Here is a 57,461-nt window from a genome sequence, read left to right as displayed (position 1 = left end):
CATGGTCGGGACGTCGGTGTCGCCGTCGCCGAGGAAGATCATCCGGTCGAAGGGGATGGGGCGTTCCTCGTCCGGGATGAAGCGGTTGATGCGCTCATCGTCCCAGTGGTTGTGCACGCCCTTGTTGATGCGGAACAGGTACTGGGTCTTGGTCGTGTAGTTGACGCCGACGGCGGGCCAGACGGCGACCTCGTTCTCGTCATAGGCGTATTTCGAGGCGAAGACGTGGGTGAAGGCCTCGGCGATGGGGCAGCCCTGGATCATCTCCTCCAGGCCCGCCGAGATGATGTAGTGCTCGATCTCCAGGCCGTACTGGGCGCCGAAGGCGTTCATGCGGTCGAACCAGCTGCGGTCGCGCAGGCCTTCGAACAGGGCCACGTCGCGTCCGTGATCCTGAAGCGTCTGGCGCGTGACGGGCGCGCCCTGTTCGCGCGCAGCCAGCAACATCATCTGCATGTACATCAGGATGCCGTCGCCGTCGGAGGCGATGGTCCGTGGACGGACGGTCTCGTTCCAGAACTGGGAAGGCGTCATCCCTATGGAGGGAATGAAGCTGACTTCCTGCATGTTGCCGCGGGCCAGGGTGCCGTCGAAATCATAGATGATCGCGGTCTTGAGCAGGGGGCGGGGGGCGTCGGCCATGGAGTTTCCTGATGGGCTTGGACCGGCCCTCTAGCACGAAACCGCATGGAAACGCAGCCGTCAGCCCAGCAGCAGCTCCGGCGCGGCGGTCGGCGCCGTAGCCTCGACCGGCAGGTGCAGGATGAAGGCCGCGCCCTTGCCGGGCTCCGACTGGACCTCGGCCCAGCCGCCGTGCAGTTCGACCAGGGCCTTGACCAGGGCCAGGGCCACGCCCGGCCCGCCACGCTCGCGCCGGACGAAGCGGTCGAAGACGTGCGCCTGGAGGTGGTAGGGGATGCCGCGCCCGGTGTCCTCGACCCGGATGCGGACCTCGCCCGAGCCGATCTCGGCGCTCAGGGTCACGGCCCCGCCCTCTGACACGGCCCGACAGGCGTTCTCCAGCAGATGGTCCACGGCCTGGCCGATGCGGCGCGCGTCGGCGCGGATCGGCTTGAGGCCGGCGGGGCAGGAGAGGTTCAGGACGGCGCCGCGCCCCTCGACCTTGGACCGGACCTTCTCGGCCGAGGCCTCCAACAGGTCGCAGACCCGCATGTCGCCCAGGGCCAGCTCCATCTCGCCCGCGTCGATCTGGGCCATGTCCAGCACGTCGTCGATGGAGCGGGCCAGGTGGCTGGCGGCGACGCGGATGGCGCCCGCGTGCTGGCGACTGCGTTCCGGTAAGTCGCCCATGGCTTCCAGCAGTTCCGAATAGCCGACGATGGTGGTCAGGGGCGTGCGCAACTCATAGGAGACGCTGCCGACGAACTCGCGCTTCAGGGCCTGGCTTTCGGCCAGGGCCGCTTCCTTGGCCGCCAGGGCCTGCTCCAGGCCGCGTCGGGCGGTGACGTCGGAGAAGGCGACGAGGGTGGCGCCGTCGGGCAGGGGGCGGGTCTGCCAGGCGACCATGCGGCCGTCCTCCAGCCGGCTTTCGCCCGCGATGGGCACGCGGCTTTCAGGATCGGGGTCGGCCACCCGCGCCTTCAGTCCCAGCCAGAGGGAGGCGTCGGGCAGGACCGGCCGGCACAGGGCGGCCACGGCGTCGAAATCCCCGGCCTCGGCCAGGCGCGCGGCGGAGACGCCCCAGAAGATCTCGAAGGCGTCGTTGTGCAGCCGCAGCCGCCCGTCCGAGCCGAAGACCGCCACCGCGTCGTTCAGCTTGTCCAGAGTCGCCGTCTGGACCTGGATCTGGGCGTTGTAACGGCTGCGCAGTTGCAGTTCGTCGGTGATGTCCGAGAAGATCAGCAGGATGCCGCCTAGGGGGTGGGGCTGGCGCACCACGCGCAGGGTACGGCCGTCGGGCAGGGACCAGGAGTCGTCCGGCGAGGCCTGGGCCGCGCCGTAGAAGTCCAGTTCCTTGGCCTTCCAACCGGCGTAGTCGACGACCTCGGGCAGTTGGCGCTTCTGGCGCAGGCGATCGAGCAGTTCGGCGTGGGTCGGGCGCTCGTCCAGCCAGGCCGGGTCGATGGCGAACAGCGACTGGAAGGCGGTGTTGTGGAAGGCCAGCCGCTTGGACGGCCCGAAGATGGCCACGGCGTCGGCCAGGTGGTTCAGGGTCTCGTCATGGGCCTCGACGTGGCGGCGCAGGGTGTCGCGCGTCTCTTCGGCCTCGGTCATGTCGATGGCGAAGGCGATCACGGCGCCGCGCCCGCCCGCCAGGGGCTCGGCCAGGATGCGCCAGGCCTTGCGGCGGCCGTCCGAGGACACCCAGCGGAAGCCCTCCTGCCGGGCGTTCAGGCGCGAGGCCTCGGCCACCACGGCGTCGGCGCCGCGATCGAAGCTGAGGCCGGCCTCGCGGGCGTCGGTCAGGGTCTCGGCCCGGGTCTCGGTCAGCCAGGCGCGGTTGGCCCAGATCAGGCGGCCGGTCCCGTCCACGACCCAGGTCGGAGCGGGCGAGGCCTCGGCCAGGGCGCCCAGGCCCGCATCGGCCGCCGCCTCGGCGCCGCCCAGGCGCGACAGGCGCAGCCAGGCCGAACCGCCCAGGGCGCGCCCCTCGACCGCCCAAGGGCCGTCCTCCGTCTCCAGCAGGACCTCGAAAGGCTCGCCGCGGCGGATCAGATTCTCCATCCGGGCGGGCTGGGCCTCGTTCATGGTCCGCACGACGGCGTCGCCCGCCGCCGTCCCGTCCAGACCCGGCGCCAGAACGGCCAGGGCTTCGGGGGCGCCGAAGACGGACTGAGCGCTTCCTTCAGGCGTCAGGGCCAGGCGCACGTCGTCGAAGACGTTCAGCGCGCCCTCGCAGGCGGCGGCGTGGACGCGCTCATTCGACATCCAGCGCTCGATCTCGACCTCGCGGGCGCCCAGGCGCGCACGCAGACGCCAGGCCCAGGCGCTGATCGCCAGAGCCAGTCCGGCCGCGCCCGCTGTGGCCACATAGGCGATGTCGGCCTCGGCCATGCCTTCCCCAAGAGAAATCTCGATCGAACCGCCGGCCCGGCGCGAGGCGGGATCGACCGATTCGCGTTTACCATACTCTGATTGCGCGAATTGCGATGCGGCGCTGCTGTGGATTGCCGTCGCCGCCGTCGCGGGCGATATCGGTTCCATGACCCAGACGTGGAACGATCAGGCCGCCCCTTCGCTCGACGACTTCGCCCGCCTGGCCGAAGCGGCCTTCGCCGGCCTGCCCGACCTGTTCCGACAGGCGGCCGGGGAGGTGGTGATCCGTGTCGACGACTTCGCCGACGAGCAGACCCTGAACGACCTGGAGATCGAGGACCCGTTCGAGCTGACCGGCCTCTATTCCGGAGTTCACATCGGCGAACGCGACGCCATGGGTCCGGCGCCCGAGCCCTCGCGCATCTTCCTCTATCGCCGCCCCATCCTGGACGAATGGTGCGAGCGCGGCGACGTGGGCCTGGCCGAGATCATCGCCCATGTCCTGATCCATGAGATCGGCCACCATCTGGGTCTGGACGACGACCAGATTCACGCCATCGAGGACGAGGATGACTGACGTCCTGGCGCACGAACCCCTGGACGGCGATCAGGCGGCCGCGCCCCTGCTGGAGATCGCCCACGCCACGGTGGCGCGGGGAGCGACCCATATCCTGAAGGACGCCTCCCTGACGATCGAACACGGCCGGCACACCGTGATCCTGGGCCGCAACGGCTCGGGCAAGTCGACCCTGGTCAAGCTGATCCTGCATCAGATCCATCCCCTGCACGGCGCGCGCGTACAGTTGTTCGGACGGGATCGGTGGGACGTGTTCGAACTGCGCAAGCAACTGGGCTTCGTCTCGCCCGCCCTGCAGGCCGACTTCGCCGGCGAAGAGCCGCTCGAGGTGATGGACGCCGTGGTGTCCAGCTTCTTCGCCTCACGCGGGGTGTGGCGGCGCGAGACCGTGACCGAGGAGATGCGGGCGCTCAGCCTTGAAGCCCTGGCCCGGGTCGAAGCCGATCACCTGATCGGCCGGTCCATGGCCGGGCTGTCGACGGGCGAGGCGCGACGCGTGCTGATCGCCCGCGCCCTGGTCCACCGCCCGCGCGCCTTGTTGCTGGACGAGCCCTGCGCGGGGCTGGACCCGGCCGCGCGGCGGCGCTTCCTGGACGGGCTGAGGCCCCTGGCCCGCGACGGCGTGACCCTGATCCTGGTGACGCACCACGTCGAGGAGATCCTGCCCGAGATGGAGCGGGTGGTGATGATGCAGGACGGACGCCTCGCGCGCGACGGGAGCAAGGCCGAGCTGTTGACCGACGCGGCCCTGAGCGACCTGTTCGGCCTTCCGATCCGGGTGTCGGAGCGGGGCGGCTGGTTCGGCGCCGAGGTCGGCTAGACCCTAGCTCGCGACCCGTTCCAGCTTCGCGACGAAGAAGCCGTCCAGGCCGCCGCGTTCGGCCCATTGCGACGGCAGGACGCGCAGCCAGCCTTCGGGCGTCAGGGCCTCGTCCGGGGCGCCGATCTCGGCCGGGACGGCGGGGACGGTGCGGAAGGCGGGGTTGCGACGCAGGAAGGCGATCACCTGGGTCTCGCCCTCTTCGCGTTCCAGCGAGCAGACGCAATAGACCAGACGGCCTCCCGGCTTCACCCTCTCGGCCGCCACGTCCAGCAGACGGTGCTGCACGTCGGCCAGCTTGGCCACGTCGGCGGGGCGGGTGGCGCGCAGCACTTCCGGATTGCGGCGATAGGTGCCCGTGGCGGTGCAGGGCGCGTCCAGCAGGACGGCGTCGAAGGTCCGGTCATCCTCCCAGTCCTCGGCGGGAACGGCGACGACCTCGGCCTTCAGGGCCATGCGCTCGAAATTCTGGCGCAGCCGCTTCAGACGGGCTTCCGACCGGTCCAGGGCCGTGACCTCGGCGCCCGCGGCGGCCAGTTGCAGGGTCTTGCCGCCGGGCGCGGCGCACATGTCCAGGGCCGTCTCGCCCGGCTTGACGGCCAGGAGGCGCGCGGGGAGGGCGGCGGCGGCGTCCTGGACCCACCAGTCGCCCTCGGCGAAGCCGGGCCAGGCGGCGACGTCGCCGCGCTTGCCGGTGCGGACCGTGCCGCCGGGCAGGGCCTCGCCCTCGACGGAGGCGGCCAGGACGGCCGCATCGACGGAGGGCTTGGCCGTCAGGTCGGTCGCGGGCTCTTCTCTGGTGGCCAAGGCCAGGCCGATCAGGGCCGCCTCGCCGTAGGTCGCCTTCCAGCGCGCCGCCAGCCAGTCGGGCAGGTTGGCCTCGGCCGTCGTCAGGCCGGGACCGTCGCGGCCCACGCCGCGCAGGACGGCGTTGACCAGGTTCTTGTAGGGACGGGTCTTGGCGTCGCGCTCCGCCAGCTTCACGGCCGTCGAGACGGCGGCGAAGGCGGGCGTCTCCAGCACCAGGGTCTGGGCCAGGGCGATGCGCAGTATGGTCATCACCGCAGCGGGCGGCGCCTTGTTCAGGCGGCGCTCCAGGATCTGGTCGATCTCGCCCAGACGGCGCAGGGCGGCCATGGCCGCGGCCCTGGCGAAGGCGCGATCCGGCGCCGGCAGGTCGCGGGCGGGCGACTGACCCAGGGCCTCGTCCAGGCCGGTGCGCTTCTCGAGCGCGGCGTTCAGCAGGACGCCGGCGACCAGGCGGGCCTCGACGCCGATGTCGGCGTGGGGATCGTTCGTGAGAACCTCGGGCCTGGCCTCGCGACGCGGGCCGCGCGCCTTTTCCGCCATGCGACGACCGCGCGCCGCCGAATTCCTGCCCTTGGGCGTTCCACCACTCATACGGAGACCTGCGTGCCCAGCTCGACCACGCGGCCGGGAGGGATATGGAAGAAGTCGGTCGGATTGGCCGCGTTGCGCATCAGGAAGATGAACAGCTTGTCCTGCCACAGGGGCATGCCTTGACGCGCCGAGGGGACCACCGAGCGACGGCCGAGGAAGAAGCTGGTCGACATGATGTCGAACTTCAAACCTTGTTTGCGGCACAGGCCCAGGGCGCGCGGCACGTTCGGCGTCTCCATGAAGCCGTAGGTGATGGTCAGGCGTTTGAAGTCGTCGCTGATCGGCTCCATCGTCACGCGATGATTGTCGGAGACGCGCGGCCGGTCGGCGGTGTGGACCGTCAGGATGACGTTCTTCTCGTGCAGGACCTTGTTGTGCTTGAGGTTGTGCATCAGGGCCACCGGCGCGACCTCGGGGTCCGAGGTCAGGAAGATGGCCGTGCCGGGCGCGCGATGCGGCGGGCGGGCCTTCAGCATCTCGATCAGGTCATGCAGGGGCAGGCTGTCCTTGCGGGTCTTCTCCGTCAGGATCTGGGTGCCGCGCACCCAGGTCCACATGATCAGCACCAGGCCGCCGCCCAGGACCAGGGGCATCCAGGCGCCGTCCGGGATCTTGAGCAGGTTGGAGGTCAGGAAGACCGCGTCGATGAAGCCGAAGGGGATCAGGACCGCCAGCACGGCCCACAGGGGCCAGCGCCACTTCTTGGTCACCACCGAGAAGGACATCAGGGTGTTGACCAGCATGGTGCCGGTGACGGCCACGCCATAGGCCGCCGTCAGGTTGTGCGACGACTGGAAGGTCAGCAGCAGGAAGAGGACGCCGATCATCAGCAGGCTGTTGACCGCCGGGACATAGATCTGGCCCGCCAGGGTCTCCGACGTATTGCGGATGTCGATGCGGGGCAGGAGGCCCAGCTGGACCGCCTGCTGCGTCACCGAGAAGGCGCCGGTGATGACCGCCTGGCTGGCGATGACCGTGGCCGCCGTGGCCAGGACCAGCATGGGCCAGTAGATCATCTGCGGCACCATGTTCCAGAACGGATTGTCCGCCGCCCCGGGGTTGTCCAGCAGGAAGGCTCCCTGGCCCAGATAGTTCAGCGTCAGGCAGGGCAGGACCACGAAGAGCCAACCCTGGCGGATCGGCGCCTTTCCGAAATGACCCATGTCGGCATAGAGGGCCTCGGCCCCCGTGACGGCCAGGAAGACGCTGCCCAGGATGACGAAGCCCAGGAAGCCGTCCTTGAGCAGCAGCTCGACGCCGTAGGTCGGCGACAGGGCGCGCAGGATGCTGATGTCGTCGAAGATGTGGGTCAGGCCCAGGACGCCCAGGCTGAGGAACCAGACGGCGGTGATGGGGCCGAAGAACTTGGCCAGGCCGGCGGTGCCGCGCGACTGGACCAGGAAGAGGGCGATGAGGATGCCCGCCGAGATCGGCAGGATGAAGGGGTCCAGCTCTCCGTTCAGGCCCGGCGCGTCCTTCAGGCCCTCGACGGCCGAGAGCACCGAGATGGCGGGGGTGATGACCCCGTCGCTGTAAAACAGGGCCGCGCCGCAGACGCCGAGGATGAAGAGCCAGGCGCTGCGCCGGCCGACCGCGTGCTGGGCCAGGGCCATCAGCGACAGGGTGCCGCCCTCGCCCTTGTTGTCCGCCCGCATCAGGAACATGACGTATTTGAACGTCACGACGATCATCAGGGCCCAGAAGGCCAGGGAGACCACGCCGATGATGGCCAGATCCCCGCCGACGCCCTTCTGCGCGTGGCCGATGGCTTCGCGCAGGGCGTAGATCGGGCTGGTGCCGATATCGCCGAAGACCACGCCGATAGCGCCCAGGATCAGGGCGCGATGCGTCGCCTTGCCGTGTCCCCCGCCATGCGGAGTCTGGGCGTTCGGTTGTTCAGAAGCTTTTGCGGCGGACGTCTCGGCGTCGCCGCGGGGCGTATCCCCGGCCATGCATAACCTCCGGGCCGCGCAAGGGGCGCGCCCATCAAGAGCGGCGGGCCTTTAGCCCCTTTCGGTCAGCGGTTCAATCGCGCGCCCGTTCCACGCGACGGACCGCGGAAAGGATGCGACGGTCGGCCTTGGCCTGAACCAAGACTACGACATTGTCTTCTGAGGCGGAATCCGCCGGAAGGGCGAACAGGACCGGTCGTCCGGTCCAGTCGCCGAGACGTTTCACTTCGCGCACCACATTGACGTGCCGCACGGCCTGACCGCGATTGTCGCCCTGCCGGACCTCGACGGTCTGAAGCCCCGGTTGATAGACGACGGCCATGACCTCGGCCCCGCCGACGGGGGGGCGACCCGAGCCGACGCCGACCCGGTCGCCCGTTTCGCGGAACTCGATCTCGGGCGGATGCAGGCGGGCGGCGGCCTCGGCGTCGATGGCGGCCTGAAGCTCGGGCGGGCGGACGCCCGACAGATGACGCCGCCCGTCGATCACCACCTGGGGCGTCGAGACGTTCCTCAGCCTCAGCGCCTGACGATAGGCCTGCTGCCGCGCGGCGAACTCGGGCTTGGCGAAGGTGTCGGACCAGCCGAGATAGTCCCAGTAGTCGACGCCGTAGGTCAGGGCGATGACCCCCGGCTCGTCCGCCACGGCCTCAAGCGTGCGATTGGCCTCGGGACAGCCGGAACAGCCCTGGGCGGTGAAGAGCTCGACCACCACCGGCTGGGCGGAGGCGTCGCGTTCCTTCGCCGGAGCCGCCGCCCCGACGCCGATGATCGCCGTGACGATCAAGCTGTTTCTGACCAGACCCCATGCCGTCATCCGACGATCCTAACCCCTTGCTCCCTCCACGCCGCTCATAAAAGCGTGAAGATATTTTGCCGGCCTATCGCCCTTCGGGCTGCTTGAGGCCGTCTTGCTCGGCCTACCGCCCTTCGGGCTACTTGAGGCCGCGCTCAAGCAGGCCGAGGGCCGTCAGCGCACCAAGAACGCCCTCAGTCCATCAGCTGCTGGCTGAGGTAGACGTAGTGGCGGGCCCAGCGACGGGCGTTGGCGACCGGGTCGGCGTCGTTGGAGTGACCGCCGGCCGTGTCCTCGTAATAGAGGTGGTCGTGGCCCTGGTCGCCCAGGCGCGCCGCGAACTTGCGGGCGTGGCCGGGATGGACCCGGTCGTCGCGCGTATTGGTGGTGATGTAGACGCGCGGATACTTCACCTCGGGCCGCAGTTGCTGATAGGCCGAGTAGCGGGCGATGAAGGCGGCGTCGCCGGGGATGCGCGGATCGCCGTATTCGCCGATCCACGAGGCGCCGGCGGGCAGGTCCTGATAGCGCAGCATGTCGATCAGCGGGCTTTCGATCACCGCCGCGTTGAACAGCTCCGGATGCTGGGTGATCGACACCGAGGTCAGGACCCCGCCGTTGGAGCGGCCGTAGATGCCCAGGTGACGCGGGCTGGTGATGCGGCGCTGCTCCAGATCGCGGGCCACGGCGGCGAAGTCGTCGAAGGCGCGCTGGCGGTTCTCGCGCAGGGCGGCCTGGTGCCAGCCGGGGCCGAACTCGCCGCCGCCGCGGATATTGGCCTGAACGAAGACGCCGCCGTTCTCGAGCCACAGCTTGCCCATCTCGGGCTTGTAGGCGGGCGGGAAGCTGGCCTGGAAGCCGCCGTAGCCGAACAGGATGGTCGGGCCGGTCCCGTCCATGGCCAGGTTCTTCGGCCGGGTGACGAAGTAGGGGATCCTGGTCCCGTCGGTCGAGGTCGCCTCGAACTGCTCGACCACGTGGGTCGAGGCGTCGAACTTGGCCGGGGCCGCCTTCAGCTCGGTCAGGGCGCCCGTCGAGACGTCCGCCAGGCTGAGGGTCGGCGGCGTCAGGAAGCCCTGGGTCGAGACGAAGACCTGACCCTTGGATTTCGAGCTGTCGCCCAGGCCCACGGCGCTGTTGGCCGGGACGGCGATGTCGGTCGCGGTCCAGCCGTTCGGCGTCGCGGTGAAGCGCTTCAGCGTGCCCACGACATTGTCGGCGATGACGGCGACGATGCTGTCGGACAGGACGGTCACGTTCTGCAGCGACTGGCGCAGGGTCGGCGCGAAGATGGTCGCCCGTCCGGCGTCGATGGCGATATCCAGCCGCACCTCGCCCAGAACGCCGAGCGGCAGGGACAGCAGCGAACCGGCCGCATAGTCCCGGCCGTCGAAGCTCCAGGCCTGATCCGGCGAGAAGATCAGGTCGCCGCCCATGACGCCTTCGACGGCGACGCGTTCCGGCAGGTTCAGCCTGTACGGCTTGCCTTCAGCGCTCAGCCTCCAGGTTTCGGAACGGAAGGTGTCCAGCGGGCGGTTGAACAGGACAGCCTCGACCGCGCCGGCCTTGTCGCGGAAGACCATGGGCGAGACGCCGTAGCCGCCGTCGGACTGCTGACCGCGATAAACCTCGGTCGCGTGGGCCAGGGGATGGCCGCGCTTCAGGGATTTGACGATGAAGGGATAGCCCGACTCCGTCATCGTGCCGGGGCCGAAGTCAGTGGCGATCAGCAGGGTGTCGCGGTCCAGCCAGGTCAGGCGGTGCTTGCCCTCGGGAATGACGAAGCCGCCCTGGGCCGGCGCCACGAAGCTCTTGGTGGTCAGGTCGAATTCGCGAACCGTCACGGCGTCCTTGCCGCCGTCGGACAGGTTGATCAGGCAGCGGGTCTCGTCCGGCGCCAGGCAGTCGGCGCCCTTGAACACCCAGTCGCGGCCTTCGGCTTTCGCGAGGGCGTCGATGTCCAGCAGGGTCTCCCACTGGGGCTGGGCGGTGCGGTAGCTGGCCAAGGTCGTGCGGCGCCAGACGCCTTTCGGATTGGCCGCGTCCTGCCAGAAATTGCCCAGGCCCTCGCCCAGGAAGCTGACGCCGGGGATGCGGTCGGTCGCCGTCAAGATGGCCTCGGCCTGCTGACGGAAGGGTTCGTAGCGACGATCGCCGGTCAGGGCCGACAGAGACTTGGCGTTCTCGGCGGCGACGAAGGCCCGGGCCTCGGCCCCGTCCACCTCTTCCAGCGCCAGATGATCGTCGGCGGCCTTGACCCCTGCGGGTGTCAGGTCGCGCGGGAAGTGCGGCGGCGGATTGGTCGCGGCGGCGGCGGTCGGGTCAGTGGGCGCGCCCTCGGCCAGGGCCGAGCCGGCGGCGAGGATGAGCACCGGCAGGGCGGCGGACAGGAACAGCTTGTTCATCGAAATCTCCCGAAATGCGTCACCCCGGACGGCCATCAGGCCGATCCGGGGTCGCTGAAAACGCTACCACCCACAAGCGTCGTGGGTTGGCGGTCCCGGATAGCGGCTTGCGCCGCTTCCGGGATGACGCCCGTTACCGCTGCGCCGGCTCGTCCATCAGGCGACGCGTCAGATAGGTGTATTCCAGAGCGATGCGGCGGGCCGTTTCGCGCAGGTTGGCGCCGGCCGCGTGGCCACCGTCGGTGTTTTCATAGAAGAGGACCGGATAGCCCAGCTCCTCCATCCGCGCCGCCGCCTTGCGGGCGTGGCCGGGGTGAACGCGGTCGTCCTTGGTCGAAGTGTGGATGAAGACTTCCGGATAGGGCTGGCCCGCCGACAGACGCTGATAGGGCGAGTACTGCTCGATCCAGGCGCGCTGCTCGGGGATGTCCGGGTCGCCGTACTCGCCGATCCACGAGGCGCCGGCCAGCAGCTTGTGGAAGCGCAGCATGTCGAACAGGGGCACCTGGATGACCGCCGCATTGATCAGGTCCGGGCGCTGGGTCAGCATGGCGCCCATGAATAGGCCGCCCTGCGAGCCGCCCATGATCCCCAGGTGCGGCTGGGACGTGATCCCGCGCGTGATCAGGTCCTGAGCCACGGCCTGGAAGTCCTCGTGGGCGCGCTGGCGGTTCTGTTGTTGAGCCGCCTGGTGCCATTTCGGACCGAACTCGCCGCCGCCGCGCGTATTGGCGATGACGTAGACGCCGCCGCGCTCCAGCCATAGCTTGCCGACGGTCGGCGAATAGCCGGGCAGCAGCGACGACTGGAAGCCGCCGTAGCCGTACAGAAGCGTCGGGTTCGAGCCGTCCATGGCCATGGCGTCCTTATGGACGACGAAATAGGGGATCATGGTCCCGTCGGCGCTGCGGGCCTCGAACTGGTCCACACGCATGCCGGTCGCGTCGAACTTGGCGGGCAGGGACTTGGCCAGAGCCACGGTCCCGGTCGCGGCGTCGGCCAGATAGAGGCTGGACGGGTTCAGATAGCCGGTGACGCTGACGAAGATCTTGTCGTCCTGCTCCGAGGCTGAACCGACGCCCACCGAGACGTTCTGCGGCAGGTCCAGGCGGGTACGGCTCCAGTCGGCGGGATCATAGACATAGACCGAACCGCGCACGTTTTCATAAAGCGCCACCACCAGGCGGTTGCGGGTGGCGTTGATCCCCTCGACCGCCTCGCGCTCGCCGGGACGCAGCACCAGACGGGCGGGCGTCTTCGGGTCGGCCAACCAGGCCTGCAGCGGCCAGGCGATGACGTCGCCGGTCTTGAATTCCTGACCCGAGGGCGCGGTCCAGTCCTGATCCGTCGTCACCACCAGTTGGCCGGCGACTAGGGCGTTGATGTTGGACTTGAGCGGCAGTTCCAGCTTGGTCGTGGAGCCGTCGGCGTTCAGGCGCCAGGTTTCGTTTTCATAGAAGTTGATCCCGCGGTTCAGCAGCACGGCCTGCACCGCGCCGTCAGCGTCGCGCAGGGTGTAACCCGAGACGGAGACGTCGGTCTTCTGGCCCGCGAAGACCTCGACCGCCTGATCGACGCTCTGGCCGCGCTTCATCAGGCGCACGGTGCGCGGATAGCCCGAGGCCGTCAGCGAGCCCTCGCCGAAGTCGCGCGAGATCAGCAACGCATCCTTGTCGATCCAGCTGGCCCCGCCCTTGGACTCCGGCAGGCTGACGCCGCCTTCGACGAAGGTTTTCGTCACGCTGTCGAACTCGCGGATCGTCACCGCGTCCTTGCCGCCGTTCGACAGGGACAGCAGGCAGTAGCGCTCTTCGGGCGCCAGGCAGGTCGCGCCCTTGTAGACCCAGTTGGCGCCCTCGGCGGCCGACAGGGCGTCGATGTCGAGGATGGTCTCCCACTGCGGGGTCGCGGTGCGATAGCTGTCCAGCGTCGTGCGACGCCAGATGCCCCGCACATGCTCTGCGTCCTGCCAGAAGTTGTCGACATGGCCGTCGTGGGTGAAGCCGGGCGAGGGGATGCGGTCGCGCGACTGCACCAGGTCCAGAGCCTGCTGGTGCAGGGCCTCGTAGCGCGGATCGCCCTGAAGCGTACCCAGGGAGGTCTCGTTGTGAGCCTTGACCCAGGCCATGGCGCGCTCGCCCTCGACCTCTTCCAACCACAGGTAGGGATCAGTGGCGTCGTTGGTCGCGAAGCCCGGGGCAGTCGAGGCGACGCTGGCGGAAACAGTGGATTGGGCCATGGCGACGGGCGCGGCTCCGGCTGCGAGAAGAAGGGCGGCGACGGACGCCAGAGAGCGGATCATGTTTTCAGTCCCCAACATAAATCGGCGGCACCTTGGCGAGGCGCGAGGGCGGCGGCAAGCGGGTGAATCTTACAAGCCTGTCATCTTTTGTCGCACGACCGGCGTCAGGCTCAATCGCCATCGTCCGGAATGCAGAGGATCTGGCCGCAGGCCTTGCAGTGAACGGCGTCGGGGTCGTGCTTCTGAAGACCGCAGGTTGGGCAGGGGTGCTTCACCTTGTGCGGCCGGATCAGGGTCTGGGCCAGGCGGATGAAGAGGGTGATGCCCACCAGCATGACCACGATGGAGATGACCCGCCCCCAGTTGCCGGGCAGGGTGATGTCGCCGAAGCCGGTCGTCGTCAAGGTGGCGACGGTGAAGTAGAGGGCGTCCAGATAGCCGTTGATGTGCTCTGCCTTGCCCCGGAAATAGGCGTAGACGAAGCCGGTCACGACAAAGACGAAGGTGACCAGGGCGGCCAGGGCGCGGGTGATCTCCTCGACCCGGGTGTCGTCGAAGCGACGGCCTATGGTGCGCCAGAAGAGGTCGCTGTTGAGCAGGCTCCAGAAGCGCAGCAGGCGCAGGAAGCCGAAGTTCGCCAGCCAGGCCGGGAAGAGCAGGGTGGCCAGGACGAACAGGTCGACCCAGACGATCGGCCGCTTCAGCCAATCCTTGACGTCCGAATAGGCGTAGGCGCGCGCCGCCAGGTCCAGGCCCAGTATGGCGGCGATCACATAGTCGGCGACGTAGAAGACCCAGCCCGCCTCCTTCAGGATCGGCGCGGCCAGGAAGAAGCCGATGATGATCAGATCGACGACGATGACCATCAGGCGGAACTTCACCGCCGCCGGCTGGGTCCCATGATAGAGGTAGCGCAGCCGGGCCTTCAGCCTCAGGCCTTCGGGCCTACCTGTTTCGATCTGATCTGACGCCATCGTCGTCAGCGATACATGAACCGGCGAAAAATCCTATATGAAGGCGGTCATGACCCTGTCCTCTCGCCCCTATGTCCGGATGAACGGCGCCGGAAACGCCTTCATCGTGGTCCAGGCCTTCGACCAGCCCTTCCGTCCGACCGAGGATCAGGTGCGGGCCCTGGCCGATCCTGCCTCGGGCACGGGCGGCTTCGATCAGTTGATCGGGGTGGAGCCGTCCGAGACGGCCGACGCCTTCATGCGGGTCTGGAACGCCGACGGCTCCATGGTCGAGACCTGCGGCAACGCCCTGCGCTGCGTCGGCTGGCTGCTGCTGGAGGCGACCGGCAAGGAGGAGGTGGCGATCGACACCCTGGGCGGACCGACCACGGCGCGCCGGGCCGGCGACCATCAAGTCACCGTGGATATGGGCGAGCCTAGACTGGACTGGTCGCAGGTGCCCCTGGCCGAGGACATGGACACGCGCGGGATCGAGCTGCAGGTCGGGCCGATCGACGCCCCGGTCCTGCACACGCCCGGCGCCGTCTCCATGGGCAATCCCCACGTCGTCTTCTTCACCGACCGGCAGGACGACGCTTTCGTCCGGGGCTCGGGCTCCCTGGTCGAGCATCACCCGCTGTTCCCGGAAGGGGTCAACGTCGGATTCGCCGACGTGCTGGGCCGCGATCATATCCGGCTGCGGGTCTGGGAGCGGGGCGCCGGCCTCACCCTGGCCTGCGGCACGGGCGCCTGCGCCGCCCTGGTGGCCTCGGCCCGGCGCGGCCTGACCAACCGCAAGGCCCGCGTGACGGTGGACGGCGGCGAACTGGTCATCGACTGGGACGAGGCGACCAACCACGTCTTCATGACCGGGCCGGTCGAGATCGAACGCACAGGCCTTTCGCCGGACCTCTGAAGACCGAACCTCCGATCAATCGGGCCTTGACGCGGCGTCAACGGTTGTCCCCGTCGATCCCACGATCTAGGAACAAGGGGCGCCTGCCCTTGCCGAGATCGAAATGCCCGAACTGACAGACAAACAGACCTTCTCCGACGAAGACGCCCTGGAATTCCACAACGCGCCGACGCCGGGCAAGATCTCCATGGCGCCGACCAAGCCGATGGCGACCCAGCGCGACCTGTCCCTGGCCTATTCGCCGGGCGTGGCCGTGCCGGTCCTGGCCATCGCCGAGGATGCGGACAAGGCCTACGACTACACCTCCAAGGGGAACATGGTCGCCGTCATCTCGAACGGCACCGCCATCCTGGGCCTGGGCAACCTGGGCCACATGGCGTCCAAGCCGGTGATGGAAGGCAAGTCGGTCCTGTTCAAGCGCTTCGCCGACGTCGACAGCTTCGACGTCGAGGTGAAGACCACCGACCCGGACGAGTTCGTCACCGTGGTCAAGAACATCGGCGACACCTGGGGCGGCATCAACCTGGAGGACATCAAGTCCCCGGAATGCTTCGAGATCGAGGCCCAGTTGCAGGACCTGCTGGACATCCCCGTCTTCCATGACGACCAGCACGGCACGGCCATCATCTCCACCGCGGGCCTGATCAACGCCTGTCACGTGGTCGGCAAGAAGCTGGAAGACGTGAAGGTGGTCCTGTCGGGCGCCGGCGCCGCCGGCCTGTCGTCCATCGCCCTGATGAAGGCGGCGGGCGTCAAGGTCGAGAACACCATCATCTGCGATCGCCAGGGCGTCATCTATAAGGGTCGGGACAATGTCTCGCAGTGGCAGGCCGCCCATGCGATCGACACCCCCCTGCGCACCCTGGCCGAGGCCATGGTCGGCGCCGACGTGGTGCTGGGCCTGTCGGCCAAGGGCGCGATCAGCAAGGAGATGGTCGCCTCCATGGCGCCCAATCCGATCATCTTCGCCATGGCCAACCCCGACCCGGAAATCACGCCGGAAGACGTCAAGTCGGTGCGCTCGGACGCCATCATCGCCACCGGCCGTTCCGACTATGTGAACCAGGTCAACAACGTCCTGGCCTTCCCCTATCTGTTCCGGGGCGCCCTGGACGTGCGTGCGCGCCAGATCAATCACGAGATGAAGATCGCCTGCGCCCAGGCACTGGCCGCCCTGGCGCGCGAAGACGTGCCGGACGAAGTGGCCGCCGCCTATCGCGGCCGCAAGCTGAAGTTCGGCCCGGAATACATCATCCCCACGCCCTTCGACCCGCGCCTGATCTGGTACATCCCGCCCTTCGTCGCCCAGGCGGCGATGGACACGGGCGTGGCGCGCAAGCCGATCGCGGACATGGAGGCCTATCGCACCGCCCTGCGCCAACGGATCGATCCGTCGGCCGCCCTGATGCAGAAGATCTCCGCCAGCGTGCGTTCCGGTCCGAAGCAGCGTGTCGTCTTCGCCGAGGGCGAGGAGCAATCGGTCATCCGCGCCGCCTGGGCCTTCAAGCAGGCCGACCTGGGCACGCCCATCCTGGTGGGCCGCGAGGAACTGGTCCGTCAGAACGCCGCCGAGGCCGGTTTGAACTTCGACGACCTGGGCATTGAGATCACCAACGCCCGGGTGTCGGAACGCAACGCCGAATACGTGGAATGGCTCTACGCCCGCCTGCAAAGGCGCGGCTATCTGCGCCGCGACGTCCAGCGCATGATCAATCAGGACCGCAACTACTTCGGCGCCGCCTTGGTGGCGCGCGGACAGGCGGACTGCATGGTCACGGGCGTGACCCGCAACTTCAACATGGCCCTGAAGGAGGTCCGCCGCGTCCTGGACGTCAAGGACCGGATGATCGGCCTGTCGATCCTGTTGGCTAAGGGCCGGACCCTGTTCGTGGCCGACACCTCCATCCACGAACTGCCGAACGCCGCCGAGCTGGCCGAGATCGCCATCAAGGCCGCCGCCACGGTCAAGAAGCTGGGTCGCAAGCCGCGCGTGGCCTTCCTGTCCTACTCGACCTTCGGCGACCCTCCGGGCGATCGCGGCGAGAAGGTGCGCGAGGCCATCCGCATCCTGGACAGCATGGACCTGGACTTCGAGTACGAGGGCGAAATGCCGCCCGAGCTGGCCCTCAACCCGGAAGCGCGCGCCAACTATCCCTTCATGCGCCTGACCGGCGACGCCAACGTCCTGGTCATGCCGGCCATCCATTCGGCGGCCATCTCGACCCGTCTGGTGCAGTCGCTGGGCGGCGCCACAGTGATCGGTCCCCTGCTGGTCGGCCTGGAGAAGTCCGTGCAGATCGTGCCCCTGGGCGCCTCGGTCAGCGAGATCATCAACGCCGCCACCTTCGCCGCCTATGCCGAGGGCGTCGAGATCGAGGACTGACGGACAGACGTCGCGACGACGTGGAGAGGCGGCCTTCGGGCCGCCTCTTTGCGTTTGGGGCTTAAGAGTTCAGGCGACGGCGCTCAAACGTCAGCCGTCCCCATTCCATGACGCAGAAGACGACGGCGATCAGACCCAGCCAGGCGGCGATGACAAACATGGCCGCATAGCCCTGGCGTTCGATCAGTTCGCCCAGGGCGCCGCGTCCCAGGGTGCCGATCAACAGAGCCAGGGAGGTGAAGACAGCGAATTGGACCGCGCCGAACATCTTGTTCGACAGGGCCGACAGATAGGCGACGAAGGCGGCGCCCGCGAAGCCGCCGGCGATGTTCTCGCCCGCCAGAGCCATCATCAGCCGGGCCAGGGGCTCGCCCACGCCGAACAGGCCGAACAGCTTGTACAGGCCGCTGACCTGCATGAAGCCGCCGATGACGGGCGCGCCCAGGGCCAGGTCCATCATCAGCAGATTGGTCGCGGCCGACAGGACGGCGCCCAGCAGCAGGCTGGCCATCCGCCCGATGGCCAGAAGCGCCCAGCCGCCCAGGCCGATGCCGAGGATGGTCATGAAGACGCCGAAGGTCTTGGAGGCCAGGGCGACCTCGGTCTTGGTGTGGCCGAGCGCTCCGCCCGTGTCGCCCATGTAGAAGGGGAAGGCGAAAGGACCCCAGACGCCGTCGGTGATGCGATAGGTCAGGATCAGGCCCAGGACGATCAGGGCGCCCCAGCCCAGCCGCCCCATCAACTCGACCAGGGGCGCCAGAATGGCGTCATAGAGGGTGTTCGCCAGCGCGGGCGCGTCGCGTTCGGCCTGAACCGGCCCGGTCTTTCCGCCGCGCCAGACGATCAGACCCGCCAGGGCCGCCGGCAACAGCACGGCCCCGCCGACGATCCACGGCCCCCAGGTCGCAGTGAACTCGCCCGCGCTGGGCGCCGGCTTGACGCTGAGCGCCGTCACCATGAAGCGGATCAGCATAAAGGCCGCCCAGGCCCAGGCGGCCAGGGTAGCGGCCAGGGCGAACATGCGCAGGCGCGGCGAGCCCAGGCGCTCGCGCGCGATCGCCTGGCGCGGCGCGGCCTTGGGCTCCGGCGCGATCAGGGTTCCCAGGACGCCCAGGCCCATCAGGCAGGCGCCGACCAGGAAGGTGGCGGACCAGCCCAGGTGATCGGCCAGCACCAGGGCGCCCGCCCCCCCGACCAGGGCCGCCGTCCGGAAGCCCAGCTGGTAGACGGTCGAGAGCAGGTCGACGGGGGTGCGCTCGTCCGCGACCTCGATCCGCCAGGTGTCGATGACGATGTCCTGGGTGGCCGAGGCGAAGGCGCCCAGGGCCGCAGCGCCCGCCAGCACCGCTATGGCGCCGGTTCCGGGATGCGACAGGGCGATGGTCGCCAATGCCCCCAGGAGAACCACCTGGCACAGGATCAGCCAGGATCGCCGCCGACCCATGCGCCCGATCAGGGGCGGGGTCAGGCCCACGGACGGCGACCACAGGAATTTGAAAGCCCCGAACAGGCCCACCCAGGACAGGACGCCGATGGTGGCCACCGAGACGCCCGCATCCGACAGCCAGGCGTTCAGGGTGCCGAACAGCATGGCGAAGGGCAGGCCGGCCGAAAAGCCGAGCAGCAGCATGGCCAGGGTCCGCCGCTCGCGGAAGGCGACCTTCAGAACGTCCAGGCCTTTCGGCGACGGCTGCAGAGCCGCGACTTCGGATGCGGGCGTCTTGGAATCAGTCATGCGCGGCTCCGGCGGAACGCCGCCGGACGGGGCGGTCGTGACTTACTGAGCTGCGAACTTGGCGCGGTTGGCGGCGTTCGTCCAGCGGGCGAGCGCGGCGCGCAGGGCGTCCGCCTCCAGCGGTTTGGTCAGGTGGTCGTTCATGCCGGCCTCCAGACAGGCGATGCGATCCTCGGCGAAGGCGTTGGCGGTCAGGGCCACGACAGGGGTGTGATCGCCGCGCGCGCGCAGGGCCCGGGTCGCCGCCGGGCCGTCCATGCGCGGCATGCGCATGTCCATGAAGACGACGTCGAAACGGGCGTTCTTCAGGGTCTGAAGGGCTTCATGGCCGTCCGCCGCCGTCTGGACCACGCAGCCCTCGCGGCGCAACAGGGTTCGCGCCAGAAGGGCGCCGACGGGATTGTCCTCGACCAGCAGGACCCGCACGCCTCGAAAGGCCACGGGCGTCACCCGGTCGTCGTCGGCGCCGCGCGTCGGCGCGACCGCCTGGCCCGTGCGCCGGGCCGAAGCCGCCGCCACACGCTCGGCCAGGGAGGCGCGACGCAGGGGCTTGATCAGATAGCCGTGAAAACCGGCGGCGCGATAACGGTCGATCAGGGCGCGCTCGTCCGGTTTCAGCAGGATGACCCCCTGCCCCTGGGACGGAGGCGGAAGCAGACAGCCTTCCTCGGCCGCGGCGTGGTCGATCAGGGTCACGCCCGCCTGGCGCGCCACCTTGCCGCCCGAGGCCTCGATCTGGGCCGCCGCCGCCTGACGAACAAAGGGATCGGGCGTGCGCACCGCCACGGCCAGGCCTTCCAGCGGACGTGACCGGACGGCCGTCTCCGCCACGGGGAAGGCGGCCTCGAAGCGGAAGCGGGCGCCGGGACCGTCCGGCCGGTCCGTCACCGTCACCGCGCCGTCCATGGCCTGGGCCAGGCGCCGAACCACGGCCAGACCCAGGCCGGCGCCGTCATGGCGGGCCGCGTCCGAGGCGTCCGCGTGGCCGAACTCGTTGAAGATGCGCTCGCGCGCCTCGACCGGCACGCCGGGGCCGGTGTCGTCGATGATGAAGGCCAGGCGGGGCCGCGCGGCCTCACCGCCGGCTCTTTCCACCGTCAGACGCACGCCGCCGTGCTCGGTGAACTTCACGGCGTTGCCGGCCAGATTGAACAGGACCTGACGCAGGCGCCCCTCGTCGGCGATCACGTCCGGTGCGTCGGCGGCGACCGACCAGACGATCTCCAGCCCCTTGTCGTGGGCGCGGGGGCTGAGCAGCTCGGTCACGCCGCGCGCCAGTTCCTCCAGATCGACGGGCGCCGGATCGAATTCCAGGGAGCCGGCCTCCAGCCGGGCGTAGTCCAGCAGGTCGTTGACCAGGCCCAGAAGATGCTCGGCCGACTTCTGCGCCGCCTCGGCGTAGGCGCGCTGGGCGCCGTCCAGGCGGGTGCGCGACAACAGGCCCAGCATGCCGATCACCCCGTTCAGGGGCGTGCGCATCTCATGGCTCATCAACCGCAGGAATTGCTGTTCCGGCGTCGCGGTTTCCGCGGCGGGGGTCGTGTCGGTCGGTGCGTGCGTTCTGCGGCGAGCCTGTCCCATGAGGCGAAGCTTAGCCGACAAGGGTTAAACCCGGCCAAACGCCGATCAGAAAGCCCGCGTCTCGGCGCCAGGCGCCGTCTGGCGGTCGAACCCCTCCTGGGCGCCGACGGTCATGCGTCGGTACATCAAGGCCTCGGCCACGTGGCGGCGCAACACCCCGGTCGATCCGTCCAGGTCGGCGATGGTCCGCGCCAGGCGCAGGGTCCGGGTCCAGCCGCGCGCCGTCAGCCCTCCGCTTTCGCCGGCCCGCATCAGCAGGGCGCGCCCCGCCTCGTCCGGGGCCGCGAAGCGATCGAGAGTCTCGCCCGAAGCCCGAGCGTTCACCGCCTGGTCGCGCGCCTGATCGGCGTCATAGCCCGCGTCGCGCAGCCGTTGTTCCTGCATGGCGCGCGCCGCCAGAACCCGGGCGGCGGCCTCCGCCGTGCCTTCCGCAGGGGGCGGCAGGGCCATGTCGGCGGCGGTAACGGGCGGCGTCTCCACCGTCAGGTCAATGCGGTCGAACATCGGGCCGGAGATGCGGTTCTGATAATCCCGCTGGCAGCGGGGCGCCTTGCCGCAGGCCCCGCGCCCTGCCCCGCCCAGGCCGCAGCGACAGGGATTCATCGCCGCCACCAGCTGGAAGCGCGCCGGATAGCGCACATGGGCGTTGGCGCGCGCCACCACGATCTCGCCCGTCTCCAGAGGCTGACGCAGGCTGTCCAGGGCCTGGGCCGAATATTCCGGCAGCTCGTCGAGGAAGAGGACGCCGTTGTGGGCCAGGGAGGCCTCGCCCGGCTTGGCGCGCAGTCCCCCGCCGGTCAGGGCCGCCATCGAGGCCGAATGATGCGGCGCCCGGAAGGGCCGGTCGCGGGTCAGGGCGCCGCGCTGGATCAGGCCCGCCACCGACCAGACCATGGAGGTCTCCAGCAGCTCCTGCGAGGTCAACGGCGGCAGAAGGCCCGGCAGACGTTGGGCCATCATCGACTTGCCTGAACCCGGTGGGCCGACGAACAACAGGTTGTGGCCGCCGGCGGCCGCGATCTCCAGCGCCCGCTTGGCGCTTTCCTGCCCCTTGACCTCGCGCAGGTCGGGAACCGCGCCGCCCGTGGTCAGCGGCCCCGGCTCGGGCGCGCCCAGGACCTGTCGGCCGGTGAAGTGATTGACTAGGCCGATCAGGGAGCGCGGCGCGAGAATCCGCGCGCCGCCGGCCCAGGCGGCCTCGGGTCCTGTCGCTTCGGGGCAGATGAGGCCCAGACCCATGGCGTCCGCCGCCACCGCCGCGGGCAGGGCGCCGCCCACCCGGGCGATCTGGCCGTCCAGGCCCAGTTCCCCTATGGCGGCCCAACCGTCCAGGGCGCTGGGCGCGATCACCCCCATGGCCGCCATCAGGGCCAGGGCGATCGGCAGGTCGAAATGGCTGCCCTCCTTGGGCAGGTCGGCGGGCGCCAGATTGGCGATGATCCGTTTCGCCGGAAGGGCCAGGCCAATGCCCGCGAAGGCGCCGCGCACCCGCTCACGGCTTTCAGCCACCGCCTTGTCCGGCAGACCGACGATGGTGAAGATCGTCGGCCCGTCGTTGCCGACCAACTGCACTTCGACATCGACCCGGCGCGCCTCGACCCCGTCGAAGGCGACCGTCACCACTCGCGCGACCATCCGTTCCCCCTCGCTGCGCGAAAGGGAACAAATCACGAACTTAGAAGAACAGCAAGACCAACGTTACATCAAGATCATCAGAGCGCGGCCGCGACCCTCTTCGCCTCGATCACCTCCCACATGCGTTCGGTCGCGTCGATGCCGGCGAACTTGAGCAACTGCTGAGCGCCAGTGGGGGAGGTGACGTTGATCTCGGTCAGGTAGTCGCCGATCACGTCGATGCCGACGAAGATCAGGCCGCGTTCCTTCAGGAAGGGGCCGATGGCGGCGCAGATTTCGAGGTCGCGCGGCGTCAGCTCCACCGGCGCCGCCGTGCCGCCGACGCGCAGGTTGGAGCGCACCTGGTCTTTGGCCGGGATGCGGTTGATGGCGCCGACCGGCTCGCCGTCGACCAGGATGATGCGCTTGTCGCCCGCCGAGACCGCCGGAATGAATTTCTGGATCACCAGCGGATCACGCGAGGCGGCGGCGTGGATCTCGATCAGGGCCTCGAGATTGGGGTCGTCCGCCTTCAGCCGCACCACGCCCGAACCGGCCGCGCCGTGCAGGGGCTTGAGCACCACGTCGCCGTGGCGGCGATGGAAGTCGACCAGGGCCTGGGGATCGGACGTCACCATGGTCGGGGGCTGCAGGCCGGGGAAGAGGGTGGCGATCAGCTTCTCGGGCGCCGAGCGCACCTCGGCCGGATTGTTGACCACGAGGGTCTTCGGATGCACCCGTTCCAGCAGATAGGTGGCGGTGACATAGGCCATGTCGAAGGGCGGGTCCTGACGCATCAGGACGACGTCCACGTCCTGGGCCAGGTCCAGGCGTTCCTCGGGGCCGAAGTCGGCGTGGTTTCCCTGCTCGCGGCGGACGCTGACGGGACGGGCGCGGCAGAACAGGCGGCCGTCCTCCAGGGCCAGGGTGCGGAAGTCGTAGACCCACAGGCTGTGTCCGCGCGCCTGCCCGGTCAGGGCCATCAGGAAGGTGGTGTCCGACTCGACGTTGACCGCCTCGATCGGATCCATCTGGATGGCGACCTTGAGCATGGGCTGATGTCCTTAAATTCGTGGGCGCAGAGGCTGACGTCGCCTGAACGCCGGAAGCGGGTTGCGACCTACTTGAGGGCGGCTGCGGCGCGCCGCAAGCCTTCAGTTCAACCGCATGCGGACGCGGTCCATGCCGACGCGGCAGGATTCGGCGGGCTCTCCCAGGTTGCGGGCCCGCGCCAGAGCCTCCAGCGCGCCGGTCAGGGCGCCCTGCTTCTCGCGCGCGGAGGCCACATCCAGCCAAGGCCGATGGTCTTCGGGGTCCAGCAGGGCGCGACGCAGGGCCGAACGCTCGGCCCCGTCGTAGTCCTCCATGGACAGGGCGCGGGTGAAGAGGATGTTCTGCAGCCGGATCAGGGCCTGGCGATCGCTGACCGGCGCCATCAGCAGGTCTAGCCGGTCCGCCACATGGGGCATGAGGCCCGCGCGCAGGGCGCGGCGCGTCAGCTCGCTGGGCAGGACGAGGCGTCCCTGGCTGAAGGGGTCCAGGGCCACCGGCCCCTCCGGCGTCTCGACCCGCAGCAGGACATGGCCGGGGAAGTCCACGGCCGCCGCCGACAGACCCGCCCGCCGCGCCGCGTCCAGGTAGAAGATGACCAGGACCGCCGACAGGCCGCGCCGACGCTCGGCCACGTCGATCAGGTCCGTATTGCCCGGATGGTCGTAGTTGAGCAGGTCGCCGTTCAATCGGAAGTCGGCGGCCATGGTCTCCGTGAGGGCCTCGTCGGGGCTTTCGTTCGCCGCCCGCTCCTTCAGGCGGCGCGCGGCCCGGTCGGCCAGGATGCGGGCGGGCTCGGGATCGCGGAACGGATAGTCGTGAATGGCGCAGGCGATGGCGCATTCCAGCAGGGGAAAGCCGTCCTCCCCGGCGGCGCCCGCCTGGGTCAAGATGCTTACGGCCTCGTCCCGGGTCACCGGTTATCCGCTCCTGTCGTCGATCTCCACGCCGCGAAGATGACGCGGAAATCGCCCGGGCGCCAGCGCGACCATATCGATCCTCAGTTTCAGCCCCTGAAGCGAGGGGCGGCTGCGCGCCAGGGACCGCCCAGCCGCCAGGAGCCGGTCATGTTGAGCCGGCGTCAGGGCCGACAGCGCGGCCTCCAACGTCCGCCGTCGCTTGACCTCCACCACCGCCAGGACGGGACCGCGCCGCGCCAGGACGTCGATCTCCCCGCCCTTCCCCTTCAGGCGAAAGGCCAGGACCTGATAGCCCTTGAGCATCAGCCACAGGGCGGCGAGCCATTCGGCGTCGTGGCCCTCCCGCCATGACCGCCCGCCCAGGACCTGACGCCAGCCCGCCTTGGGTTTCGGCGACGAGGCGGGCGGACGCAGGCGCGGCGTCACCGTCCCTGCATCTCCAGCGCCCGCTTGTAGAGGACCTTGCGCGGCAGGTTCAGCGCCCTGGACACCTCCGAAGCGGCCTCGCCCGGCGGCAGGCGGGTCAGGGCCTCGGCTAGGGCCGCGTCGGCGTCGGCGGCGCTGGCGACCTCGGCCTCGCCGGGACCGATGACCACGACGATCTCGCCCTTGGGCGCGTCGCAGCGCGGGTCGGCGGCCAGTTCGGAAAGCGTGCCGCGCACGGCCTCCTCATAGAGCTTGGTCAGTTCACGGGTGACGGCGGCGGGGCGGTCGCCCAGCACCTCGGCCATGTCGGTCAGGCTGTCCTTCAGGCGAGGGCCGCTTTCGAAGAAGACCAGGGTCTGACGCCCGGTGCGAAGCTCCTCCAGCATGGTCTTTCGCGCTCCCGACTTCGGCGGCAGGAAGCCCGCGAACAAGACACGGTCGGCAGGCTGGCCCGCCAGGCAGAGGGCGGCCAGCAGACTGGAAGCGCCGGGGATGGGATGGACCGGCAAGCCTTCGGCGATGGCGGCGCGGGCCACCACATAGCCGGGGTCCGACACCAGGGGCGTGCCGGCGTCGGAGACCAGGGCCACAACCTCCCCCGCCTGCAACCGTTCGACGGCGATCTCGGCCGCCCGCGCCGAGGCGTGGTCGTCGCAGCGTTCCAGCTTGGCGCGCAGGCCATAGGCAGTCAGCAGCTTGGCCGTCACCCGCGTGTCCTCGGCCAGGACCAGGTCGGCGGCGGCCAGGACGTCGAGCGCCCTCAGCGTCATGTCGCGCAGATTGCCGATGGGCGTCGCCACCAGATAGAGGCCGGGCGCGACGGAACGCGCGGGCGGGGCGGTCGGCGGAAAGAGCGAGGCGTCGGAAGACATGTCTCCATCCTAGAGAGCGTCACGGTGTCGTGAAAGCGGTCAGGACTGCGGAACGCGAGTTCGTTCGCCGCGCTCCTCTGGCGCGGCGCGTCCGCCGCTCGAACCGGAACCTCGCCATGTCCAAATCGACCGCCATCGTCCTCGTTCACGGCTTCTGGGGCGGCGCCGCCCATTGGGCCAAGGTCATCACCGAACTGGCGCGACGCGGCTACACCTCGCTGCACGCCGTCGAGATGCCGCTGACGTCGCTGGCCGACGACGCCGAACGCGTCCGCAAGATGGTGCGCCAACAGACGGGCCCCGTCATCCTGGTCGGCCATTCCTACGGCGGGGCGGTGCTGTCGGAGGCCGGCGACCTGCCGAACGTGGCGGGCCTGGTCTACGTCGCCGCCTTCGCTCCGGACGCCGGCGAAAGCCCCGGCGGCATAACCCAGCAGGACCCGCCGGTCGCCGCCCCCAATCTGGCGCCCGACAGCGACGGCTATCTGTGGATCAAGGCCGACAAGTTCCATGAGAGCTTCTGCCAGGATCTGGACGCCGAGGAGGCCCTTGTCATGGCGGTGACGCAGAAGGCGCCCCTAGCTGGAACCTTCGGAGACGCCGTGGCGGCCCCGGCGTGGCGCAGCAAGCCCTCCTGGTATCAGATCTCCAGCCAGGACCGGATGATCGCCCCGACCAATCAGCAGCGCATGTCCGCCCGCATGAACGCCCGCAAGGTCGTGACCCTCGACGCCGGCCACGCCTCCCTGGCCTCGCGTCCCAGTGAGATCGCCGACCTGATCGAAGAGGCCGCAGCGACCGTCTGACGGTCTTCAGGTCAGGAGGGCGCGCAGCACGGCGTCCAGCACCGGACGCCCGGACGCCGTGGCGGCGACGCGCCCGTCCCTGAGCGCGACGAAGCCGTCCGCGATCAGTTCGGCCAGGGGACCGCCGTCCTCCGACAGGTCCAGGGACCGCAGCAGGGCCAGGGGAACGCCCTCGATCGTGCGCAGGCCCAGAAGCACCCGCTCCTCGGCGGCGTCGCGTACGTCCAGCCGTTCCTGCTCGGCCCAGGGCGAACTCTCAGCGACGCCCGCGACATAGTCGGCGATGCGGCGATGAGCGACGGTCGCCGTGCGCGCGCCCTCCAGGGTCAGCCGCCCATGGGCGCCGGGGCCGAGACCCAGGTAGTCGCCGCCGCGCCAGACGTGCAGGTTGTGGCTGGACCGCGCCGCCTCGTCCCGGGCGTGGTTGGAGACCTCATAGGCCTCGAACCCGGCGGCCTCGAGCACCGCCTGCGTGGCCTCATAAAGTTCGGCGGCCAGGTCTTCGTCCGGCGGGACCAGGGTTCCGCGCGCGAAGGCCCGACCGAAGGCGGTCGTCGGCTCTATGGTCAGTTGATAGGGCGAGACATGCTCGAACCCCAGGTCGAGCGCCGTCGTCAGCTCCGCCGTCCAGTCGGCCACCGACTGGCCGGGGCGAGCGTAGATCAGGTCGATGGACAGGCGCGGGAAGATCCCCGCCGCCGTCTGCGCCGCCCGCCGCGCCTCCGCCGCCGAATGGTCGCGACCCAGGAACTTCAGCGCGGCGTCGTCGAAGGACTGGACCCCCATGGACAGGCGGTTGATCCCGGCGGCGGCCAGGGCGGCGTAGCGGCCCGCCTCGGCGTCGGTCGGATTGGCTTCCAGGCTGATCTCGATGTCGCCCGCCGGGGGAAACAGGGCCCTCGCCCGTTCGATCACCGCCGCCACGGCCTCCGGCGGCATCAGGGACGGGGTGCCGCCGCCGAAGAAGATCGAGGCCAGGCGGCGCGGACCGATCAGCCGGCTCTGCGCCTCCATGTCCGCCAGGACGGCCTGGACCAGCCCCGCCTGTTCCTCGACCCGCCCCCGGTCGCGCACGACGTTGAAGTCGCAATAAGGGCAGATGCGGGCGCAGTAGGGCCAGTGGATATAAAGGGCGAGAGAAGGAGGGGAAGCCTCAGTCAATCAGCGCCGCCTTGAGCCGGGCGAAGGCCCGGGCGCGGTGGCTGACGGCGTCTTTTTCGGCCGCGTCCATCTCGGCGAAGGTCTTGTCGGAGCCCTCGGGAACGAAGATCGGGTCATAGCCGTGCCCCTGGTCGCCGCGCGGCGGGAAGACCAGCTCGCCGTCGATCCGCCCTTCGACCACCACACAGGGCCCGTCGGGCCAGGCCACGGCAAGTGCGGAGGTGAACCAGGCCCGGCGGTCGGTCGAGCCGACCTCGTCCAGGCGGTCCTCGATCTTCTTCATAGCCGCGCCGAAATCCTTGCCCGGCCCGGCCCAACGGGCGGAGTAGATGCCCGGCGCCCCGTCCAGGGCCGCGACCGAGAGGCCGGAATCATCGGCCAGGGCGACCTCGCCCGAGACCTCGGCCGCATGGCGCGCCTTCAGCATGGCGTTGCCGACGAAGGTGCTCTCCGTCTCCTCCGGTTCGGGCAGGTTCAGTTCCCCGGCGGTGACGATCCTGTAATGTCCGTCCAGCAGGGCTTCGATCTCGCGCGCCTTGCCCGGATTGTGGGTCGCGGCCACCAGCCGCATCCCCTTGATCAGCTTGAGATTCATTCGGCGATCCTAGCCCTCTCCGGCCCATTGCGAAAGTTTAATATCGTTAAACGATATGTAACGTGATTTCCAGCGCGGCGAGGTTCATCTTCAATCTCAAGAACGGAGGCCGCAACGTTCAGACGAAGCGAAGCAGACGCAACGTCCTTCCAGCGGTTAAACGAAACGCACGAAAATCGTGCAACAACGGAGAGATAAGATGCAAGCGATGAAAACCTCGATCTGGCTGGACCGCGTCGGCCATGGCTTCGTCAACGCCGTCCTGCTGGCCTCGCTGCCGGCCGCCGCCTTCGCCATCCTGATCCAGAGCCTGTGATCCCGCCCTTCTATCCGGCGAACATCCTGGAAGGCTTTGACGATCCGCATGAACCCCGCGAAGAATGACGCCGCGTACGGGACCGCCGGACCCGACGCGGCGATCGCGCCCGCCCACCCGGCCTGAGACCTGACGTCATGGGCCTGCCCGACATGGCTTCCTTCGGAAACCGCGCCTCGCGCCTGACCGGCGGGACTCTGCATAAGGCCTATCTGCGGACCCTGGGTCCCGGTTCGGTGTCCAGCCTGCTGAAGATCGCCCTGGACGTCGCCTACGTCCTGCTGGCCCTGATCACCGGCGTGCTGCTGCTGCTCTGGGTCGCCTCGATCTTCATTCCCCTCGACAATATCAACGTCACCGTCTCCGATGGAAGCGACGGGCGTCAGATGCCCCTGACCCGCCCCCTTCTGCTGTTCGGCGTCGGCGCCGTGACCGCCTATTTCGGCGGCTTCCTGGTCATCCTGCGCGGCCTGCGCAAGATCTTCCGCACCCTGACCCTGGGCGATCCGTTTCAGCCCGACAATGTCCGCCGCCTGCGCCAGATCGGCCTGATCCTGGCTATCGTGACCGGCGGCGTCTGGGCCGCCCAGGCCGCCGTCTCGCGCCTGGCGCCCGGCGTCATGGAGCCCCAGGGCGTCAGCGACCTGCTCACCCCCGTATTCTCCATCCTCGTCGTCTTCGTCCTGGCGGAGGTGTTCCGCGAAGGCGCGCGCCTGCGCCGCGAATCCGAACTGACGATCTGACCTCAAGACGCTAAGCTCACCCCATGGCCATCCGCGTACAGCTTGACCGCATCCTCGCCGAACGACGCATGTCGCTGACGGAACTCGCCGACCGCGTGGGCGTGACCGTGGCCAATCTGTCGATCCTCAAGACCGGCAAGGCGCGCGCCGTACGCTTCTCGACCTTGGACGCCCTGTGCCGCGAACTGGACTGCCAACCCGGCGACCTTCTGGCGCACGAGCCGGGACCCGGCGACGCCTTCGACGCCGAGGACTGAGGTGGCGAGAAAGGGCCCGCCCGCCTCTTCCGACGACGACAAGCGCATCTGGGCCCGCGTGACCGGGACAGTGACCCCGCCCGCACGCCGCAAGGCCGCCCGCGTCACGCCCGGCGCCGTCCTGCCCAATCCTGAAAGCCCCGCGCCCGTCACAGCCAAGCCCGCGCGCGGCGTGGCCGGCAAGAAGCGCGACGCCCCCGACCAGACGCCGCGTTTCGAGGCCCTGGGGATCACCGCGCCCGCCAAGCCGACGCTCGCTCGCGCCCGCCCGACACCTGAGGAACTGGAGCCTCGCCGCCAGCGCCGTCTGTCGCGCGAACGCGATCCGATCGAGGCGCGCATCGACCTGCACGGCTTCGGCCGCTTCGAGGCCGAGGACCAACTTCACGGCTTCCTGGTCGGCTGCCAGATGCGCGGCCTGCGTTCGGTTTTGGTCATCACCGGCCAGGGGCGGAGAGGCGGAGGGATCATCCGGGCCTCGGTTCACGACTGGCTGACCGGACCGCATCTGCGGGGCGTGGTGTCCGGTTTCGCCTCGGCGCACCGCCGCCACGGCGGCGAGGGCGCCCTCTACGTCACACTGAAACCCCGCGCCTGAGCCTGACTAGCCCTGGGCGTTGCGGATCGCCGCCGCTCCGGCGACCGGCGCGATGACCATGGCGAACAGGACATAGGCGCCCAGCAGGGCCAGGGCCGACAGCGGGTCCTGACCATTGGCCGCACGCGTCAGGGCGCCCGCCCCGAACACCACCGGCGGGATGAAGAGCGGCAGCACCACCACGGCGATCAACAGGCCGCCGCGCCGAGCCCCCAGGGCCAGGGTCGCGCCCAGGGCGCCGGTGAAGGCGAAGCCCAGCCCGCCCAGAGCGGCCGCCGCCACGGTCAGACCAGTCAGGGCCGGAGGCTGACCCAGGGCCAGGGCCGCCGCTGGGGCGGCCAGGGACAGGGGCAGGCCAGTCGCCAGCCATTGCGCCAGGGCCTTGATCGCCACGATCGCCTCCAAGGGCAGGGGTCCCATGGCCAGCAGGTCCAGGGAACCGTCTTCCAGATCGCGCTCGAACAGGCGCTCCAACGACAGAAGGGAGGCCAGGGCCAGGGCCATCCATCCGGCGCCCGAAGCGGCCGGCGCCAGGATGCGCGGATCGCCGCCCGCCGCCAGGGGGAGGATAGCCGTCAGGCACAGCATGAAGCCGCAGGCCAACAGGGGACCGCCTCCGCCGCCCCAGGCCAGGGACAGTTCTCGTCCGAATAGGATGCGCGCCGCCCTCACGCCCAATCCCCCAGGTCGAACTCGCGCGCCGCGACGGGCAGGGGATCATGCACCGCCGCCAGGATCATTCCGCCTGTCGCCAGATGATCGGCCATCAAGTCCGCAGCGACCCCGCGCCAGCGTTCGTCCAGGGGCGCCAAGGGTTCGTCCAGCAGCCAAATAGGCCGAGGCGCCGCGACCAGACGCGCCAGCGACAGGCGCCGCTTCTGGCCCGCCGACAGCTTGCGCGTCTCCAGATCCAGCAAGGGCGACAGGGCCAGCCGTTCGATAGCCTCGACACGTCGCTTCCGACCTTCGCCCAGCCACCCGGTCTGGAAGTCGAACTCCTGGCCCGCCGTGCGCACCGGTTTCAGCCCCTCCAGATGACCCAGAAGGTGGGCGCCTTCGCGACGGGCGGTCTCCGTTTCCACCGCGACGCCGTCGACGCCATGGAAGAGAATCCGTCCCGCATCCGGACGGATAAAGCCCGCCACGGCGCGCAACAGGCTGGTCTTTCCCGCCCCGTTGGCGCCGGTCAGGGCGACGGCCTGCCCCGTCTTGATCGACAGGGACAGGTCACGGAACAGGACGCGCTCGCCGCGCGACAGGGCCACCCCCTGGATGTCGAGCGCCGTCAGCATGAGCCCGCCCTGTTGCGAACCTCTCTCAATGTCCATGACGGCGTTGTGGATACATGGACGGCTCCCCCGTGCAAGACTATATGCGCAGACGCCGCAGCAGGCTTTCGCCGCGCGCGCCTGGGACCTGTGCGCCCCGGCGTCCAGCGCGCGAAGGCGCAACCGAATTGTCGGGCGGCGTCAGTCAGAGGACCTATCTCCATGCCGTCGATCGACAGCCTCAAGACCCGTCAGGACCTTTCGGTCGGGCGTAAGAAATACGCCTATTACAGCCTTCCCGTCGCCGAGGAAGCCGGTCTGGCCGGGATTTCCCGTCTGCCACGCTCGATGAAGGTCCTGCTGGAGAACCTGCTGCGCAACGAAGACGGGGTTTCCGTCACCGAAGCCGACCTGAAGGCCGTCGCCGCCTGGATCGAGAACAAGGGCGCCGTCGAGCACGAGATCGCCTTCCGCCCGGCCCGCGTCCTGATGCAGGACTTCACCGGCGTTCCGGCCGTCGTCGACCTGGCCGCCATGCGCGACGCCATGGACAAGCTAGGCGCCGACGCCAAGAAGATCAATCCGCTGGTCCCCGTCGACCTGGTCATCGACCACTCGGTCATGGTCGACCACTTCGGCGACGCCAAGGCCTTCGGCCAGAACGTCGAGCGTGAATATGAGCGCAACATCGAGCGCTACAACTTCCTGCGTTGGGGCTCCTCGGCCTTCAACAACTTCCGCGTCGTGCCGCCCGGCACCGGCATCTGCCACCAGGTCAACCTGGAGAACCTGGCCCAGACCGTCTGGACCCTGGACGAAGGCAAGAAGACCGTCGCCTATCCCGACACCGTCGTCGGCACCGACAGCCACACCACCATGATCAACGGCCTGGCCGTCCTGGGCTGGGGCGTCGGCGGCATCGAGGCCGAGGCCGCCATGCTGGGCCAGCCGATCCCGATGCTGATCCCGGAAGTCGTCGGCTTCAAGCTGACCGGCAAGCTGCCGGAAGGCGCGACGGCCACCGACCTGGTGCTGACCGTCACCCAGATGCTGCGCAAGAAGGGCGTGGTCGGCAAGTTCGTGGAATTCTTCGGCGACGCCATCGCCGGGATGACCATCGAGGACCAGGCCACCATCGCCAACATGGCCCCGGAATACGGCGCCACCTGCGGCTTCTTCCCGGTGTCGCGCGCGACCATCGACTATCTGACGGCCACCGGCCGCGACAAGGCGCGCGTCGCCCTGGTCGAAGCCTACGCCAAGGCGCAGGGCCTGTGGATCGACGAGACCTCGGAAGACCCGGTCTTCACCGACGTTCTGGAACTGGACATCTCGACGGTCGTGCCGTCGCTGGCCGGTCCCAAGCGGCCGCAGGACCGCGTTGAACTGAACGTCGCCGCCCCGTCCTTCGAAACCGCCCTGACCGAAGTCTTCGGCCGCCCGTCGGACGCCGAGCGCGCCGCCGTCGAAGGCGAGAAGTTCACCGTGGGCGACGGCGACGTGGTCATCGCCGCCATCACCTCCTGCACCAACACCTCCAACCCGTCGGTCCTGATCGCCGCCGGCCTGGTGGCGCGCAAGGCTCACGCCCTGGGTCTGAAGGTCAAGCCCTGGGTCAAGACCTCGCTGGCCCCCGGCTCGCAGGTCGTCACCGACTATCTGACCGACGCCGGCCTCCAGAAGGATCTGGACGCCATGGGCTTCAACCTGGTCGGCTACGGCTGCACCACCTGCATCGGCAACTCGGGCCCGCTGGACCCGGCCATATCGAAGGCGATCAACGACAACGGCCTGGTCGCGACCTCGGTCCTGTCGGGCAACCGCAACTTCGAAGGCCGCGTAAACCCCGACGTCCAGGCCAACTACCTGGCCTCGCCGCCGCTGGTCGTGGCCTACGCCATCGCCGGTTCGATGCGCATCGACATCACCAAGGACCCGATCGGTCAGGACAAGAAGGGCAAGGACGTCTTCCTGAAGGACGTGTGGCCGACCTCGCAGGAGATCGCCGACATCCAGAAGAAGTCGGTCACCCCGGCCATGTTCGCCAAGCGCTACAAGGACGTCTTCAAGGGCGACAAGCACTGGCAGGCCATCAAGGTCACCGGCGGCCAGACCTATGAGTGGGAGGACACGTCCACCTACGTCCAGAACCCGCCCTACTTCGAAGGCCTGTCGATGGAGCCGGCCCCGGTCAGCGACATCGTGGAAGCCCGCATCCTGGGCATCTTCGGCGACAGCATCACCACCGACCACATCAGCCCGGCCGGTTCGATCAAGAAGGCCTCGCCTGCCGGGGTCTATCTGACCAACCACGGCGTCGACGCCCTGGACTTCAACAGCTACGGCGCCCGCCGCGGCAACCACGAAGTCATGATGCGCGGCACCTTCGCCAACATCCGCATCCGCAACAAGATCACCCCGGACATCGAGGGCGGCGTCACCAAGCACTTCCCGTCGGGCGACGTCATGTCGATCTATGACGCGGCCATGCGCTACCAGTCGGAAGGCCGCCCCCTGGTCGTCTTCGCCGGCAAGGAATACGGCACCGGCTCGTCGCGCGACTGGGCGGCCAAGGGCACGCGCCTGCTGGGCGTCCGGGCCGTCATCGCCGAAAGCTACGAGCGCATCCACCGCTCGAACCTGGTCGGCATGGGCGTGGTGCCGCTGCAGTTCAAGCAGGACGGCTGGCAGAAGCTGGGCCTGACCGGTGAAGAGATCGTCACCATCCGCGGCCTGACCGACGCCAACATCGGCAAGCTGAAGCCGCGTCAGGACCTGTGGGTCGAGATGTTCCGCCCCTCGGACGGCAAGATGGCCCGCTTCCCGGTCCGCTGCCGCATCGATAACCAGACCGAGCTGGACTACCTGCTGGCCGGCGGCGTCATGCCCTACGTCCTGCGCAACCTGGCCGGCGGCCCGCAAGCCGAAACGCCCGCCGCCGCCGAATAGGGCGAGGCTTCAGGCAGAAACAGGAAAGGCCGGTGGATCGCTCCGCCGGCCTTTTTCTTCGGTCATCCGCCGCCTCTTGCCTCATGCGTTTGGCGTCACGAACGGCTACAAGACGCCGATGTTGCGCCTGTCAGAACTCAAGCTGCCTCTCGATCACCCGCAGGAGGCCTTGCCCGCCGCGATCGCTACCCGCCTGGGCGTGCCGCCGGGTGATGTCGTTTCCTGGTCGGTCTGGAAGCGGGCGCACGACGCGCGTCGGAAGTCTGCGATCCTGAAGGTCTATATTGTCGACGTCGAAGTCAGGGACGAGGCCGCGTTGCTGGCCCGTTTCAAGGACGACGTGCACGTTCAGCCCACGCCGGACATCGCCTATCGTCCAGTTGCGGTCGCGCCCAAGAACCAGCGCCTGAGGCCCGTCGTGATCGGAGCCGGGCCATGCGGCTTATTCACTGGGCTGATCCTGGCCGAAATGGGCTTCAAGCCCATTATCCTCGACCGCGGCAAGGTGGTGCGGGAACGCACCAAGGATACCTGGGAGTTGTGGCGCAAGAGCAAACTGCACCCGGAATCCAACGTACAGTTCGGCGAGGGCGGGGCCGGCACCTTCTCCGACGGCAAGCTCTACAGCCAGATCAAGGACCCGCGCTTCCTCGCTCGCAAGGTGCTGACCGAATTCGTCGCGGCCGGCGCGCCGGAAGAGATTCTGACAGAGGCCCATCCGCACATCGGCACCTTCCGCCTCGTGACCATGGTCGAGGCCATGCGCGAGAAGATCGAGGCGCTGGGCGGCGAATACCGCTTCGAGCACCGGGTCACCGACATCGAACTGGAGAAGGGGTGCATACGAGGCGTGCGACTGCACACCGGCGAGGTTCTGGAGGCCGACCATGTGGTCTTCGCCATCGGCCATTCGTCGCGTGATACGTTCGAGACGCTGTACGATCGGGGCGTCCACATCGAGGCCAAACCGTTCTCGATCGGTTTCCGGATCGAACATCCGCAGTCGTGGATCGACCGGGCCCTGTTCGGGCCCTGTGCCGGACACCCCGATCTGGGGGCTGCCGCCTATTCGCTTTCGCACCACTGCTCGAACGGACGAACAGTCTACAGCTTCTGCATGTGCCCGGGCGGGACGGTGGTGGCGGCGACCAGCGAGCCGGGCCGCGTCGTGACCAACGGCATGAGCCAGTATTCGCGCAACGAGCGAAACGCCAACTCAGGCTTCGTGGTCGGCATCTCGCCTGAAGACTATCCGAGCGACCACCCGCTGGCGGGCATCGAACTGCAACGGGACCTGGAGACCCGCGCCTATACGGCGGGCGGCGGCGACTATTTCGCGCCGGGCCAGCTGGTCGGCGACTTCCTGGCCGGGCGCCCCTCGACCGAACTGGGCGAGGTGGTCCCCAGCTACAAACCCGGCGTCCGCCCCACCGATCTGGCGCCCCTGATGCCGGACTATGTGATCGCCGCCATGCGTGAGGCCCTGCCCGTCTTCGGCCGCAAGATCGCCCGTTATGACGACGCCCAAGCGGTTCTGACGGGGGTGGAGACGCGCAGTTCCTCGCCCATCCGCATGACGCGCGGCGCGGACTTCCAGAGCCTGAACGTGCGCGGTCTGTTCCCCGCCGGCGAAGGCGCGGGCTATGCGGGAGGCATCCTGTCGGCCGCCGTCGACGGCATCAAGGTCGCCGAGGCCGTCGCCCGATCGATGATCGGACAGACGACGCCGTAAACGCGCCACCCATGAAAACGGCCGATGGATCGCCCCACCGGCCGTTTGTCTTTCAGACTGTCGTCCGCTTTATTCAGCCGCGACGCGATCCGCGTATTCCGGGATCTGGTCGAAGTTCATGTAGCGGTAGACCTCGTCGCGGTCGGCGTCGATGACGCCCATCTCGGCCATGTATTCGGCCACGGTGGGGATGCGGCCCATCTTGGAGGCGACGGCGGCCAGCTCGGCCGAGGCCAGATAGACGTTCGAGCCCTTGCCCAGACGGTTGGGGAAGTTGCGGGTCGAGGTCGAGACCACGGTCGCGCCCTCCTTCACCTGGGCCTGGTTGCCCATGCACAGCGAGCAGCCCGGCATCTCCATGCGGGCGCCGGCGCCGCCGAGGGTCGAATAGTGGCCCTCCTTGGTCAGCTCGGATGCGTCCATCTTGGTCGGCGGGGCCACCCACAGACGGGTCGGGATGTCCTTCTTGCCCTTCAGCAGCAGGGAGGCGGCGCGGAAGTGGCCGATGTTGGTCATGCACGAGCCGATGAAGACTTCGTCGATCGGAGTCTCCTGCACCGCCGACAGTAGGCGCGCGTCGTCGGGGTCGTTTGGGGCGCACAGGATGGGCTCCTTCACGTCCGCCAGGTCGATCTCGATGACGTGGGCGTATTCGGCGTCGGCGTCGGCCTCCAGCAGGTTCGGCGCGGCCAGCCAGGCCTCCATGGCGTCGATGCGGCGCTGCAGGGTGCGGGCGTCGGCGTAGCCGTCGGCGATCATGTTCTTCATGAGCACGATGTTCGAGGTCATGTACTCGACGATGGGCTCCTTGTTCAGCTTGACGGTGCAGCCCGCCGCCGAACGCTCGGCCGAGGCGTCGGTCAGCTCGAAGGCCTGTTCCACCTTCAGGTCCGGCAGGCCCTCGATTTCAAGGATGCGGCCCGAGAAGGCGTTGACCTTGCCCGCCTTGGCCACCGTCAGCAGGCCCTGCTGGATGGCGTAGTAGGGGATGGCGTGAACCAGGTCGCGCAGGGTGATGCCCGGCTGCATCTCGCCCTTGAAGCGGACCAGGATCGACTCCGGCATATCCAACGGCATGACGCCGGTGGCGGCGCCGAAGGCCACCAGACCCGAACCGGCCGGGAAGGAGATGCCGATGGGGAAGCGGGTGTGGCTGTCGCCGCCAGTGCCGACAGTGTCGGGCAGCAGCAGACGGTTCAGCCAGGAGTGGATCACGCCGTCGCCCGGACGCAGGGCCACGCCGCCGCGGTTGGAGATGAACTGCGGCAGTTCGCGGTGCGTCTTGACGTCGACCGGCTTGGGATAGGCGGCGGTGTGGCAGAAGGACTGCATGACCATGTCGGCCGAGAAGCCGAGGCAGGCCAGGTCCTTGAGCTCGTCGCGGGTCATCGGGCCGGTCGTGTCCTGCGATCCGACCGTGGTCATGCGCGGTTCGCAATAGGTCCCCGGACGGATGCCCTGGCCTTCCGGCAGACCGCAGGCGCGGCCGACCATCTTCTGGGCCACGGTGAAGCCCTTGCCGCTGTCCTCGGGGGTCACAGGCAGGCGGAACTCGGTCGATGCGGCCAGACCCAGGGCCTCGCGCGCGCGGGCGGTCAGGGAGCGGCCGATGATGAGGTTGATGCGGCCGCCGGCCTGGACCTCGTCCAGCAGGACCTGCGACTTCAGCTCGAAGTCGGCGACCTTTTCGCCGTTCTTCTCGATCCGACCCTCATAGGGATAGATGTCGATGACGTCGCCCATGTTCAGGCTGGTCACGTCGACCTCGATCGGCAGGGCGCCGGAGTCTTCCTGGGTGTTGAAGAAGATGGGGGCGATCTTGCCGCCCAGGGTCACGCCGCCGAAGCGCTTGTTCGGCACGAAGGGGATGTCCTGACCGGTGGCCCAGATGACGCTGTTGGTCGCCGACTTGCGCGACGAACCGGTGCCGACCACGTCGCCGACATAGGCGACCAGATGGCCCTTGGCCTTCAGGTCTTCGATGAAGGACATCGGGCCGCGCACACCGTCCTGTTCCGGCGTAATGCCGTCACGGGCGTTCTTCAGCATGGCCAGGTAGTGCAGCGGAATGTCGGGGCGCGACCAGGCGTCGGGCGCCGGCGACAAGTCGTCGGTATTGGTCTCGCCCGTCACCTTGAAGACGGTGACGGTGATCTTGTCGGCGACCTTGTCGCGGCTGGTGAACCACTCGGCCTCGGCCCAGGACTTCAGCACGGCCTGAGCGTTGGCGTTTCCGCCCTTGGCCAGTTCGGCGACGTCGTGGAAGAAGTCGAACATCAGCAGGGTCTTCTTCAGACCCTCGGCGGCGACGGCGCCGACCACCGCGTCGTTGAGCAGGTCGATCAGCGGCTTGACGTTATAGCCGCCGACCATGGTGCCCAGCAGTTCGGTCGCACGCTCGCGCGACAGCGACGGCACGGCGAAGTCGCCGTGGGCCACGGCGGACAGGAAGGAGGCCTTGACCTTGGCCGCGTCGTCCACGCCCGGCGGCACGCGATGGGTCAGAAGGTCCAGCAGCTCCTGCTCGGCGACACCCGCCGGCGGCGTCTTGATCAGCTCGATCAGGTCGGCGGTCTGCTCGGCCGACAGCGGCAGCGGCGGAATGCCCAGGGCCGCGCGTTCGGCGACGTGAAGACGATAGGTTTCGAGCATGAGCGGCCTTCCTTGGTCCAGTCGCGGCATGACCGACCCGCCGGCCCGCCAAAACCGCGCGTGGCCTTTCCCACATAAGGCCTGGGGTCGCAAGCGAAGGGGGCCGGTTCGGCCTTCGACCTCCGTCTAAGCAGCGCCTCAATCCAGCTTGAGCGCCTCGGCCAGAAGCCGGGCTTCCGCCGCGCGGCTGGAACCGGCGCGCCAGGCGACGACGATCTCGCGGCGGGGAGCGTCGGCGGAGATGGGGCGGACCACGACGCCGGGATTGTCGGCCAGACCGGCCTGCACCGCCATCTGCGGCAGGAAGCTGACGCCGAGGCCCGAGGACACCATCTGGACCAGGGTGTGCAGGGAGGTGGCGGCGAAGACGTCCTCGCCGCGCGGGGCCTCGATATTGACGGCGGCCAGGGCCTGATCGCGCAGACAGTGGCCGTCTTCCAGCAGGATCAGGTCGTCGGCCTTGAGCATCCCCTCGGGGATGGGACCGGCGCCCGCCAGCGGATGGCCGACCGGAGCGGCGGCCAGGATCTCGTCGTCGCCGATGCGGGCGTGGTCGATGCCCGGCGCCTCATAGGGCAGGGCGATGACGGCAGCGTCGAGCTGGCCCGCCTTCAGCCCGGCGATCAGGCGCGGAGTCAGATCCTCGCGGATGAAGAGGCGCAGGGCCGGGTGACGGTCGCGCAGGCCGGGCAGGGCGCGCGGCAGCAGGAAGGGGGCGACGGTGGGGATGACGCCCAGACGGAACCGGCCCGACAGGGGCTTGCCCGCGTTGCGCGCCGCCTCGACCAGGTCCTCGGTGCGGGCCAGGACGTCTTCGGCGCGCTTGACCGCCTCGGCGCCGACGGCGGTCAGTTGCACCGCGCCGCGCGTGCGTTCCACCACCGGCGCGCCCAGGATCTTCTCCAGCTCCTGCACCCCGGCCGACAGGGCCGGCTGGCTGACGTGGGCCGCCTCGGCCGCGCGGCTGAAGGAGGCGTGCTCGGCCAGGAGCTTGAGATAGTGAAGCTGTCGCAGGGTGGGGAGCATCCGCCCCACATAGGCGCGCCCTATGGTGTTTTCAAAGACAATCGAAGTCATTGATGAAGGAAGGCGCCGCGAGCCCCGCGGCCCGCGGCGCCTCCATATGCCTAGTTCAGGTCGAACCGGTCGGCGTTCATGACCTTGGTCCAGGCTGCGACGAAGTCCCGGACGAACTTGGCGCCCGCGTCGGCCGAGGCGTAGACCTCGGACAGGGCGCGCAGCTGGGCGTTGGATCCGAACACCAGGTCGGTGCGGGTGGCGGTCCACAGCTCTTCGCCGCTGGCCCGGTCGTTGCCGGTGAAGACCTCGTCGGCGCTGCCGTCGATCTGTTTCCAGCCGGTCTTCATGTCCAGCAGATTGACGAAGAAGTCGTTGGACAACACGCCGGGCCGGTCAGTCAGGACGCCGTGGGTCGAGCCGCCGTGGTTGGCGCCCATGACCCGCAGACCGCCGACCAGGACGGTCATCTCCGGCGCCGTCAGGCCCAGAAGCTGGGCCCGGTCGATCAGCAACTCCTCGGTCGGGACGTTGAAGCGAACCTGCAGATAGTTGCGGAAGCCGTCGGCGCGGGGTTCCAGCACCTTGAAGCCGTCGATATCGGTCTGCTCGGCCGAGGCGTCGGTGCGGCCCGGCGTGAAGGGAACCGCCACGTCGTGACCGCCCGCCCTGGCCGCTTGCTCGACCCCGACCACGCCGCCCAGGACGATCAGGTCGGCGATGGAGACGTTGAGGCCGGACGCCGCCTTGACGTCCTCATAGACCTTGAGGACGCGGGCCAGCTTGGCCGGTTCGTTGACGTCCCAATCCTTCTGCGGGGCCAGGCGCAGGCGTCCGCCGTTGGCGCCGCCGCGATGATCCGAGCCCCGATAGGTCACGGCCGAGGCCCAGGCCGTCGACACCAGATCCGCGACCGACAGACCGGAGGCGGCGATGGCGGCCTTCAGCGTCTTGACGTCGGCGTCCGACAGCTTCGCCCCAGTGTGGACCGGGATGGGGTCCTGCCAGATCAGGTCTTCGGCCGGAACATCGGAACCGAGGTAGCGGGCCTTGGGGCCCATGTCTCGGTGGCACAGCTTGAACCAGGCGCGGGCGAAGGTGTCGCCGAAATAGGCCGGGTCAGCGCGGAACCGCTCCATGATCTTGCGGTATTCCGGGTCGATCTTGAACGCCATGTCGGCAGTGGTCATCATCGTCGGCACGCGCTTGCCCGGCGTGTGGGCGGCCGGGGCCAGGGTTTCCGGCGGATTGCCGACCGGCTGCCACTGCTTGGCGCCCGCCGGGCTGCGGACCAGCTCGTAGTCGTGATCCAGCAGCATGTCGAAGAAGGTCATGTCCCAGGTCGTCGGCGTGGGGGTCCAGGCGCCTTCGATGCCCGAGGTGATCGTGTGATCGCCGACGCCGCTTTCATGACCCGAGATCCAACCCAGGCCCTGTTGGGCGATGTCGGCGCCCTCGGGACTTGCGCCCACCTTGGAGGCGTCGCCGGCGCCGTGAGCCTTGCCGAAGGTGTGGCCGCCGGCGGTCAGGGCGGCCGTCTCCTCGTCGTTCATGCCCATCCGGGCGAAGGTCTCGCGGATGTCGCGGGCCGAGGCCAGGGCTTCGGGCACGCCGCCGGGGCCTTCAGGGTTCACATAGATGAGGCCCATCTGGATGGCGGCCAGCGGCTCTTCCAGCACCATGTCCTTGTCGGGCTGGATGCGGGTCTGGTTGCCCTCGTCCCCGACCCAGTTTTCCTCGGTGCCCCAGTAGACGTCCTTCTCAGGCTCCCACACGTCGGCGCGGCCGCCGCCGAAACCGAAGACCGGCCCGCCCATGCTCTCGATGGCGACATTGCCGGCCAGGATCATCAGGTCGGCCCAGGACAGCTTGGCGCCGTACTGCTGCTTGATCGGCCACAGCAGGCGGCGCGCCTTGTCCAGATTGCCGTTGTCCGGCCAGGAGTTGAGCGGAGCGAAGCGCTGCTGACCCGCCCCGGCGCCGCCGCGCCCGTCGCCGGTGCGATAGGTGCCGGCCGAGTGCCAGGCCATGCGGATGAAGAAGGGCCCGTAATGGCCGTAGTCCGCCGGCCACCAGGGCTGGCTGTCGGTCATCAGGGCGGTCAGATCGCGCTTCACCGCCGCCAGGTCCAGCGACTTGAAGGCGGCGGCGTAGTCGAAGTCGTCGCCCATCGGATCGCCCGACTTGCCCTGCTGATGCAGGATGTCCATCGCAATCTGGTTGGGCCACCAGTCGCGGTTGGTGCGTCCAAGAAGCGAACGCAGCGCGCCCGGCTCCTTCTTCGGATCGTGGAGAGGGGTGGGGCCGCCTGCTTGTCCGTCCATGACTTCCTCCTGTTCAGCAGATTATGCCCGGAGCCTACGCCCGGTTCCGCGCCGAAGGAAAATCGATAAACTTTGGAACAACCAGCAAGAAAACTTATGGTGCGAGTGGATGGTCGGAGCCTGGAGCAACCGGCTATCCATAACAAAAATCTATGCGTCTTTGTGAAATCATCGATTTGACTTCCGACCCGCCAAGCCCCATCTGACCCGCATCGGCGATGCATCTCCCTGCGGCGCCGGCTGTCTTACATTGTCAGAATGGAGCTCCCGTATGCTGGGCGTCGGTCAAAAACTGCCTGAATTCAAGATCACTGGCGTGAAGCCGGGCTTCAACAGCCACGAAGAAAACGGCGTTTCGGCCTTCGAAACCGTCACCCAGGACTCCTTCGAGGGCAAGTGGAAGGTCATCTTCTTCTATCCGAAGGACTTCACCTTCGTCTGCCCGACGGAAATCGCCGCCTTCGCCAAGCTGAACAAGGAATTCGAAGACCGCGACACCGTGGTCCTCGGCGGTTCGACCGACAACGAGTTCACCAAGCTGGCCTGGCGTCGTGACCACGCCGACCTGAACAAGCTGCCGATGTGGCAGTTCGCCGACTGCGGCGGCAAGCTGGCTCGCGAACTGGGCGTCCTGGACGAGGAAAACGGCGTCGCCCTGCGCGCCACCTTCGTCGTGGATCCGCACAACGTCGTCCAGCACGTCTACGTCACCAACCTGAACGTCGGCCGTTCGCCGGAAGACACGCTTCGCGTGGTCGATGCTCTGCAGACCGACGAACTGTGCGCCTGCAACCGCCCGGTCGGCGGCGAGACCCTGGCCGCTTAAGTACTGGCCAAGGATAGGCCCGGACCGCGTTCGTATGGGTCCGGGCCTATCCTCTTTGAAGAGGCGGCGGCGGGCGACTGTCGCCGCCTTTTTTCATGCCTGACGCCTGCCGTCAGATCTGATCCTGACAGCCCGTGTCGGCAGTCCCTATATTGTATCCGGCGCAAGCGGCGCCGTTGAGCAGAAGGAAGTCCCCATGTCCCTCGACGCCCTGCGCGACCTGATCCCGGCCTACGGCAAGGATATCTCGCTGAACCTGTCCTCGCTGGCCAATGAGACGGTGCTGAACGACCAGCAGAAGTGGGGCTGCTTCCTCGCATCGGCCCACGCCATCGGCGTCGCGCCCGTGGTCAAGCTGATCGAGGCCCAGGCCGCGACCGTCCTGTCGCCCGAGGCGATGAACGCCGCCAAGGCCGCCGCCGCCATCATGGGCATGAACAACATCTACTACCGCGCCCTGCATCTGATGAAGAACCAGGAATACACGACCCTGCCGGCCAAGCTGCGCATGAACGTGATCGCCAATCCGGGCGTGGAGAAATTGGACTTCGAACTGTGGTCCACCGCCGTCTCGGCCATCAACGGCTGCGGCGCCTGCATCGACGCCCACGAAGGCGAGTTGCGCAAACACGGCGTGCCCAATGTCCAGATCCAGGCCGCCCTGCGCATCGGCGCCGTGGTTCACGCCGCCAGCCGCATCCTGGCCTCGGAAGCCGCCCTGGCCGGCTGATCAGGTCCGATCGCCAGACAGCAGAAAGGCGCGGAGCGATCCGCGCCTTTTTCAATTGAGCGGTCGTTGCGCCGCTCTCAGGGGCGAGCGTCCTCGCCCTTGCTGGTCATGTCGCGCATCACCTCCAACACCAGCCGTTGCTGATGCGTGGTCAGACGTGGAGCCAGACGGCCGATCTCGATGCTATGACGGGTGGACGGATGGTCGTGGTCGAATTCCTCGCCGTCATTCTCCGCCATGCCCGAACGGGCGACCAAGCCTTCGAAGAAGTAGCTGACGTCGACCTTGAAGAAGCGCGCTATGTCCCACAGCTTCGACGCCGAGATGCGGTTGGAGCCCTTTTCGTATTTTTGCACCTGCTGGAAGGTCAGACCCAAGGCGCGGCCAAGATCGCTTTGGTTGTAGCCGAGTGAAACGCGTTTCTCGGCGACCCGACGACCGACATGACGATCAACCGGATGGGGACCGTCCTCTCCGAAGCCTCTGACCATTCCACACCCTCTCACAGTGCGTCGCCGCACGCCCAAGACTCGACATGCGATAGTTGGGAAAGCCTGTCACCAAAAATCGCGCGCGGTTTTCGAAACCCCGTGTTTCAGCCCTCGTCCTCGGCTTTCAGCGCGCGGATGACAGCCAGGAGGGTGCGCTGTCGCGCCTCCGGCAACTCCCGCGCCGCCGCCGCGATCCGCAGCACAAGCGCGCTGGAGCCTTCGTTGATCTCGGCGTCAGCAATGGAGGCGGACGCCGGGCGAGCCGCGCCTGCGGCCGAAGGCGCCGTCACGCCCTGCTCGGTCGGCAGACCCGCGAACAGAGCGGTCGTATCCACCTGCATGAATTGAGAAAAGAGCAGCAGACGCGACGCCGGAACCCGATTGATCCCAGCCTCGTGTCGTCCCCACTGATTGGTGGAGATGCCCAGCTTGAGCGCCATGTCCGCCTGGCTCAGACCGTGGTTCTCACGGATGGCGCGCAGACGAGCGCCCAGGGCGGCGTCGATCTCGCGCCGGCGCTTGCGATCCTCGTCTGCGGCTCGCCTCATGCCTGCCTTCCCCTTCGTCTCCACCCTAGCCCGCCGGCCAGCATCAAGGCCAGAAGCAGGGCGAAAAGGCCGTCTCCCCAACGGCCGTAGATTGTCGGCGCGGCCGGCTCCGGCAAGCGCGCGTCGATGACGCCCGAATGGTCCGGATCCAGCCTTTCTCCGTCCGCGATCCGCCCCCAGGGGTCGATCATGGCCGAAACCCCGGTCGGCGTCGCTCGCGCCACCGGCAGACCGGTTTCGATGGCCCGATAACTGGCCAGATTCAAGTGCTGACGCGGCCCGGACGTCTTTCCGAACCAGGCGTCGTTCGAGACATTGACGATCCAGGCCGGCCGCGCCCCCTCCCTGGCCGGCGTGAAACCTGGATAGAGGCTTTCATAGCAGATGAGAGGTTGGGCGTTGGGCGCATTGACCAGGCTGATCGGCGCAGGCCTGGGTCCGGGGCTGAAGTCGGCCGGCACATGCACCAGGCTGCGCACGCCGATCCGGCTCATCAACCGACCCAAGGGCAGGTATTCGCCAAAGGGCACCAGGCGGTGCTTGTCGTAGATGGCGCCGACCCGCAGGCCGGCCGCGCCTTCATCGTTCAGGGCGAACAGGCTGTTGTAATAGCGGGCGCCGCCCTTGGCGCTTGGGTCCGCCTCGCCGCGGCTGAGCCCCATGAGCAGGGTCTGACCCGTCTGCAGGGCGCCGGCGATGGCCTGGGCGTCGGGAGAGTTGAAGACGTCGTTGGCCGTGGCGGGCAGGGCGCCCTCGGGCCAGATCACCACGTCGGGAAGCGCCGCCCCGCGCTGCGCGGTCAGGGCCACATAGCGATCGACGATGGCCTGATAGGCCTCGGGACTCCACTTGGATTCCTGCGGAATATCGGCCTGGACCAGACGCACCAGGGTCGGTCCCCTGACCAGTTCGGCCGACGACAGACGGACCGCGCCGAAGACGAACAGGCCGACCAGAACCAGTACGCCCGCACCCGCACCGACCAGACGCTGACGACGTGCGCCCGGATCGATCAGCAGCCCTAGGGCCGAAACCGCGCCCAGGGTCAGAAGACCGAGCCCATAGACGCCCCCGACCGAGGCGAACTGCGACATCGCCGATCCGGCCGCCCAGGCGGCGCCCGTCGGGTTCCAGGGAAACCCGGTCAGCACATGGCCGCGCAGCCACTCCAACAGGGCGAACAGAGCGGCGAACAGCAGGACGCGTCGCGTGCCTTCGGGCGCAAACCGGCGATAGAGGGCCGTGGCCGTCCCGAAGAAGAGACCCAGCCCCATTGGCAGGAGACTGGCGGCGAAAGGCGCCATCCAGGCTTGGTCCTTGTTGACCAGGAAGGCTTCCGCCACCCACCAGCAGCCGATGAAGAAGTAGGCGAAGCCCGCCAGCCACCCCACCCAGAAGCCGCCCCTGACCCTAGACGACCGCTCGGCCAGAAGCATCAGCAGGGGGTAGCCCAGAAGGCCCGGCAGGACGCCGAACGGCGGGTGAGCCAGGGCCGCGCCGGCGCCGGCGAGCAGGGCCAGAGCGATACGACCCCAACGGTTCATCAGGAGGCCTTCCCAAAGAGCCGACAGCCGCGCCTTCACGACTGGACCTCATGCTCGATCTGGTAGGGATCGGCGACGCCGAGGGCGGTCAGGATCTCGCGCTCCTCGGCCTCCATCTCCTCGGCCTCGGCGTCGTCTTCGTGATCACGGCCCAGCAGGTGCAGAACGCCGTGGACGACCAGATGGCTCAAGTGGTCGGCAAGCGTCTTGCCCTGGCTTTCCGCCTCCGCCGCGCAATAGGCGAAGCCCAGGACCACGTCGCCCAGATGGGGAAAGGCCGTCTCCGCCGCCGGGAAGGACAGGACGTTGGTCGGCCGATCCTTGTCTCGGAAACGGGCGTTCAGGTCACGAACCGCCGCATCCTCGGTCAGCAGGACGACCACGTCGCCTTCCACGGCGCCCAGGGCCGCCTCGGCGGCGCGCTGGGTCACGGCCTCGACATCCGGCAGGGCCTTGGCCCAGGCGGAATCTTCCAGCTCGATCTCGATCATCTGTCCTTCTTGTCCCCGGCGTCCGAAGCAGGACGCCCCTTCGCCGCGTCGGCGTCATAGGCGCGCACGATGCGTTCGACCATGGCGTGACGCACCACGTCCTCGGCCTTGAAGGCCTGGACCCCGACGCCCTTGACGTCGGTCAGAATGCGCAGGGCGTGATCCAGGCCGGAATCGCGCGCGTTCAACAGGTCGATCTGTGATGGATCGCCAGTGACCACCATGCGCGCGCCCTCTCCGAGGCGGGTCAGGACCATCTTCATCTGCAGGCGCGTCAGGTTCTGCGCCTCGTCCACGATGATGAAGGCGTGGCTCAGGGTGCGGCCGCGCATGAAGGCGATGGGGGCCGCCTCGATCTCGCCCTTCTCCCGGCGGCGACGCACGTCGTCGACGCCCAGAATGTCGTTCAGCGCCTCCCAGATCGGGGCCAGATAGGGGTCGACCTTCTCGTTCAGGTCGCCCGGCAGGAAACCCAGCTTCTCGCCCGCCTCGACGGCCGGGCGGGTGATGACCAGCCGGTCCACTTGTCCGCGCCGCAGCAGGGAGGCGCCGTAAGCCGCCGCCAGGAAGGTCTTGCCCGTACCTGCCGGACCGACGCCGAAGGTCAGTTCGCAGCGGCTGAGCATGTCCAGATACTGGGCCTGGGCCGCCGTCTTGGGCGCGATGGCGCCGCGCCGACCGACAGGTAGGGCCACAGCGTCCGGCACGACCCGGCCCTGGTCCGGGCGCGGTTGAGCCACGGCGGCGCCCAAGGCCATGCGCACGTCGGCCTCGGTGATTTCCGCGCCCGTGTCCGCCCGCTTAGCCAGGGTCTCGATCACGCGCTTGGCCTGGGCCCTGTCGCGCGGCGACCCGTTGATCGAGACCCCGCCCCCCGGCGCCTCGACCAACACCTTGAAGGCGTCCTCGATCAGGGCGACATGACGGCTGTTGGGACCGATCACGGCCCGGAGGGCCTGATCGCTCAGGGACAGGAATTCGGACTCACGCGCCATTGAAACTCCATCTTTGTCGCCTCACCCCGCCGCGAAACAGGCCGGTTGAGAGCGTTCAGGCTTCCTGATCATCCCGGCGGAGACGATTTTCAGAACCCGTCAGTTAAGACGCCTCGTCGGAGACGTGTCGAGCTAGATAGTGACAGCCTCGACCAATCGCCCGTTCAGGCTGTTCTGGGCGCCGCTGAGGATTTCAACCGGAACGATCCGGCCCAGCAGATGGTCGGCCCCGTCGACGTGAACCGATTGCAGATAGGGCGACCGGCCGATGGCCTGACCTTCATACCGCCCCTTCTTCTCGAACAGGACATTCAGGGTCCTGCCCGCCTGGGCCGCATTGAAGGCGGTCTGCTGTTCGAACAGCAGAGCTTGCAGCCGTTTCAGCCGCTCCAGGGCCACGGCCTCCTCCACCTGACCCGGCATGCCGGCGGCGGGGGTGCCGGGGCGCGGCGAATAGACGAAACTGAAGGCGCCCGCATAGGTCACCTGGCGCACCAGATCGAGGGTGTCCTCGAAGTCCCGATCCGTCTCGCCGGGGAAGCCGACGATGAAGTCGCCGGCGATGGCCATATCGGGCCGCGCCTCCCGGATGCGCGCGATCAGGTCGATGTATTTCTGACGCCCGTGCTTGCGGTTCATCAGCCTCAGCACCCGATCCGATCCCGCCTGAACTGGCAGGTGCAGATAGGGCATCAGGGCGTCCAGATCCGCGTGGGCGGCGATCAGGTCGTCGCTCATGTCGTTGGCGTGGCTGGTGGTATAGCGGATACGGTCGAGGCCCGGGATTTTGGCCAGGGCATAGGCCAGACGCGCCAGGGTGAAAGGCTTTCCGTCCGGCCCCTCGCCGTCATAGGCGTTGACGTTCTGGCCCAGCAGGGTGACCTCGCGCACGCCCCGGTCGGCCAGGGCGCGGGCCTCGGCCAGCACCGCCGCCGCCGGGCGCGACCATTCGGCGCCCCGCGTATAGGGGACGACGCAGAAGGTGCAGAACTTGTCGCAGCCTTCCTGCACCGTCAGGAAGGCCGTCGGGCCGTCGCCGCCTCGCGTCTTGATCATTTCGGGCGTCAGGGCGTCGAACTTCTCATGCGGGGCGAAGTCGGCGCCGATGCGCTCGCCCCGCGCCCGCGCCGTGCGGGTCAGCAGTTCGGGCAGTTGGTGGTAGGCCTGAGGTCCGACCACGAGGTCGACCGCGGGCTGGCGCTTCATGATCTCCTCGCCCTCGGCCTGGGCGACGCAGCCGGCGACAGCGATGGTCATGCCGCCGTCGCCGCGCGCGATCTTGCGTTCGCGCATCTGCTTCAACTTGCCGAGTTCCGAATAGACCTTCTCGGCCGCGCGTTCGCGGATATGGCAGGTGTTGAGGATGACGAAGTCGGCGCCCTCGGGTGCATCGGTCGTCGCATAGCCCAGCGGACGCAGGACGTCGGCCATGCGCTCGCTGTCATAGACGTTCATCTGACAGCCGTAGGTCTTGATGAACAGCCGCTTGGCGCCGGACGCAGGCGCGCCTTCGGCCGCCGTCGCTGCGGGCGTTTCGAGGGTGTCGGTCATGCCCGGCTTATGGTCGCCGAACCCGGCGACGGCAAGACGAACCGAAGACCAGGCCCTGTCTCAGTCGTCCGCCTGGGCGGTTTCGACACGCGCGGCGTGGCGCTTGTAGATCAGGCCTTCGCGCTGGCCCGGCTCGGCGCCGGGGATGGCGTGGCCATAGAGCTCAAGCTTGTGGCCGACCAGTTCGAAGCCCAGGCGCTTGGCGATCTCGGTCTTCAGACGCTCGATCTCGGCGTCAAAGAACTCGATGACCTCGCCAGTCTTGGTGTCGATCAGGTGGTCGTGGTGGTCGTCGCCAGCCTCTTCGTAGCGGCTGCGGCCGTCGCCGAAGTCATGTTTCTCAACCACGCCCGCCTCTTCGAACAGGCGCACGGTGCGATAGACGGTGGCGATCGAGATATGCGGGTCGATCGACGAGGCGCGGCGGTACAACTCCTCGACGTCGGGGTGATCCTCGGCCTGCGACAGGACGCGAGCGATGACGCGCCGCTGCTCAGTCATACGCATGCCGCGCTCGGCGCAGAGTTTCTCGATCCGTTCCATGGCGCGGAAGATAGGATGGACCGTCGACTTAGGGAAGCCGTTCGGGAAAGTTCAACGCCAGAACCAGAGCGTCTTCGCGACTTCCGTCCGCACGCGAATAATAGCCTCGCCGACGGCCTGCCTCCTGAAAGCCCGCACGGGCATAGAGCGTCCGGGCGGCCTGGTTGTCTTCGGCCACTTCCAGGAACATGCGGTCGACGCCCAGAGCCGCGGCGCGCACCACCGCCGCCTCTACCAGGCGACCGCCCAGGCCCGCACGACGCGCGGCGGGGCGCACGGCCAGGGTCAGGATCTCGGCCTCGTCGGCGACGACGCGGACCAGGATGAAGCCGTCCGCTTCCGCCACGGCGAAGACGCCGGGCGAGGCCAGCAGGGTCTGCAGGCTGTCCGCGTCCCAAGGCGCCTCGAACGCCTCGGCGTGCAGCGCCGCCAGGACGGTTGCAGAGGCCGCCGTCTCAGAAGCGGATCGGTCGTTCGCGATCACGATCCCTCGCCCGGTCCGCTCGCCGCGGACGCCGCAAGCGCACGAGCCTGACCCGGCAGCCTGCTGGGCGGCACGGCGTCCGGCGCACGCAGATAGAGGGGGCGGGGCCGGGCCTTCTCCGGATCCGTCGCCGAGGCGAGAACGGCCAGGGCCTCAGGCGCGGGCGCCGCCAGGACCTTCAAGACCGCTCCCCTCAGCCGCTCCGGAAAGGCGTCGACCAGAACCGGCCCGCCGGTTCCGATCAGCAGAGGCTTGTCTTCGCCAGCTTTCAGTTCAGCCAGGATCCGATCCGCCGCCGCCTCCAGCGACAAGGCCTCAGCCTCCCCCAAGGCAGCCCCATCGCGAAACAGGCGCACATAGACCTGCCCCCGACGTGCGTCGACGAGGGCGGCGACCAGGCGTCCGGCTTCCGGTTCGACCGACGCGGCCAGGCCGTCCAGGGTGGAGATTCCGACGACCGGCCGGTCCAGCCCCGCGCCCAACCCTTGAGCGAAAGCCAGACCCACGCGCAGGCCCGTGAAGGAGCCCGGCCCCACCGTCACGCCGATGCGATCGACCAGACCCAGACCCCCGGCCTCGGCGGCGGCGTCGCGGACCATGCCCCCCAGTTTTTCCTGGTGGCCCTTGGCCATGGGTTCGGAACGAAGGCCCAGGACGCGGCCTTCTTCGAACAAGCCGGCCGAACAGGCGCCCAGCGCCGTATCCACGATAAGAATTCTCATGTCCCCGCCTTCCTATCGACGGGATCAGGCGGACGCCAGCGCCTCCACCACCCGGCTGACGGCATGACGCACGGTAAGATCAGGAATTCGGGGAAAGGCGGCGGCGATCGCCCGTCCTTCCGCCGTCGCGATCAGCGGCTTCATGCCAGTTGCCCCCTCCTTCTGATCCTCGTGCTGCGAGGGGAAGAATTCGGCGACCGAACAGCCCAGGGCCACGGCGATCTGATGCAGTCGTGAAGCGGAGACGCGATTGGTCCCGCTTTCATACTTCTGAACCTGTTGGAAGCTGATCCCCAGCTCACGTCCCAGGGCCGACTGGGACAGGCCCAGGGCGGAACGGCGCGAAGCGATGCGAAGTCCGACGGCGTGGTCGATATCCTGGCTGCGGCGCGACATGAAATCCTCCTGCTCGGCTACGACACGGAGAGTTTCATGAAACGAAATGAAACGCAACTATTTCATTTCATCCTTCATCGAGACGCGCGACCACGGCTGAAACCGCGCGGGCCTGAACCCGGGGAATCTTTTCAATCGTCAGCAGGGCGCCGGCGCCGCGCACCACCAGTTCAACCTCGTCAGACCGGACATAGAGGCGAGCGCGTAACGAACCGTCCGCCATCTCGATCACGCAGCCCTGGTCGCGCCTGGGCCAACGCCCCGGCACATACTCCAGCACCGTCCCCGCGGCGGCCCAGGGAGCCAGTTCGTCGGAGGACAACTGCAGTCTGCGCCGTTCAACGGACGGCGCGCCTTCAAAAATTCGTCCTCGCATTTCAAGGCCGTCGGGCTTGAAGGGCTGCGTGAGAGCCGAGGGCGTCGAAGACGCGCGAACCAGCAACGCTAGATCTTCCGGCGTCGCATCGAGCGCGCCGGTCAGGCGGCGCTGCACATCGGGTCGGAACAGGCCTGACCGCTTGCCCGCCTCGTACAGACCCCAGCCCTGACTGGTCATGCCCAGGCGCTGGCCGGCCTCCGCCTGGCTCAGGCCGCGCTCGCGGCGCAGCATGGCCAGAGCCTCGCCGAGGGCGCGGATTTCGGCGTCGGCGTCATTGTCGTCGGTGAAACGGGCCATGGACCGATCATGCCCCAGGCGCGATCGAGACGATAGTGTTTCATGTGAAACACTAGGTCCGGTCAGATCACCTGTTCGACGCTGAGGACTTCGGGAACATAGTGGCGCATCATCTGCTCCACGCCCGCCTTCAGCGTCGCGGAGGAGGAGGGGCAACCCGAACAGGCGCCGCGCATCCGCAGGCGCAGGACGCCGGTTTCTTCGTCGAAATGGTCGAACAGGATGTCGCCGCCGTCCTGAGCCACGGCCGGGCGGATGCGGCTGTCCAGGAGACCCTTGATCTCCGCCACGATCTCGCTGTCCTCGGCTTCATCGGCAGCCGCTGCGGCGCCTTCCCGGACCAGCGGGGCGCCGGAAACGAAATGATCCATGACCACCGAGAGGATGGGCGCCTTCATCGCGCTCCAATCCGGCCCCTCGGCCGAACGCGTGACCGAGACGTAGTCGGCGCCGAAGAAGACGCCTTCGACGCCCTCCAACTCGAACAGGGCTTCGGCCAGGGGCGAGGCGGCCGCCTCGTCGATGGTCCGGTATTCCAGAACGTCCTGCGGCGCGACTTCGCGGCCGGGCAGGAACTTCAGGACATTGGGGTTCGGCGTCGGTTCGGTCTGGATGAACATGGCCGGGACATGGACCTCGACCGGGAGGTTCGCAAGCCTCTCTGTCGAAACATGACGGCCGCCGCTCGGATCAGGCCAGGTCCTCGATGTCCGCGTCGGTCAGTTCGCCCGGCACGATCGTCACCGGCAGCTTGCGTCCCGTGACGGCCGCGCCCTGTTTCATGACGGCGGAGACCAGGGGCCCAGGGCCGCGAGAACCGCCGCTCGCCGCCAGGACCAGGATCTTGATGTCGGGATCGGCGCCGACGGCTTTGCGGATGGCGGCCAGAGGCTCGCCTTCCTCGATGATGAAGACGGGGGCTGCGCCCGACTTCTCCGCCGCCTCCTGTCCGAGACGGTTCAGGAGAGCCTCGGCTTCCTCGCGCTGCTGGCGGCGGATTTCGTCGCGGACGCCGGACCAGTGCTCGTCCGAACCGCCGGGCAGGGCGCGCAGCAGGACTACGCGGCCGCCGGTCGATCTGGCCCGGCGCGCGGCGTAGCCCAAGGCCGCGCCGAACTCGGGGCTGTCGTCGACGACGACGAGAAACTTCCTGGGCATGGGTTGGACGGCCTTAGCGGATCTCTGAACAGCGGCGACCACCTAACGCCAAGCCGCCCCAAACGCCAAGGCCCGCCCGTCTCGCCGAGAAGAACGAAACGAGCGGGCCTCATCAGGCAGAGATCACACGGCTGCGCTCAAGCAGGGAGCCGCCGCGCAGCGAGCGTGGCGCCCTGGGAAGCCTCAGCTTCCCAGGACCTCACGAATAGCCCCGTTGGCGATGGTCAGCTTGGCGAAGGTCCAGCCCGTGCCTGAGGTCTCGATCTCGTCGACCGACCCGCGCAGGGATTCGACCTGGCCGATACGGGCGCCGATCCAGGCGTCGACGGCCGTCTCAGCGGTTTCCTCGCTGGCGCCCGCCGCCTCGGCCGAGGCCTTGGCCACGGCGCGGGTCAGCTGCTGCTGTTCGGCCATCAGGTCCTGGATCAGACGACGCACGGCCAGACGGTCGAAGTGATCGCCCGACGGGATCGAACCGGCCGCCACGCGCAGGCGGTCGAAGTCGAAGGCGGCGCCAACCTGGTGATAGAGGCGGGCCATGGCCGGCGCGCTCCAGCCCAGTTCATTGGCCAGGTCGCCGATGTCGGCCGTAGCCACCATGGGCCGCAGCAGGGCGATGTCGCGCGCCAGGTCTTCCGGCGCGCCCAGGCCGACGAAGGTCGCGACGCGAGCCTCGAACTGCTGCTGCTCGAAGCGCGAGAGCACCTCCGGACCGGCAGCACGCAGGGCGTCGGCGGCGGGCTGATAGGCGGCGATCATGCCGCCGACCGTGGTTTCGGTGCGGGCTGCGCGACGGGCCAGCCAGTAGGTCTGGCGACGCAGGACCTTGGCGATCTCCTGATAGAGGGCCGTCTGGGCCTCGGCCGGAATCTTGAGGTCCAGGGCGGAGACCGCCTTCCAGGCCTGGTCCAGACGGAAGACCTGGCGCGCGGTCTCGAAGGCCGTGACCATGGCGGCGGTGTCGCACTCCGCCGCCGCCCGCAGGCGGTCGGGGAAGGTCGGCCCGGCCATGTTGACGATCTCGTTCGACAGCACGGTGGCGATGATGTCGCGACGCAGGCGGTGGGCCTTCATGTCCTCTTCGAACTTCGCCAGAGGCGCCGGGAAGTAGTGGACCAGCAGGCGCTCGAAGAAGGCGTCGTCCGGCGCCGAGGAGCCGACGATCTCGTCGAACAGCTCCAGCTTGGAATAGGCCGTCAGAACCGCCAGCTCAGGACGGGTCAGGGCGGCGCCCTGCAGCTTCATCTCGGCGATGCGGGCGTCGTCGGGCAGGTATTCCACCGCCCGGTTCAGCTTACCCAGCGAGGACAGGTGCTGCATGAAGGCCTGCTGGGCGTCGAGCGCCGCGGGGCCTTCCGCCTGTTGCAGGGTCAGAGCCAGGGTCTGGTCGTAGTTGTGCGCCAGGACCTTGAGGCCGACCTCGTCGGTCATCGACTTCAGCAGGGCGTTGCGATCCTCGGCCTTCAGACGGCCCGAGGCGATGGCGCCGCCGGTGAGGATCTTGATGTTCACCTCATGGTCGGACGAGTCCACGCCGGCCGAGTTGTCGATGGCGTCGGTGTTCAGGCGCATGCCCGCCCGCGCCGCCTCGATGCGGCCCAGCTGGGTCGCGCCCAGGTTGGCGCCTTCGCCCAGGACCAAGGCGCGCACGTCGCCGCCGTTGATGCGGATGGCGTCGTTGGCCTTGTCCCCGGCCTGGGCGTTGGTCTCGCCGCCGCCCTTGATGTAGGTGCCGATGCCGCCGAAGTAGAGCAACTCGGCGCGGGCCTTGAGGATGGCCTGCATCAGGGTGGTCGGGTCGACCACATCCGCCTCGATGTCCAGCAGTTCCTTGATCTGCGGGGTCAGGGCGATGGTCTTAGCCGAGCGCGAGAAGACACCGCCGCCTTCCGAGATCAGACTCTTGTCATAGTCCTGCCAGCTGGTGCGCGGCGTCTCGAACAGGCGCTGACGCTCAGCGAAGGATTTGGCCGTGTCCGGGTTGGGGTCGATGAAGATGTCGCGGTGATCGAAGGCGGCGACCAGCTTGATCGCCTTGGACAGCAACATGCCGTTGCCGAAGACGTCGCCGGACATGTCGCCCACGCCGACCACGGTGAAGGGCTCGGACTGGATATCCTTGCCCATCTCGCGGAAGTGGCGCTTGACCGCCTCCCAGGCGCCGCGCGCCGTGATGCCCATCTCCTTGTGGTCGTAACCGGCCGAACCACCACTCGCGAAAGCGTCGTCCAGCCAGAAGCCGTAGGACTGGCTCACGCCGTTGGCGATGTCCGAGAAGGTCGCCGTGCCCTTGTCGGCCGCCACGACCAGATAGGGGTCGTCGCCTTCCCAAGCCACGACATCAGCCGGACGCACCGGGGCGCCCTCGCCGACGATGTTGTCGGTGATGTCCAGCAGGCCGGACAGGAAGGTCTTGTAGGCGCGGATAGCCTCGGCCTGGACCGCGTCGCGGTCGCCGCCGACCGGCAACTGCTTGGGATAGAAGCCGCCCTTGGAGCCGACCGGCACGATGACCGAGTTCTTGACCTGCTGGGCCTTCACCAGACCCAGAACCTCGGTGCGGAAGTCGTCACGACGATCCGACCAGCGCAGGCCGCCCCGCGCGACGGGGCCGAAGCGCAGGTGGACGCCCTCGATGTGCGGCGCCCAGACGAAGATTTCGCGGAATGGCTTGGGCAGGGGCAGGTCCTCAAGCTCGCGCGAGGCGATCTTGATCGAGATATGCGCCTTCGGATTCCCCTCGGCGTCGACCTGATAGAAGTTGGTGCGCTTCACGGCGCCGATCAGCAGGGCGATGCGGCGCAGAACTCGGTCGTGATCCAGGCTCTTCACGTCCTGCAGCAGGGCGATGATCTTATCGTTCAGCTCGGCGACCTGGGCCTCGCGTTCGGCGACCGAACCGCCGTGGGCCGGATCGAACTTGGCCTTGAACAGGGACAGGATGGCGCGGGCCACGGTCGGATATTCGCGCAGGGCTGTTTCCTGCACCGCCTGCGACGGGTCCAGGCCGGTCTGCTGGCGATAGCGGGCCAGGGTGCGGATCAGGGCCGCCTCGCGCCAGTCGACGCCCAGTTCCAGCACCAGGCGGTTGAAGCCGTCGCTCTCGGTGCGGCCGGCCCAGACCGCCTTGAAGGCGGCCTCGAACGGGGCCTTGATGTCGGCGAAGGTCAGGGCCTCGCCGCGCGGGTCTTCCAGCAGGAAGTCGTGGATATAGATGGGGGCGTCCCCGACGGTGCGGACCACGTGGTCCGACTCCTCCAGCGTCTTCAGGCCCATGTCGGCCAGGATCGGCAGGACGTCCGACAGCGGCACGGCCGAGCCGCGACGATAGAGCTTGAAGCGGAACTGCAGCGAGCTTTCGTCCGCGGTGCGGAAGGCGCGGACGGCCACCGGCTCGGCATGAACGCCGTCGCCCGCCGAACCGTCGTTCAGACGGTCGAACTGCTCCAGGTCGGCCACAGCCTCGGCCGCGTCGTAGCGGGCGCGATAGGCGACGCCGAAGCCGTCCGCCCACTTGGCGCTGGTCGGACCAACGGCGACTTCATCGACGTCGGCGGCGCGCAGGGCGGTTTCGAAACGGTCGATCCAGCTACGGCCGGCCTCGGCCACCTCGGCCTCCAGGGCCTTGGGATCGGGCTCCAGGTGGGCGCCCGGCTCGACGCCGATGATGTAGTGGACGCGCGTCAGCGGCTGGTCCGTCAGCTGCGGATACCAGGCCGAGACCCGACCGCCCCAGGCCTTGGCCAGGATGCCGCCGATGCGCTGGCGCAGACCGGCGTCGAAGCGTTCGCGCGGAATGAAGCAGAGGACCGAGACGAAGCGGTCGAACGGGTCGCGGCGCGTGAACAGACGGATGCGCGGACGGTCGTAGAGGTGCAGGACGCCCAGAGCCGTATCCAGCAGCTCGTCCTCGCTGATCTGGAACAGCTCGTCGCGGGGGTAGTTCTCGAGGATGTTCTTCAGGCGCTTGTAGTTGTGGCTGCCGGGCGTCTTGCCGGCGCGTTCCAGCGCATTGGCGACCTTGCGCCGGATCAGCGGCACCTCCTTGGCCATCTTGTCATAGGCCTCGGCGGTGAAGAGGCCGACGAAACGGGTCTCGCCCGAGGCCTTGCCGTCCGCGCCGTAACGCTTGACCCCGACATAGTCCATGTAGGCGCGGCGATGGACGCGCGAGCGCATATTGGCCTTGGCCACGGTGACCGGCTCGCTCTCGTCAAGCTGACGCTGCATGGCCGGGGTCAGGAGCGC

At 68.4% G+C, this 57,461-nt stretch carries 48 protein-coding genes (2 of these 48 only partly in view); 12 read left to right on the top strand and 36 right to left on the bottom strand.

The genetic code is table 11. The features are described from left to right. Together ABIE19_RS10910 and ABIE19_RS10905 are read right to left on the bottom strand one after the other, a co-directional pair. Positions 1–642, bottom strand: the 5' portion of a protein-coding gene (locus tag ABIE19_RS10910) for an HAD family hydrolase (protein ID WP_354089212.1). Its footprint begins 213 nt before the window's first position; only the first 642 of its 855 coding nucleotides appear in the window; the start codon lies at positions 640–642; its stop codon lies off the left edge, out of view. 60 nt (positions 643–702) lie between these two features. Further along, positions 703–3,015 (bottom strand): PAS domain-containing sensor histidine kinase, encoded by a 2,313-nt coding sequence (locus ABIE19_RS10905; RefSeq protein ID WP_354089211.1) that lies wholly within the window; start codon positions 3,013–3,015, stop codon positions 703–705. 148 nt (positions 3,016–3,163) lie between these two features. Between ABIE19_RS10905 and ABIE19_RS10900 the strand changes: the two genes are divergently transcribed. Both ABIE19_RS10900 and ABIE19_RS10895 read left to right on the top strand, forming a co-directional pair. Then, positions 3,164–3,574 (top strand): metallopeptidase family protein, encoded by a 411-nt coding sequence (locus ABIE19_RS10900; RefSeq protein ID WP_354089210.1) that lies wholly within the window; start codon positions 3,164–3,166, stop codon positions 3,572–3,574. After that, on the top strand, positions 3,567–4,394 hold the full coding sequence (locus tag ABIE19_RS10895; RefSeq protein WP_354089209.1) for an ABC transporter ATP-binding protein: 828 nt from the start codon (positions 3,567–3,569) through the stop codon (positions 4,392–4,394). Before ABIE19_RS10900 ends, ABIE19_RS10895 begins: the two co-directional genes overlap by 8 nt. Positions 4,395–4,397: 3 nt before the next feature. On the opposite strand, the gene ABIE19_RS10890 is transcribed toward ABIE19_RS10895, so the two are convergent. The 6 genes from ABIE19_RS10890 to ABIE19_RS10865 form a co-directional block, all read right to left on the bottom strand. Then, positions 4,398–5,795 (bottom strand): RsmB/NOP family class I SAM-dependent RNA methyltransferase, encoded by a 1,398-nt coding sequence (locus ABIE19_RS10890; RefSeq protein WP_354089208.1) that lies wholly within the window; start codon positions 5,793–5,795, stop codon positions 4,398–4,400. Next, positions 5,792–7,747 carry a potassium transporter Kup gene (locus ABIE19_RS10885; protein ID WP_354089207.1) on the bottom strand — a complete coding sequence of 652 codons (1,956 nt, stop codon included), beginning with the start codon at positions 7,745–7,747 and terminating at the stop codon, positions 5,792–5,794. The genes ABIE19_RS10890 and ABIE19_RS10885 overlap by 4 nt, the downstream gene beginning before the upstream one ends. Positions 7,748–7,820: 73 nt before the next feature. Next, positions 7,821–8,564, bottom strand: a complete 744-nt coding sequence (locus ABIE19_RS10880) for a DUF1223 domain-containing protein (protein WP_354089206.1) — start codon at positions 8,562–8,564, stop codon at positions 7,821–7,823. Between the two features lie 173 nt (positions 8,565–8,737). Next, positions 8,738–10,948, bottom strand: coding sequence for a prolyl oligopeptidase family serine peptidase (locus tag ABIE19_RS10875; protein WP_354089205.1), 2,211 nt, complete (start codon positions 10,946–10,948; stop codon positions 8,738–8,740). Between the two features lie 133 nt (positions 10,949–11,081). Continuing rightward, entirely contained in the window at positions 11,082–13,250 is a 2,169-nt protein-coding gene (locus ABIE19_RS10870) for a prolyl oligopeptidase family serine peptidase (protein ID WP_354089204.1), read from the bottom strand. Between the two features lie 110 nt (positions 13,251–13,360). Beyond that, complete coding sequence (locus ABIE19_RS10865) at positions 13,361–14,164, bottom strand: potassium channel family protein (RefSeq protein ID WP_354089203.1); 804 nt, start codon at positions 14,162–14,164, stop codon at positions 13,361–13,363. A gap of 49 nt (positions 14,165–14,213) precedes the next feature. Between ABIE19_RS10865 and dapF the strand changes: the two genes are divergently transcribed. Then, positions 14,214–15,059 (top strand): diaminopimelate epimerase, encoded by an 846-nt coding sequence (dapF, locus tag ABIE19_RS10860; protein WP_354089202.1) that lies wholly within the window; start codon positions 14,214–14,216, stop codon positions 15,057–15,059. Positions 15,060–15,162: 103 nt separating this feature from the next. Next, positions 15,163–17,442, top strand: a complete 2,280-nt coding sequence (locus tag ABIE19_RS10855; protein WP_354089201.1) for an NADP-dependent malic enzyme — start codon at positions 15,163–15,165, stop codon at positions 17,440–17,442. A 61-nt stretch (positions 17,443–17,503) separates the two neighbouring features. On the opposite strand, the gene ABIE19_RS10850 is transcribed toward ABIE19_RS10855, so the two are convergent. From ABIE19_RS10850 to rsmI, 7 genes are all read right to left on the bottom strand, one after another. Then, positions 17,504–19,177 (bottom strand): AmpG family muropeptide MFS transporter, encoded by a 1,674-nt coding sequence (locus ABIE19_RS10850; RefSeq protein ID WP_354089199.1) that lies wholly within the window; start codon positions 19,175–19,177, stop codon positions 17,504–17,506. Between the two features lie 42 nt (positions 19,178–19,219). Beyond that, a complete protein-coding gene (locus tag ABIE19_RS10845; protein WP_354089198.1) occupies positions 19,220–20,758 on the bottom strand; it encodes a response regulator in 1,539 nt (512 codons plus the stop codon). A gap of 45 nt (positions 20,759–20,803) precedes the next feature. Continuing rightward, the gene (locus ABIE19_RS10840) at positions 20,804–22,393 is read right to left on the bottom strand and encodes a YifB family Mg chelatase-like AAA ATPase (protein WP_354089196.1); all 1,590 of its coding nucleotides are present in this window, start codon (positions 22,391–22,393) and stop codon (positions 20,804–20,806) included. 77 nt (positions 22,394–22,470) lie between these two features. Continuing rightward, a complete protein-coding gene (gene gshB / locus ABIE19_RS10835; RefSeq protein WP_354089195.1) occupies positions 22,471–23,424 on the bottom strand; it encodes a glutathione synthase in 954 nt (317 codons plus the stop codon). Positions 23,425–23,526: 102 nt separating this feature from the next. After that, positions 23,527–24,339 carry a SirB1 family protein gene (locus ABIE19_RS10830; RefSeq protein WP_354089194.1) on the bottom strand — a complete coding sequence of 271 codons (813 nt, stop codon included), beginning with the start codon at positions 24,337–24,339 and terminating at the stop codon, positions 23,527–23,529. 3 nt (positions 24,340–24,342) lie between these two features. Next, on the bottom strand, positions 24,343–24,768 hold the full coding sequence (locus ABIE19_RS10825; protein ID WP_435521146.1) for a YraN family protein: 426 nt from the start codon (positions 24,766–24,768) through the stop codon (positions 24,343–24,345). Next, a complete protein-coding gene (gene rsmI / locus ABIE19_RS10820) occupies positions 24,765–25,640 on the bottom strand; it encodes a 16S rRNA (cytidine(1402)-2'-O)-methyltransferase (RefSeq protein ID WP_354089193.1) in 876 nt (291 codons plus the stop codon). The genes ABIE19_RS10825 and rsmI overlap by 4 nt, the downstream gene beginning before the upstream one ends. A 116-nt stretch (positions 25,641–25,756) precedes the next feature. Here rsmI and ABIE19_RS10815 point away from each other — a divergent pair, with 116 nt between their 5' ends. Then, on the top strand, positions 25,757–26,446 hold the full coding sequence (locus ABIE19_RS10815; RefSeq protein WP_354089192.1) for an alpha/beta hydrolase: 690 nt from the start codon (positions 25,757–25,759) through the stop codon (positions 26,444–26,446). Between the two features lie 6 nt (positions 26,447–26,452). On the opposite strand, the gene hemW is transcribed toward ABIE19_RS10815, so the two are convergent. Then, entirely contained in the window at positions 26,453–27,607 is a 1,155-nt protein-coding gene (hemW, locus tag ABIE19_RS10810; RefSeq protein ID WP_354089191.1) for a radical SAM family heme chaperone HemW, read from the bottom strand. After that, positions 27,600–28,202: an RdgB/HAM1 family non-canonical purine NTP pyrophosphatase gene (gene rdgB, locus ABIE19_RS10805; RefSeq protein WP_354089190.1), complete on the bottom strand. Its 603-nt coding sequence runs from the start codon at positions 28,200–28,202 to the stop codon at positions 27,600–27,602. The genes hemW and rdgB overlap by 8 nt, the downstream gene beginning before the upstream one ends. Positions 28,203–28,655: 453 nt before the next feature. Here rdgB and ABIE19_RS10800 point away from each other — a divergent pair, with 453 nt between their 5' ends. Genes ABIE19_RS10800 through ABIE19_RS10790 form a run of 3 tightly spaced genes read left to right on the top strand, consistent with a single transcriptional unit; the run spans position 28,656 to position 30,116 of the window. Next, on the top strand, positions 28,656–29,261 hold the full coding sequence (locus ABIE19_RS10800) for a DUF2975 domain-containing protein (RefSeq protein WP_354089189.1): 606 nt from the start codon (positions 28,656–28,658) through the stop codon (positions 29,259–29,261). A gap of 23 nt (positions 29,262–29,284) precedes the next feature. After that, positions 29,285–29,518: a helix-turn-helix domain-containing protein gene (locus tag ABIE19_RS10795; protein WP_354089187.1), complete on the top strand. Its 234-nt coding sequence runs from the start codon at positions 29,285–29,287 to the stop codon at positions 29,516–29,518. 1 nt (position 29,519) lies between these two features. Further along, positions 29,520–30,116, top strand: a complete 597-nt coding sequence (locus tag ABIE19_RS10790) for a Smr/MutS family protein (RefSeq protein ID WP_354089186.1) — start codon at positions 29,520–29,522, stop codon at positions 30,114–30,116. Between the two features lie 6 nt (positions 30,117–30,122). Here the strand turns inward: ABIE19_RS10790 and ccmB are convergent, their stop codons facing one another. Then, the gene (ccmB, locus tag ABIE19_RS10785) at positions 30,123–30,788 is read right to left on the bottom strand and encodes a heme exporter protein CcmB (RefSeq protein ID WP_354089185.1); all 666 of its coding nucleotides are present in this window, start codon (positions 30,786–30,788) and stop codon (positions 30,123–30,125) included. Further along, positions 30,785–31,408, bottom strand: a complete 624-nt coding sequence (ccmA, locus tag ABIE19_RS10780; RefSeq protein WP_354089243.1) for a heme ABC exporter ATP-binding protein CcmA — start codon at positions 31,406–31,408, stop codon at positions 30,785–30,787. The genes ccmB and ccmA overlap by 4 nt, the downstream gene beginning before the upstream one ends. A 198-nt stretch (positions 31,409–31,606) precedes the next feature. On the opposite strand from ccmA, the gene acnA reads away from it, so the two are divergent. Together acnA and ABIE19_RS10770 are read left to right on the top strand one after the other, a co-directional pair. After that, positions 31,607–34,333 carry an aconitate hydratase AcnA gene (acnA, locus tag ABIE19_RS10775; RefSeq protein ID WP_354089184.1) on the top strand — a complete coding sequence of 909 codons (2,727 nt, stop codon included), beginning with the start codon at positions 31,607–31,609 and terminating at the stop codon, positions 34,331–34,333. 118 nt (positions 34,334–34,451) lie between these two features. Continuing rightward, the gene (locus ABIE19_RS10770) at positions 34,452–36,065 is read left to right on the top strand and encodes an NAD(P)/FAD-dependent oxidoreductase (RefSeq protein ID WP_354089183.1); all 1,614 of its coding nucleotides are present in this window, start codon (positions 34,452–34,454) and stop codon (positions 36,063–36,065) included. Between the two features lie 69 nt (positions 36,066–36,134). On the opposite strand, the gene acnB is transcribed toward ABIE19_RS10770, so the two are convergent. The 3 genes from acnB to katG all read right to left on the bottom strand — a co-directional run bounded on the left by acnB (position 36,135) and on the right by katG (position 42,058). Further along, positions 36,135–38,717, bottom strand: a complete 2,583-nt coding sequence (gene acnB / locus ABIE19_RS10765) for a bifunctional aconitate hydratase 2/2-methylisocitrate dehydratase (RefSeq protein ID WP_354089182.1) — start codon at positions 38,715–38,717, stop codon at positions 36,135–36,137. Between the two features lie 138 nt (positions 38,718–38,855). Beyond that, entirely contained in the window at positions 38,856–39,743 is an 888-nt protein-coding gene (locus ABIE19_RS10760) for a hydrogen peroxide-inducible genes activator (RefSeq protein ID WP_354089181.1), read from the bottom strand. 101 nt (positions 39,744–39,844) lie between these two features. Then, entirely contained in the window at positions 39,845–42,058 is a 2,214-nt protein-coding gene (katG, locus tag ABIE19_RS10755; RefSeq protein WP_354089180.1) for a catalase/peroxidase HPI, read from the bottom strand. A 271-nt stretch (positions 42,059–42,329) separates the two neighbouring features. Here katG and ABIE19_RS10750 point away from each other — a divergent pair, with 271 nt between their 5' ends. Both ABIE19_RS10750 and ahpD read left to right on the top strand, forming a co-directional pair. Next, the gene (locus tag ABIE19_RS10750) at positions 42,330–42,884 is read left to right on the top strand and encodes a peroxiredoxin (protein WP_292084884.1); all 555 of its coding nucleotides are present in this window, start codon (positions 42,330–42,332) and stop codon (positions 42,882–42,884) included. A gap of 196 nt (positions 42,885–43,080) precedes the next feature. Further along, positions 43,081–43,614 carry an alkylhydroperoxidase, AhpD family gene (gene ahpD / locus ABIE19_RS10745; protein WP_354089178.1) on the top strand — a complete coding sequence of 178 codons (534 nt, stop codon included), beginning with the start codon at positions 43,081–43,083 and terminating at the stop codon, positions 43,612–43,614. A 77-nt stretch (positions 43,615–43,691) separates the two neighbouring features. Here the strand turns inward: ahpD and ABIE19_RS10740 are convergent, their stop codons facing one another. The 14 genes from ABIE19_RS10740 to ABIE19_RS10675 all read right to left on the bottom strand — a co-directional run. Next, positions 43,692–44,105, bottom strand: a complete 414-nt coding sequence (locus ABIE19_RS10740; protein WP_354089177.1) for a helix-turn-helix domain-containing protein — start codon at positions 44,103–44,105, stop codon at positions 43,692–43,694. A 104-nt stretch (positions 44,106–44,209) separates the two neighbouring features. Beyond that, on the bottom strand, positions 44,210–44,653 hold the full coding sequence (locus ABIE19_RS10735; protein ID WP_354089176.1) for a helix-turn-helix domain-containing protein: 444 nt from the start codon (positions 44,651–44,653) through the stop codon (positions 44,210–44,212). Further along, complete coding sequence (gene lnt / locus ABIE19_RS10730) at positions 44,650–46,197, bottom strand: apolipoprotein N-acyltransferase (protein WP_354089175.1); 1,548 nt, start codon at positions 46,195–46,197, stop codon at positions 44,650–44,652. The genes ABIE19_RS10735 and lnt overlap by 4 nt, the downstream gene beginning before the upstream one ends. Positions 46,198–46,232: 35 nt before the next feature. Continuing rightward, positions 46,233–46,688: an rRNA maturation RNase YbeY gene (gene ybeY / locus ABIE19_RS10725; protein WP_354089174.1), complete on the bottom strand. Its 456-nt coding sequence runs from the start codon at positions 46,686–46,688 to the stop codon at positions 46,233–46,235. Then, positions 46,685–47,683, bottom strand: coding sequence for a PhoH family protein (locus ABIE19_RS10720; RefSeq protein WP_354089173.1), 999 nt, complete (start codon positions 47,681–47,683; stop codon positions 46,685–46,687). The genes ybeY and ABIE19_RS10720 overlap by 4 nt, the downstream gene beginning before the upstream one ends. A 132-nt stretch (positions 47,684–47,815) precedes the next feature. Next, positions 47,816–49,234, bottom strand: coding sequence for a tRNA (N6-isopentenyl adenosine(37)-C2)-methylthiotransferase MiaB (gene miaB, locus ABIE19_RS10715; protein WP_354089172.1), 1,419 nt, complete (start codon positions 49,232–49,234; stop codon positions 47,816–47,818). A 60-nt stretch (positions 49,235–49,294) separates the two neighbouring features. Beyond that, positions 49,295–49,777: a Fur family transcriptional regulator gene (locus ABIE19_RS10710; RefSeq protein WP_354089171.1), complete on the bottom strand. Its 483-nt coding sequence runs from the start codon at positions 49,775–49,777 to the stop codon at positions 49,295–49,297. A gap of 28 nt (positions 49,778–49,805) precedes the next feature. Beyond that, entirely contained in the window at positions 49,806–50,261 is a 456-nt protein-coding gene (rimI, locus tag ABIE19_RS10705) for a ribosomal protein S18-alanine N-acetyltransferase (RefSeq protein WP_354089170.1), read from the bottom strand. Then, complete coding sequence (gene tsaB / locus ABIE19_RS10700) at positions 50,258–50,983, bottom strand: tRNA (adenosine(37)-N6)-threonylcarbamoyltransferase complex dimerization subunit type 1 TsaB (RefSeq protein ID WP_354089169.1); 726 nt, start codon at positions 50,981–50,983, stop codon at positions 50,258–50,260. The genes rimI and tsaB overlap by 4 nt, the downstream gene beginning before the upstream one ends. Before the next feature lie 24 nt (positions 50,984–51,007). Next, complete coding sequence (locus tag ABIE19_RS10695; RefSeq protein WP_354089167.1) at positions 51,008–51,379, bottom strand: helix-turn-helix domain-containing protein; 372 nt, start codon at positions 51,377–51,379, stop codon at positions 51,008–51,010. A gap of 67 nt (positions 51,380–51,446) precedes the next feature. Continuing rightward, positions 51,447–52,055 carry a helix-turn-helix domain-containing protein gene (locus tag ABIE19_RS10690; RefSeq protein WP_354089165.1) on the bottom strand — a complete coding sequence of 203 codons (609 nt, stop codon included), beginning with the start codon at positions 52,053–52,055 and terminating at the stop codon, positions 51,447–51,449. A gap of 62 nt (positions 52,056–52,117) precedes the next feature. Further along, complete coding sequence (locus ABIE19_RS10685; protein ID WP_354089164.1) at positions 52,118–52,675, bottom strand: NifU family protein; 558 nt, start codon at positions 52,673–52,675, stop codon at positions 52,118–52,120. Positions 52,676–52,745: 70 nt separating this feature from the next. Next, a complete protein-coding gene (locus tag ABIE19_RS10680; RefSeq protein WP_354089162.1) occupies positions 52,746–53,213 on the bottom strand; it encodes a universal stress protein in 468 nt (155 codons plus the stop codon). Between the two features lie 183 nt (positions 53,214–53,396). Then, positions 53,397–57,461 carry the 3' portion of an NAD-glutamate dehydrogenase gene (locus tag ABIE19_RS10675; RefSeq protein WP_354089161.1) on the bottom strand. It continues 795 nt past the right edge of the window, so the window shows 4,065 of its 4,860 coding nt (coding positions 796–4,860); its start codon lies off the right edge, out of view — the gene reads right to left on this strand; it ends in the stop codon at positions 53,397–53,399.

This window comes from Brevundimonas faecalis, from assembly GCF_040549405.1.
Lineage (GTDB): Bacteria > Pseudomonadota > Alphaproteobacteria > Caulobacterales > Caulobacteraceae > Brevundimonas > Brevundimonas faecalis.
Note: the sequence above shows the minus strand (reverse complement) of the source record. Positions and strands in the feature narration are given on the sequence as shown.

Bases quoted from the DNA above. Each gene is read 5' to 3' on its own strand.
- ABIE19_RS10905 (WP_354089211.1), bottom strand. From the start codon at position 3,015: ATGGCCGAGGCCGACATCGCCTATGTGGCCACAGCGGGCGCGGCCGGA.
- ABIE19_RS10900 (WP_354089210.1), top strand. From the start codon at position 3,164: ATGACCCAGACGTGGAACGATCAGGCCGCCCCTTCGCTCGACGACTTC.
- ABIE19_RS10895 (WP_354089209.1), top strand. From the start codon at position 3,567: ATGACTGACGTCCTGGCGCACGAACCCCTGGACGGCGATCAGGCGGCC.
- ABIE19_RS10890 (WP_354089208.1), bottom strand. From the start codon at position 5,795: ATGAGTGGTGGAACGCCCAAGGGCAGGAATTCGGCGGCGCGCGGTCGT.
- ABIE19_RS10885 (WP_354089207.1), bottom strand. From the start codon at position 7,747: ATGGCCGGGGATACGCCCCGCGGCGACGCCGAGACGTCCGCCGCAAAA.
- ABIE19_RS10880 (WP_354089206.1), bottom strand. From the start codon at position 8,564: ATGACGGCATGGGGTCTGGTCAGAAACAGCTTGATCGTCACGGCGATC.
- ABIE19_RS10875 (WP_354089205.1), bottom strand. From the start codon at position 10,948: ATGAACAAGCTGTTCCTGTCCGCCGCCCTGCCGGTGCTCATCCTCGCC.
- ABIE19_RS10870 (WP_354089204.1), bottom strand. From the start codon at position 13,250: ATGATCCGCTCTCTGGCGTCCGTCGCCGCCCTTCTTCTCGCAGCCGGA.
- ABIE19_RS10865 (WP_354089203.1), bottom strand. From the start codon at position 14,164: ATGGCGTCAGATCAGATCGAAACAGGTAGGCCCGAAGGCCTGAGGCTG.
- dapF (WP_354089202.1), top strand. From the start codon at position 14,214: ATGACCCTGTCCTCTCGCCCCTATGTCCGGATGAACGGCGCCGGAAAC.
- ABIE19_RS10855 (WP_354089201.1), top strand. From the start codon at position 15,163: ATGCCCGAACTGACAGACAAACAGACCTTCTCCGACGAAGACGCCCTG.
- ABIE19_RS10850 (WP_354089199.1), bottom strand. From the start codon at position 19,177: ATGACTGATTCCAAGACGCCCGCATCCGAAGTCGCGGCTCTGCAGCCG.
- ABIE19_RS10845 (WP_354089198.1), bottom strand. From the start codon at position 20,758: ATGGGACAGGCTCGCCGCAGAACGCACGCACCGACCGACACGACCCCC.
- ABIE19_RS10840 (WP_354089196.1), bottom strand. From the start codon at position 22,393: ATGGTCGCGCGAGTGGTGACGGTCGCCTTCGACGGGGTCGAGGCGCGC.
- gshB (WP_354089195.1), bottom strand. From the start codon at position 23,424: ATGCTCAAGGTCGCCATCCAGATGGATCCGATCGAGGCGGTCAACGTC.
- rsmI (WP_354089193.1), bottom strand. From the start codon at position 25,640: ATGTCTTCCGACGCCTCGCTCTTTCCGCCGACCGCCCCGCCCGCGCGT.
- ABIE19_RS10815 (WP_354089192.1), top strand. From the start codon at position 25,757: ATGTCCAAATCGACCGCCATCGTCCTCGTTCACGGCTTCTGGGGCGGC.
- rdgB (WP_354089190.1), bottom strand. From the start codon at position 28,202: ATGAATCTCAAGCTGATCAAGGGGATGCGGCTGGTGGCCGCGACCCAC.
- ABIE19_RS10800 (WP_354089189.1), top strand. From the start codon at position 28,656: ATGGGCCTGCCCGACATGGCTTCCTTCGGAAACCGCGCCTCGCGCCTG.
- ABIE19_RS10795 (WP_354089187.1), top strand. From the start codon at position 29,285: ATGGCCATCCGCGTACAGCTTGACCGCATCCTCGCCGAACGACGCATG.
- ccmA (WP_354089243.1), bottom strand. From the start codon at position 31,408: ATGCTGACGGCGCTCGACATCCAGGGGGTGGCCCTGTCGCGCGGCGAG.
- acnA (WP_354089184.1), top strand. From the start codon at position 31,607: ATGCCGTCGATCGACAGCCTCAAGACCCGTCAGGACCTTTCGGTCGGG.
- ABIE19_RS10770 (WP_354089183.1), top strand. From the start codon at position 34,452: ATGTTGCGCCTGTCAGAACTCAAGCTGCCTCTCGATCACCCGCAGGAG.
- acnB (WP_354089182.1), bottom strand. From the start codon at position 38,717: ATGCTCGAAACCTATCGTCTTCACGTCGCCGAACGCGCGGCCCTGGGC.
- ABIE19_RS10760 (WP_354089181.1), bottom strand. From the start codon at position 39,743: ATGCTCCCCACCCTGCGACAGCTTCACTATCTCAAGCTCCTGGCCGAG.
- katG (WP_354089180.1), bottom strand. From the start codon at position 42,058: ATGGACGGACAAGCAGGCGGCCCCACCCCTCTCCACGATCCGAAGAAG.
- ABIE19_RS10750 (WP_292084884.1), top strand. From the start codon at position 42,330: ATGCTGGGCGTCGGTCAAAAACTGCCTGAATTCAAGATCACTGGCGTG.
- ahpD (WP_354089178.1), top strand. From the start codon at position 43,081: ATGTCCCTCGACGCCCTGCGCGACCTGATCCCGGCCTACGGCAAGGAT.
- ABIE19_RS10740 (WP_354089177.1), bottom strand. From the start codon at position 44,105: ATGGTCAGAGGCTTCGGAGAGGACGGTCCCCATCCGGTTGATCGTCAT.
- ABIE19_RS10735 (WP_354089176.1), bottom strand. From the start codon at position 44,653: ATGAGGCGAGCCGCAGACGAGGATCGCAAGCGCCGGCGCGAGATCGAC.
- lnt (WP_354089175.1), bottom strand. From the start codon at position 46,197: ATGAACCGTTGGGGTCGTATCGCTCTGGCCCTGCTCGCCGGCGCCGGC.
- ybeY (WP_354089174.1), bottom strand. From the start codon at position 46,688: ATGATCGAGATCGAGCTGGAAGATTCCGCCTGGGCCAAGGCCCTGCCG.
- ABIE19_RS10720 (WP_354089173.1), bottom strand. From the start codon at position 47,683: ATGGCGCGTGAGTCCGAATTCCTGTCCCTGAGCGATCAGGCCCTCCGG.
- miaB (WP_354089172.1), bottom strand. From the start codon at position 49,234: ATGACCGACACCCTCGAAACGCCCGCAGCGACGGCGGCCGAAGGCGCG.
- ABIE19_RS10710 (WP_354089171.1), bottom strand. From the start codon at position 49,777: ATGGAACGGATCGAGAAACTCTGCGCCGAGCGCGGCATGCGTATGACT.
- tsaB (WP_354089169.1), bottom strand. From the start codon at position 50,983: ATGAGAATTCTTATCGTGGATACGGCGCTGGGCGCCTGTTCGGCCGGC.
- ABIE19_RS10695 (WP_354089167.1), bottom strand. From the start codon at position 51,379: ATGTCGCGCCGCAGCCAGGATATCGACCACGCCGTCGGACTTCGCATC.
- ABIE19_RS10690 (WP_354089165.1), bottom strand. From the start codon at position 52,055: ATGGCCCGTTTCACCGACGACAATGACGCCGACGCCGAAATCCGCGCC.
- ABIE19_RS10685 (WP_354089164.1), bottom strand. From the start codon at position 52,675: ATGTTCATCCAGACCGAACCGACGCCGAACCCCAATGTCCTGAAGTTC.
- ABIE19_RS10680 (WP_354089162.1), bottom strand. From the start codon at position 53,213: ATGCCCAGGAAGTTTCTCGTCGTCGTCGACGACAGCCCCGAGTTCGGC.